This window comes from Micromonospora chokoriensis, from assembly GCF_000718555.1.
In the GTDB taxonomy this organism is placed as follows: Bacteria; Actinomycetota; Actinomycetes; order Mycobacteriales; family Micromonosporaceae; genus Micromonospora; species Micromonospora chokoriensis_B.
Genome location: NZ_JOAN01000012.1, coordinates 1 through 56951, shown reverse-complemented (window position 1 = coordinate 56951; position 56951 = coordinate 1). Strand labels below are relative to the sequence as shown.

At 71.2% G+C, this 56951-nt stretch carries 53 protein-coding genes and 1 pseudogene (1 of these 54 running past the window's edge); 30 read left to right on the top strand and 24 right to left on the bottom strand.

From position 1 onward, the window contains the following. Nucleotides 1-715: the 5' portion of a cellulase family glycosylhydrolase gene (locus tag IF46_RS0117365; RefSeq protein WP_030489403.1), read on the bottom strand. Its footprint begins 869 nt before the window's first position; only the first 715 of its 1584 coding nucleotides appear in the window; its start codon is at nt 713-715; its stop codon lies beyond the left edge, outside the window. A gap of 429 nt (nt 716-1144) precedes the next feature. After that, entirely contained in the window at nt 1145-2353 is a 1209-nt protein-coding gene (locus tag IF46_RS0117360) for a DUF349 domain-containing protein (protein ID WP_030489402.1), read from the bottom strand. A gap of 201 nt (nt 2354-2554) precedes the next feature. Here IF46_RS0117360 and IF46_RS0117355 point away from each other — a divergent pair, with 201 nt between their 5' ends. The 3 genes from IF46_RS0117355 to dapF are packed head-to-tail and all read left to right on the top strand — an operon-like array spanning nt 2555 to nt 5044. Next, entirely contained in the window at nt 2555-3271 is a 717-nt protein-coding gene (locus IF46_RS0117355) for a hypothetical protein (RefSeq protein ID WP_030489401.1), read from the top strand. Beyond that, a complete protein-coding gene (gene miaA / locus IF46_RS0117350) occupies nt 3256-4191 on the top strand; it encodes a tRNA (adenosine(37)-N6)-dimethylallyltransferase MiaA (protein ID WP_232234075.1) in 936 nt (311 codons plus the stop codon). Before IF46_RS0117355 ends, miaA begins: the two co-directional genes overlap by 16 nt. Nucleotides 4192-4198: 7 nt before the next feature. Continuing rightward, nucleotides 4199-5044: a diaminopimelate epimerase gene (dapF, locus tag IF46_RS0117345; protein WP_030489399.1), complete on the top strand. Its 846-nt coding sequence runs from the start codon at nt 4199-4201 to the stop codon at nt 5042-5044. A gap of 105 nt (nt 5045-5149) precedes the next feature. On the opposite strand, the gene IF46_RS0117340 is transcribed toward dapF, so the two are convergent. Then, nucleotides 5150-6616: an NAD-dependent malic enzyme gene (locus tag IF46_RS0117340; RefSeq protein WP_030489398.1), complete on the bottom strand. Its 1467-nt coding sequence runs from the start codon at nt 6614-6616 to the stop codon at nt 5150-5152. 183 nt (nt 6617-6799) lie between these two features. On the opposite strand from IF46_RS0117340, the gene hflX reads away from it, so the two are divergent. Both hflX and IF46_RS0117330 read left to right on the top strand, forming a co-directional pair. After that, nucleotides 6800-8257, top strand: a complete 1458-nt coding sequence (gene hflX / locus IF46_RS0117335; RefSeq protein ID WP_036392390.1) for a GTPase HflX — start codon at nt 6800-6802, stop codon at nt 8255-8257. Nucleotides 8258-8307: 50 nt separating this feature from the next. Continuing rightward, nucleotides 8308-10071: a hypothetical protein gene (locus tag IF46_RS0117330; protein ID WP_030489396.1), complete on the top strand. Its 1764-nt coding sequence runs from the start codon at nt 8308-8310 to the stop codon at nt 10069-10071. Between the two features lie 73 nt (nt 10072-10144). Here IF46_RS0117330 and lexA read toward each other — a convergent pair whose 3' ends face one another. After that, nucleotides 10145-10930 carry a transcriptional repressor LexA gene (lexA, locus tag IF46_RS0117325; protein ID WP_030489395.1) on the bottom strand — a complete coding sequence of 262 codons (786 nt, stop codon included), beginning with the start codon at nt 10928-10930 and terminating at the stop codon, nt 10145-10147. Nucleotides 10931-11469: 539 nt separating this feature from the next. Between lexA and nrdR the strand changes: the two genes are divergently transcribed. Both nrdR and IF46_RS0117315 read left to right on the top strand, forming a co-directional pair. Continuing rightward, on the top strand, nt 11470-11958 hold the full coding sequence (gene nrdR, locus IF46_RS0117320) for a transcriptional regulator NrdR (protein ID WP_030489394.1): 489 nt from the start codon (nt 11470-11472) through the stop codon (nt 11956-11958). A 67-nt stretch (nt 11959-12025) separates the two neighbouring features. Further along, a complete protein-coding gene (locus IF46_RS0117315) occupies nt 12026-14899 on the top strand; it encodes a vitamin B12-dependent ribonucleotide reductase (RefSeq protein WP_420063576.1) in 2874 nt (957 codons plus the stop codon). Between the two features lie 510 nt (nt 14900-15409). On the opposite strand, the pseudogene istB reads toward IF46_RS0117315, so the two are convergent. Continuing rightward, nucleotides 15410-16200, bottom strand: a pseudogene (gene istB, locus IF46_RS32590) (IS21-like element helper ATPase IstB). After that, entirely contained in the window at nt 16200-17429 is a 1230-nt protein-coding gene (gene istA, locus IF46_RS0117305) for an IS21 family transposase (RefSeq protein ID WP_030489392.1), read from the bottom strand. Before istA ends, istB begins: the two are co-directional and overlap by 1 nt. Before the next feature lie 43 nt (nt 17430-17472). Here istA and IF46_RS34425 point away from each other — a divergent pair, with 43 nt between their 5' ends. Next, on the top strand, nt 17473-18114 hold the full coding sequence (locus IF46_RS34425) for a hypothetical protein (RefSeq protein ID WP_157563117.1): 642 nt from the start codon (nt 17473-17475) through the stop codon (nt 18112-18114). Between the two features lie 801 nt (nt 18115-18915). Here the strand turns inward: IF46_RS34425 and IF46_RS0117300 are convergent. After that, on the bottom strand, nt 18916-20028 hold the full coding sequence (locus IF46_RS0117300; RefSeq protein ID WP_232234072.1) for an FAD-dependent monooxygenase: 1113 nt from the start codon (nt 20026-20028) through the stop codon (nt 18916-18918). Between the two features lie 144 nt (nt 20029-20172). Here IF46_RS0117300 and IF46_RS0117295 point away from each other — a divergent pair, with 144 nt between their 5' ends. Next, entirely contained in the window at nt 20173-21108 is a 936-nt protein-coding gene (locus IF46_RS0117295; protein WP_030489390.1) for a DUF2332 domain-containing protein, read from the top strand. Nucleotides 21109-21121: 13 nt separating this feature from the next. Here IF46_RS0117295 and IF46_RS0117290 read toward each other — a convergent pair whose 3' ends face one another. Continuing rightward, nucleotides 21122-22063, bottom strand: a complete 942-nt coding sequence (locus IF46_RS0117290) for a MerR family transcriptional regulator (protein WP_030489389.1) — start codon at nt 22061-22063, stop codon at nt 21122-21124. Nucleotides 22064-22117: 54 nt separating this feature from the next. After that, entirely contained in the window at nt 22118-22681 is a 564-nt protein-coding gene (locus IF46_RS0117285) for a dihydrofolate reductase family protein (protein WP_030489388.1), read from the bottom strand. Between the two features lie 137 nt (nt 22682-22818). Here IF46_RS0117285 and IF46_RS0117280 point away from each other — a divergent pair, with 137 nt between their 5' ends. Together IF46_RS0117280 and IF46_RS0117275 are read left to right on the top strand one after the other, a co-directional pair. Then, nucleotides 22819-23079 (top strand): DUF5522 domain-containing protein, encoded by a 261-nt coding sequence (locus IF46_RS0117280; RefSeq protein ID WP_030489387.1) that lies wholly within the window; start codon nt 22819-22821, stop codon nt 23077-23079. Nucleotides 23080-23171: 92 nt separating this feature from the next. Continuing rightward, nucleotides 23172-23720 (top strand): hypothetical protein, encoded by a 549-nt coding sequence (locus tag IF46_RS0117275; RefSeq protein ID WP_030489386.1) that lies wholly within the window; start codon nt 23172-23174, stop codon nt 23718-23720. A 19-nt stretch (nt 23721-23739) separates the two neighbouring features. Here the strand turns inward: IF46_RS0117275 and IF46_RS0117270 are convergent, their stop codons facing one another. After that, nucleotides 23740-24429 (bottom strand): metal-dependent transcriptional regulator, encoded by a 690-nt coding sequence (locus IF46_RS0117270; protein WP_030489385.1) that lies wholly within the window; start codon nt 24427-24429, stop codon nt 23740-23742. A gap of 101 nt (nt 24430-24530) precedes the next feature. Between IF46_RS0117270 and IF46_RS0117265 the strand changes: the two genes are divergently transcribed. From IF46_RS0117265 to IF46_RS0117255, 3 genes are read left to right on the top strand one after another with little or no spacing between them, the layout of a single operon-like run. After that, on the top strand, nt 24531-25391 hold the full coding sequence (locus IF46_RS0117265; RefSeq protein ID WP_030489384.1) for a sulfurtransferase: 861 nt from the start codon (nt 24531-24533) through the stop codon (nt 25389-25391). A 48-nt stretch (nt 25392-25439) separates the two neighbouring features. Continuing rightward, nucleotides 25440-26621: an acetoin utilization protein AcuC gene (locus tag IF46_RS0117260; RefSeq protein WP_030489383.1), complete on the top strand. Its 1182-nt coding sequence runs from the start codon at nt 25440-25442 to the stop codon at nt 26619-26621. Between the two features lie 25 nt (nt 26622-26646). Next, complete coding sequence (locus tag IF46_RS0117255; protein ID WP_030489382.1) at nt 26647-29202, top strand: bifunctional GNAT family N-acetyltransferase/acetate--CoA ligase family protein; 2556 nt, start codon at nt 26647-26649, stop codon at nt 29200-29202. A 10-nt stretch (nt 29203-29212) separates the two neighbouring features. Here the strand turns inward: IF46_RS0117255 and IF46_RS0117250 are convergent, their stop codons facing one another. Both IF46_RS0117250 and sigB read right to left on the bottom strand, forming a co-directional pair. Beyond that, the gene (locus IF46_RS0117250; protein WP_030489381.1) at nt 29213-29620 is read right to left on the bottom strand and encodes a VOC family protein; all 408 of its coding nucleotides are present in this window, start codon (nt 29618-29620) and stop codon (nt 29213-29215) included. Between the two features lie 108 nt (nt 29621-29728). Further along, the gene (gene sigB / locus IF46_RS0117245) at nt 29729-30664 is read right to left on the bottom strand and encodes an RNA polymerase sigma factor SigB (protein ID WP_051723987.1); all 936 of its coding nucleotides are present in this window, start codon (nt 30662-30664) and stop codon (nt 29729-29731) included. A 308-nt stretch (nt 30665-30972) separates the two neighbouring features. On the opposite strand from sigB, the gene IF46_RS0117240 reads away from it, so the two are divergent. Next, nucleotides 30973-31761, top strand: a complete 789-nt coding sequence (locus IF46_RS0117240) for a sporulation protein (protein ID WP_030489379.1) — start codon at nt 30973-30975, stop codon at nt 31759-31761. Between the two features lie 132 nt (nt 31762-31893). Here IF46_RS0117240 and dtd read toward each other — a convergent pair whose 3' ends face one another. Together dtd and IF46_RS0117230 are read right to left on the bottom strand one after the other, a co-directional pair. Continuing rightward, the gene (gene dtd / locus IF46_RS0117235) at nt 31894-32316 is read right to left on the bottom strand and encodes a D-aminoacyl-tRNA deacylase (RefSeq protein ID WP_030489378.1); all 423 of its coding nucleotides are present in this window, start codon (nt 32314-32316) and stop codon (nt 31894-31896) included. Beyond that, nucleotides 32316-33800 carry a DUF7059 domain-containing protein gene (locus IF46_RS0117230; RefSeq protein ID WP_030489377.1) on the bottom strand — a complete coding sequence of 495 codons (1485 nt, stop codon included), beginning with the start codon at nt 33798-33800 and terminating at the stop codon, nt 32316-32318. The genes dtd and IF46_RS0117230 overlap by 1 nt, the downstream gene beginning before the upstream one ends. A gap of 95 nt (nt 33801-33895) precedes the next feature. On the opposite strand from IF46_RS0117230, the gene IF46_RS0117225 reads away from it, so the two are divergent. After that, entirely contained in the window at nt 33896-34480 is a 585-nt protein-coding gene (locus tag IF46_RS0117225; protein WP_036392382.1) for an HhH-GPD-type base excision DNA repair protein, read from the top strand. 3 nt (nt 34481-34483) lie between these two features. Here IF46_RS0117225 and IF46_RS0117220 read toward each other — a convergent pair whose 3' ends face one another. Continuing rightward, complete coding sequence (locus IF46_RS0117220) at nt 34484-34795, bottom strand: hypothetical protein (RefSeq protein WP_030489375.1); 312 nt, start codon at nt 34793-34795, stop codon at nt 34484-34486. 17 nt (nt 34796-34812) lie between these two features. Next, nucleotides 34813-35097, bottom strand: a complete 285-nt coding sequence (locus IF46_RS0117215) for a hypothetical protein (RefSeq protein WP_030489374.1) — start codon at nt 35095-35097, stop codon at nt 34813-34815. A gap of 104 nt (nt 35098-35201) precedes the next feature. Here IF46_RS0117215 and IF46_RS0117210 point away from each other — a divergent pair, with 104 nt between their 5' ends. Further along, complete coding sequence (locus IF46_RS0117210; RefSeq protein WP_030489373.1) at nt 35202-35561, top strand: DUF3099 domain-containing protein; 360 nt, start codon at nt 35202-35204, stop codon at nt 35559-35561. 27 nt (nt 35562-35588) lie between these two features. Here IF46_RS0117210 and IF46_RS0117205 read toward each other — a convergent pair whose 3' ends face one another. Together IF46_RS0117205 and IF46_RS0117200 are read right to left on the bottom strand one after the other, a co-directional pair. Then, entirely contained in the window at nt 35589-36488 is a 900-nt protein-coding gene (locus IF46_RS0117205; RefSeq protein WP_030489372.1) for a carbohydrate kinase family protein, read from the bottom strand. Further along, the gene (locus IF46_RS0117200; protein ID WP_030489371.1) at nt 36485-37420 is read right to left on the bottom strand and encodes a pseudouridine-5'-phosphate glycosidase; all 936 of its coding nucleotides are present in this window, start codon (nt 37418-37420) and stop codon (nt 36485-36487) included. Before IF46_RS0117200 ends, IF46_RS0117205 begins: the two co-directional genes overlap by 4 nt. Before the next feature lie 88 nt (nt 37421-37508). Here IF46_RS0117200 and IF46_RS0117195 point away from each other — a divergent pair, with 88 nt between their 5' ends. The 3 genes from IF46_RS0117195 (at nt 37509) to IF46_RS0117185 (ending at nt 40333) form a co-directional block, all read left to right on the top strand. Continuing rightward, nucleotides 37509-37727 carry a DUF3039 domain-containing protein gene (locus IF46_RS0117195; RefSeq protein ID WP_007456912.1) on the top strand — a complete coding sequence of 73 codons (219 nt, stop codon included), beginning with the start codon at nt 37509-37511 and terminating at the stop codon, nt 37725-37727. A 40-nt stretch (nt 37728-37767) separates the two neighbouring features. Then, nucleotides 37768-38430: a trimeric intracellular cation channel family protein gene (locus tag IF46_RS0117190; protein WP_030489370.1), complete on the top strand. Its 663-nt coding sequence runs from the start codon at nt 37768-37770 to the stop codon at nt 38428-38430. A 169-nt stretch (nt 38431-38599) separates the two neighbouring features. Continuing rightward, complete coding sequence (locus tag IF46_RS0117185; protein ID WP_030489369.1) at nt 38600-40333, top strand: DEAD/DEAH box helicase; 1734 nt, start codon at nt 38600-38602, stop codon at nt 40331-40333. Between the two features lie 336 nt (nt 40334-40669). On the opposite strand, the gene IF46_RS0117180 is transcribed toward IF46_RS0117185, so the two are convergent. Both IF46_RS0117180 and IF46_RS0117175 read right to left on the bottom strand, forming a co-directional pair. Next, complete coding sequence (locus tag IF46_RS0117180) at nt 40670-40903, bottom strand: DUF7455 domain-containing protein (RefSeq protein ID WP_030489368.1); 234 nt, start codon at nt 40901-40903, stop codon at nt 40670-40672. Between the two features lie 245 nt (nt 40904-41148). Continuing rightward, the gene (locus tag IF46_RS0117175) at nt 41149-42744 is read right to left on the bottom strand and encodes an RNA polymerase sigma factor (RefSeq protein WP_030489367.1); all 1596 of its coding nucleotides are present in this window, start codon (nt 42742-42744) and stop codon (nt 41149-41151) included. A 663-nt stretch (nt 42745-43407) separates the two neighbouring features. Between IF46_RS0117175 and IF46_RS0117170 the strand changes: the two genes are divergently transcribed. After that, nucleotides 43408-44226: an inositol monophosphatase family protein gene (locus IF46_RS0117170; RefSeq protein WP_030489366.1), complete on the top strand. Its 819-nt coding sequence runs from the start codon at nt 43408-43410 to the stop codon at nt 44224-44226. A gap of 86 nt (nt 44227-44312) precedes the next feature. Here IF46_RS0117170 and IF46_RS0117165 read toward each other — a convergent pair whose 3' ends face one another. Continuing rightward, nucleotides 44313-44828 carry a LytR C-terminal domain-containing protein gene (locus tag IF46_RS0117165; RefSeq protein WP_030489365.1) on the bottom strand — a complete coding sequence of 172 codons (516 nt, stop codon included), beginning with the start codon at nt 44826-44828 and terminating at the stop codon, nt 44313-44315. A 433-nt stretch (nt 44829-45261) separates the two neighbouring features. On the opposite strand from IF46_RS0117165, the gene IF46_RS0117160 reads away from it, so the two are divergent. Continuing rightward, nucleotides 45262-45558 (top strand): DUF4193 domain-containing protein, encoded by a 297-nt coding sequence (locus IF46_RS0117160; protein WP_007075406.1) that lies wholly within the window; start codon nt 45262-45264, stop codon nt 45556-45558. A 116-nt stretch (nt 45559-45674) separates the two neighbouring features. After that, nucleotides 45675-46502: a hypothetical protein gene (locus IF46_RS0117155; protein ID WP_030489364.1), complete on the top strand. Its 828-nt coding sequence runs from the start codon at nt 45675-45677 to the stop codon at nt 46500-46502. 20 nt (nt 46503-46522) lie between these two features. On the opposite strand, the gene IF46_RS0117150 is transcribed toward IF46_RS0117155, so the two are convergent. Next, nucleotides 46523-47056: a DUF3093 domain-containing protein gene (locus IF46_RS0117150; RefSeq protein WP_420063575.1), complete on the bottom strand. Its 534-nt coding sequence runs from the start codon at nt 47054-47056 to the stop codon at nt 46523-46525. An 84-nt stretch (nt 47057-47140) separates the two neighbouring features. On the opposite strand from IF46_RS0117150, the gene dut reads away from it, so the two are divergent. The 4 genes from dut to IF46_RS0117130 all read left to right on the top strand — a co-directional run bounded on the left by dut (nt 47141) and on the right by IF46_RS0117130 (nt 49570). Continuing rightward, entirely contained in the window at nt 47141-47677 is a 537-nt protein-coding gene (dut, locus tag IF46_RS0117145; RefSeq protein WP_030489362.1) for a dUTP diphosphatase, read from the top strand. Nucleotides 47678-47702: 25 nt separating this feature from the next. Further along, complete coding sequence (locus IF46_RS0117140; RefSeq protein WP_030489361.1) at nt 47703-48365, top strand: DUF3710 domain-containing protein; 663 nt, start codon at nt 47703-47705, stop codon at nt 48363-48365. 115 nt (nt 48366-48480) lie between these two features. After that, nucleotides 48481-48861 carry an OB-fold nucleic acid binding domain-containing protein gene (locus IF46_RS0117135; RefSeq protein WP_030489360.1) on the top strand — a complete coding sequence of 127 codons (381 nt, stop codon included), beginning with the start codon at nt 48481-48483 and terminating at the stop codon, nt 48859-48861. A gap of 25 nt (nt 48862-48886) precedes the next feature. Further along, nucleotides 48887-49570: a DUF3159 domain-containing protein gene (locus tag IF46_RS0117130; RefSeq protein ID WP_030489359.1), complete on the top strand. Its 684-nt coding sequence runs from the start codon at nt 48887-48889 to the stop codon at nt 49568-49570. A gap of 42 nt (nt 49571-49612) precedes the next feature. Here IF46_RS0117130 and IF46_RS0117125 read toward each other — a convergent pair whose 3' ends face one another. Next, entirely contained in the window at nt 49613-50302 is a 690-nt protein-coding gene (locus tag IF46_RS0117125; RefSeq protein WP_030489358.1) for a potassium channel family protein, read from the bottom strand. A gap of 3 nt (nt 50303-50305) precedes the next feature. Then, complete coding sequence (locus tag IF46_RS0117120) at nt 50306-50971, bottom strand: potassium channel family protein (RefSeq protein WP_030489357.1); 666 nt, start codon at nt 50969-50971, stop codon at nt 50306-50308. A 163-nt stretch (nt 50972-51134) separates the two neighbouring features. Between IF46_RS0117120 and IF46_RS0117115 the strand changes: the two genes are divergently transcribed. The 3 genes from IF46_RS0117115 (at nt 51135) to dxs (ending at nt 56643) form a co-directional block, all read left to right on the top strand. Next, entirely contained in the window at nt 51135-53201 is a 2067-nt protein-coding gene (locus tag IF46_RS0117115; RefSeq protein WP_030489356.1) for an APC family permease, read from the top strand. Nucleotides 53202-53268: 67 nt separating this feature from the next. Further along, on the top strand, nt 53269-54507 hold the full coding sequence (locus IF46_RS0117110; RefSeq protein ID WP_030489355.1) for a class I SAM-dependent RNA methyltransferase: 1239 nt from the start codon (nt 53269-53271) through the stop codon (nt 54505-54507). A gap of 189 nt (nt 54508-54696) precedes the next feature. Next, nucleotides 54697-56643: a 1-deoxy-D-xylulose-5-phosphate synthase gene (gene dxs / locus IF46_RS0117105; protein WP_030489354.1), complete on the top strand. Its 1947-nt coding sequence runs from the start codon at nt 54697-54699 to the stop codon at nt 56641-56643. The last annotated feature ends 308 nt before the right edge of the window (nt 56644-56951 follow it).

The following is a 56951-nucleotide window of genomic DNA, read 5'->3' as shown; positions in this document are numbered from 1 at the left end:
TGGGCTGGACGCCGAGGATGGCGTTCCCGGCCCGCTCGGCGGCGAGCCGCCAGTCCCGAGTGGTGTCACCGCAGCCCCAACACGCGCCGGTGGCCGCCGGATTGGTGCCCTCCGCGTGCGGCTCGTTGTGCAGGTCGGCGCCGATCACGGTGGGGTTGCCCGCGTACCGCTGGGCGAGCATCTTCCAGTCGTTGATCCAGGTCGCCTCGGAGACCGTCGACGTGTACCAGAGTGGCGACTGCCCGGCCGCCGTCGGCCGGTGCCGATCCAGGATGATCCGCATGCCCTTGCTGCCGGCGTAGTCGATCACCTTGTCGAGGATCTGCAACGGCGACAGCCCCACCAGGTCCGGGTTGACGAAGTCGTTGATCCCGGTGGCGGTCGCACCCGCCTTCAGCGCGTCGTTCGAGTACGGCACCCGCAACGTGTTGTAACCCAACCGGGCCATCGTGTCGAGCTGCCCGCGCCACGGGTTGCTCGACCACAGCCCGTGGAAGGTCTTGTTGTCGGTCTCCATGCCGAACCAGTTGATGCCGGTCAACCGGACCGTGGCGCCGGTGCTGTCCACGATCTGGTTGCCGCTGGTGTGCAGATAACCGGTGCCGGTGCCAGCGGCCACGGCCGGGCTGGTATTGGTGGCGGCGGCGAGGAACACGCCGGCCGCGACGGTGGCGAGCGCGGTAAGCGCGCCGCCGAGAGCTTTGGGACGGAACATTCGAGCTCCACTTCGGAGGCTCGGCGTCATCGGTTGGCGACGCCGGCGGGCGGCCGTGGGCACGTCACGCTTCCCCAGGGGTACGCGGACAGTGCGCGACGGCCCATGTCACGCGGACGTGGACACTCGCGGAAGCTCACCGACAACCCTCGACGGCGGTTGCTCCGCCTTCGTCGCCCTCGTGCCGGTGGCCCTACCTGACTCCGTCGCTCATTCTGATCAGGCCACGTCGATGCGTCAACCCGGCCCCGCCCCCGCCGCCCCGCCGCCGGGCCCACTCGCGTGATCGCGCTCGAACATGGATGTAGTGGCATCCCGGCGCGTCGTGGCCACTACATCCTGGATCGAGCGTGACCTTGACGGCTGTAGGGCCGGACACGTGGGAGCCCCCGGTCCCGGGTGGGACCGAGGGCTCCGGACGGTGTCAGATCAGCCGGCCTGCTCGGCGAGCTGGAGGAACTGCCGCTTGGAGGCGAGGGCCTGCTCGGCCTCCTTGACCCGGCGTGCGTCCCCGGCGCTCTGCGCCCGGGCCAGCCGGTCCTCGGCCTCCGCCACCTGTGCCCGCATCTGGGCGAGCAGCGGGTTGTCCTCCTTGGTGGTGCGGCGCCACGCCGAGTCCATCACCTCACGGACCTTGTCGTCGATGACGCGCAGGCGGCGCTCCAGCCCGGCGGCTGCCTCGCGGGGCACCCGGCCGGCCTCGTGCCACTGCGCCTGGATGTCCCGCAGCTTGGCCTGGGCGCCCTTCGGGTCGGCGTCGATGTCCAACGCCTCGGCCTCGGCGATCAGGGCCTGCTTGCGCTCCAGGTTGCCGCGCTGCTCGTTGTCCCGGGCGGAGAAGACCTCGCTGCGTCGGCTGAAGAAGGCGTCCTGCGCACCCCGGAACCGTTCCCAGAGCTTCTGCTCGGCCTCCTTGGAGGCGCGCGGAGCGGCCTTCCACTGGGTCATCAGGTCCTTGAGCTGGTTGGCGGTGGCCGCCCAGTCGGTGGATTCCTGAAGCTTCTCCGCTTCGGCGACCAGCTCCTCCTTGGCGGTCTGCGCCTGCTTGCGCTGCGAGTCCAGGGAGGCGAAGTGGGCGCCGCGGCGGCGGGTGAACCCGTCCCGGGCGGCGGCGAACCGCTTCCACAGCTCACCGTCGGCCTTCTTGTCGACCCCACGAATGGTCTTCCACTCGTCGAGGATCTCCTTGAGCCGGTCCCCGGCGGTCTTCCAGCCGGTGGATTCGGCGGCGAGCTTCTCGGCCTCCTCGACCAGCGCGGTCTTGCGGGCCAGGGCTTCGCCGCGAGCGGCGTCCCGGGCGGCGCGTGCTTCGCCGGCCTTCTCTTCGGCGAGGGTCGCCAGCTTGTCCAGGCGGGTGGCCAGCGCGTCGATGTCGCCGACCACGTTGGCCTCGGGCAGCGTGGTGCGGATCCGCCGGATCGTGCTCAACGAGTGTCCGGCATCCGCCGCACCCGACTTGAGTCGCGCTTCGGTCAGGTCCACCTCGGTCACCAGGTCGGCGAAGCGGCGTGCGAAGTGTGCCAGGCCCTCCTCCGGCGCTCCCGCCTGCCAGGATCCGACCACCCGCTCGCCCTCGGTGGTCTTGACGTAAACGGTGCCGTCCGCGTCCACCCGTCCGAAGGCAGTCCAGTCGCTCATGTGCCCATCCTCGTTCTCCCGGCGTCGAGGGATCGATCCCCCGTCGCCGCCACGGCGCAGCTAAGTTGCTTCCGGCATTGTCACAGGTCCGACCCGGTCCGCGTCGAGCGCCTATCGCCGACCGTGACCATACGGTGTCCTAGGGGCCGAATGACCGGATCGGCTCGGAGACGCACCGGGGATTCCCGCTACGGTGAACGGGTGCCACTGGTCGCTGCTTCCGTCTGCCCGCATCCGCCCCTGCTCGTGCCCGAGGTGGCCGGCTCCGCGGCCCCGGAGCTGGACGAGCTACGGGCGGCCTGTGACACCTCCGTACGCCGGCTGCTGGCCGCCGAACCGGACATTGTGGTGCTGCTGGGCACCGGCCCGGTGACCGGCCCGATCAGCACCCCGGCGACCGGTTCCCTCCAGCCGTGGGGTGTCGACCTGGACGTGCCGCTGGTCCCCGGCCAACCGGACCGGGGCGCTGTGCTGCCGCTGAGCCTGACCATCGGCGCGTGGTTGCTGGCCCGGCACGAGACGATTGCGCCGGTGTCGGCCGTGCAGGTGGCAGCCGACGCCGGCCCGGCCGAGTTGGCCGCGCTCGCGGACGGGGTCGACGCCGCGGGTGACCGGGTGGCGCTGCTGGTGCTCGGGGACGGGTCGGCCTGCCGGGGTGAGAAAGCTCCCGGGTACGACGACGCGCGCGCTCTGCCGTACGACCAGCGGGTTGCCGCGGCGCTTGCCGACGCGGACCTGGACGTCCTGCTCGACCTCGACCCGGTGGTGTCGGCGGAGCTGAAGGCCGCCGGTCGCGCCTCCTGGCAGGTGCTCGCCGGCGCGGCCCGGGCGGCCGGCGGAGGGTGGCGCGGCGAGCTGTTGCACGACACCGCCCCCTACGGTGTGGCCTACTTCGTGGCGTCCTGGGAGCGGGTGTGACAAGCGACGGAGCCGGCACGGTCGTCGCGGTGGTCGGCCCGACCGCGGCCGGTAAGTCGGCGCTGAGCATCGCGTTGGCGCACGCTCTCGACGGGGAGGTGGTCAACGCCGACTCGATGCAGCTCTACCGGGGCATGGACATCGGCACCGCCAAGCTGACCCTCGCCGAGCGGGACGGGGTGCCCCACCACCTGCTGGACATCTGGGAGGTCACCGAGCCGGCGAGCGTCGCGGAGTACCAGCGGCTGGCCCGCGCGGCGGTCGACGACATCCTGTCCCGGGGGCGGGTGCCGCTGCTGGTCGGTGGGTCCGGGCTGTATGTGCGGGCGGTGCTGGAGCACTTCGAGTTCCCCGGCACCGACGCGGCGTTGCGGGAGCGGCTGGAACAGGAGTTGGCCGAGGTCGGCCCGGCCCCGCTGTACGCGCGGCTGCGCGCCGCCGACCCGGTCGCCGCCGAGAGCATCCTGCCCGGCAACGGTCGACGGATCGTGCGGGCCTTGGAGGTGATCGAGCTCACTGGCGCGCCGTTCGCCGCCTCGCTGCCGCAGCCCACGCCGTACTACCCGTCGGTGCAGCTCGGCGTCGACCTGGACACCGGCCTGCTGGACGAGCGGATCGCGCTGCGGGTGGACCGGATGTGGGCCGACGGCCTGGTGCCGGAGACCCGCAAGTTGGTCGCACACGGGCTGCCCGAGGGGCGTACGGCGAGTCGGGCGCTGGGCTACCAGCAGGTGTTGCGCATGCTCGCCGGTGAGTTGACCGAGCCGCAGGCGCACGACGAGACGGTCCGGGCCACCCGGCGCTTCGTGCGCCGGCAGCGGTCCTGGTTCCGCCGCGACCCCCGGATCCACTGGCTGGACTCGGCGACCCCGGACCTGATCGGGGCCGCCCTGCGTCTGGTGCCGGCCGAGACGCGATAATGGGGCGGTGGAGTTCACCAAGGGCCACGGCACCGGCAACGACTTCGTCCTCCTTCCCGACCCGGACGGTCAGCTCGACTTGACCCCGGAGCTGGTCGCGGCGCTCTGCGACAGACGTCGGGGCATCGGCGCGGACGGCGTGCTGCGGGTGGTCCGCGCGGCCAAGCATCCGGACGGCGCCGGGCTGGCCGGCGAGGCCGAGTGGTTCATGGACTACTGGAACTCCGACGGCTCGTTCGCCGAGATGTGCGGCAACGGCGCCCGGGTCTTCGTGCGCTACCTGCTCGACACCGGGTTGGCCACGCCGGCCGGCGCGGCGCTGCCGGTGGCCACCCGGGCCGGCGTCGTGCGCGCGCTGGTCGAGGGCGACGCCGTGTCCGTCGAGATGCGCCGACCTCAGGTGTACGACAACTCGGCCGCCACCCTCGGCGAGCTGACCCTGACCGGTGCGGTGGTGGACATCGGCAACCCGCACCTGGTGTGCGTCCTACCGGCCGGCGTGGAGCTGTCGGCGCTGGACCTGACCGTCGCGCCCGGGTTCGACCCGACGGTCTTTCCGAGCGGGGTGAACGTGGAGTTCATCGTGGCCGGCGACCCGGTCGACGGCACCGACGTGCACAGCCTGATGCGGGTCTACGAGCGCGGCAGCGCCGAGACCCTGTCCTGCGGCACCGGTGCCTGTGCGGTGGGTGCGGTGGCCCTGCGCGACGCCGGACGGGACACCGGAGTGGTCGCCGTCGACGTCCCCGGCGGCCGCCTGACGGTCACGGTCACCGAGACCTCCTGCTGGCTCTCCGGCCCCGCCGTCCTAGTAGCAACCGGCGAGGTCGACCTCTCCACCCTGCACCCCTAAGCCCTCACCATGTTGATCAAGAGGTTTGCGTCAGGATTCGTGCTGCTCCTGACGCAAACCTCTTGATCAACGGGGTCAGGTGGGCGGGGCGGGCCGGGGGGGGGGTTACGGGGTGGCGCTGGCGTTTGCCGCGATCTCCGGGAGGTCTGCCGGGCCGGGGTCGGCGGCCGGCAGCGGGCTCGGGTTGTGCGCGGCGGCGCGGACGGCGGCGGCGACCGCCGGGGCGACCCGGGAGTCGAAGACGCTCGGCACGATCACCGTCGGGTTGATCTTTTCCTCGCCGACCACGTCCGCGATGGCCCGAGCCGCCGCGAGGGCCATCTCCTCGGTGAACTCCTCCGCGTGCGCGTCCAGCATGCCGCGGAACACCCCGGGGAACGCCAGCACGTTGTTGATCTGGTTCGGCTGGTCCGAGCGGCCGGTGGCGACCACGGCGGCGTACTTGCGCGCCTCCCGCGGGTCGACCTCCGGGTCCGGGTTGGCGAGCGCGAAGACAATCGAGTCCTTGGCCATCTGCGCGATGTCCTCGCCGGTGAGCAGGTTCGGCGCGCTGACCCCGATGAACACGTCGGCGCCCCGGATCGCGCCGGGCAGGTCGCCTGCGTAGTTCTCCTTGTTGGTGTTCTCCGCCAGCCACTGCCACGCCGAGTTGAGCCCGGTCAGCCCACGGTGCAGGGCGCCCTGCCGGTCGTACGCGATGATGTCGCCGACGCCCTGGCGCAGCAGCAGCTTCATGATCGCGGTACCGGCCGCGCCGGCGCCGGAGACGACCACCCGGACGTCCTCGAGCCGCTTGCCCACCACCCGCAGCGCGTTGGTCAGCGCGGCCAGCACGCAGATCGCGGTGCCGTGCTGATCGTCGTGGAAGACCGGGATGTCCAGCGCCTCGCGCAGCCGGGCCTCGATCTCGAAGCAGCGCGGCGCGGCGATGTCCTCCAGGTTGATGCCGCCGTACGCCGGTGCGATCGCCTTGACGATCTGCACGATCTCGTCGGTGTCCTGGGTGTCCAGCACCACCGGCCAGGCGTCGACCCCGCCGAAGCGCTTGAACAGCGCCGCCTTGCCCTCCATCACCGGCAGCGACGCGGCGGGGCCGAGGTTGCCCAGGCCGAGCACCGCTGAGCCGTCGCTGACCACCGCGACGGTGTTGCGCTTGATGGTCAGTCGCCGGGCGTCCGCCGGGTTCTCCGCGATCGCCATGCAGACCCGGGCCACCCCCGGGGTGTACGCGCGGGACAGCTCGTCGCGGTTGCGCAGCGCGACCTTCGAGGTCACCTCGATCTTGCCGCCCAGGTGCAGGAGGAACGTCCGGTCCGAGACCTTGCGCACGTCCACGCCGTCCAGCGCGGTCAACGCCTCGACCACCTGGTCGGCGTGACCGGCGTCGGCGGTGTCACAGGTCAGGTCGACGATCACGTGGGTCGGGTCCGAGTCCACCACGTCCAGCGCCGTGACGATCGCCCCGGCCTCACCGACGGAGGTGGTGAGCCGGCCGATCGAGGAGGCGTCCGCGGTCACGGCGATCCGGATGGTGATCGAAAATCCGGCGCTCGGCAGTCGGGTGATGGCCACGGGATCCCTCCGTAACGGCTGTGCGGCCGATCGGCCGCCGCCCGCATTTCTACCGGGTTGTCGCGACCGGCCAGCATTCGCCCCCGCTTTTGGCGACCTTCACCATGGGCATATAGCAGGTGCGTTCGGCGTTGCGTCATGTCAGGATTACGTTCTACTTATCAAATCGGACAGGAGAACCGCTTGCGAGACCAGGAGAGCTTTGTCCCCGTCGAGGACGAGCTCGACGACGTCACCACCGGCGAGATGGAGCTGTCGGAGCGGCAGTCCCTCCGACGCGTCCCGGGCCTGTCAACCGAGCTCACCGACGTCACCGAGGTGGAATACCGCCAGCTGCGGCTGGAGCGGGTCGTCCTGGTGGGCGTCTGGACCGAGGGCACGGTGACCGACGCGGAAAACTCGCTGACCGAGCTTGCCGCGCTGGCCGAGACCGCCGGCTCCCAGGTGCTCGAAGGGCTCATTCAACGCCGTACCCGACCCGACCCGGCCACCTACATCGGCCGCGGCAAGGTCGACGATCTCGGCGCGGTGGTGCTCTCCACCGGCGCCGACACGGTCATCTGCGACGGTGAGCTGTCCCCGTCGCAGCTGCGCAACCTGGAGCAGCGCACCAAGGTCAAGGTCGTCGACCGCACGGCGCTGATCCTCGACATCTTCGCCCAGCACGCCAAGAGCAGGGAAGGTAAGGCGCAGGTCGAGCTGGCCCAGCTCCAATATCTGCTGCCGAGGCTTCGCGGTTGGGGCGAGACGCTGTCCCGGCAGAGCGGCGGTAGCGGTCGCGGCGGTGGCGCCGGTGGCGGCGTGGGCACACGTGGTCCCGGTGAGACCAAGCTGGAGACCGACAAGCGGCGCATTCGTCACCGCATCTCCCGACTCCGTCGCGAGATCAAGAGCATGAAGACGGTACGCGTGACCAAGCGCTCCCGGCGCTCCCGCAACGCCGTCCCCGCGGTCGCCATCGCCGGCTACACCAACGCCGGCAAGTCCAGCCTGCTCAACCGCCTGACCGGCGCGGGCGTGCTGGTGGAGAACGCGCTGTTCGCCACACTGGACCCGACGACCCGCAAGGCCACCACGTCGGACGGGCGGCTCTACACCCTCTCCGACACGGTCGGCTTCGTCCGGCACCTGCCGCACCAGATCGTCGAGGCGTTCCGCTCGACGCTTGAGGAGGTCGCGGAGGCGGATCTGGTGGTGCACGTCGTCGACGGCACCCACCCGGATCCGGAGGAGCAGGTCCGGGCGGTGCACGAGGTGCTCGCCGAGGTGAGCGCGGATCGGCTCCCCGAGCTGTTGGTGATCAACAAGACCGACGCGGCCGACGAGGACACGCTGCTGCGACTCAAGCGGCTCTGGCCGGACGCGATCTTCGTGTCCGCGCACTCCGGGCGGGGCATCGACGGGTTGCGCGCGGCGATCGAGGAGCGACTGCCGCGCCCGGCCGTGGAGGTCCGGGCCGTGCTGCCGTACGACCGGGGCGACCTGGTGGCTCGGGTGCACCGTACGGGTGAGGTGCTCAGCACGTCGCACCTGCCGGAGGGCACCCTGATGCACGTCCGCGTCGGTGCGGAGTTGGCCGCGGAGCTGGCGGCGTTCGACGTCGAGCGCCAGGGGCAGGCGGCGGCCGGCAGCCGGTCCTGAGCGGCCACGGCGTCATCCACAGGAAACGTGCGGCATGCGACACTGGCCGAATGCGCCGCGCTGTTTCCTCGGTCACGGTTGCCCTCGGCCTGCTCGGGGCAACCGTGGCGTTCGCCGGAGTCGCTGCGGCGGCTCCCGCCCCCGGGTCGTCCGGGCCGCCCGCCGCCAATCCCGGTCAGAAGCGGTGCACGATCACCGATGAGCGCCTACGGGAGCTGTCCGGGCTGGTCGCCACCAAGAGCGGCTTCATCGTCATCAACGACGGCACCGAGATCGCGGAGCGCAAGCGGGTCTTCTTCCTGGACAGCAAGTGCAAGATCTCGAAGGAGCCGGTCCGCTACTCGGGGCAGGGCCCGTTCGACACCGAGGACCTCGCTCTTTCCAAGGACGGCAAGACCCTCTGGATCGCCGACATCGGTGACAACGCCGACTCGAAGGAACGCCGCACCCGCGTCGCGCTCTGGTCGATGCCGGTCACCGGCGCCAAGTCGCCGACGCTGCACCGGCTCGCCTACCCCGAGGCCAAACCGCACGACGCCGAGGCGCTGCTCATCGGCGACGACGGAAAACCGCTGATCATCACCAAGGTGACAAGCGGCAAGGCCGGGATCTACACCCCGTCGGCGGCGCTGAAGAGTGGCGACACCGACCCGGTGCCGATGCGGAAGGCCGGCGAGATCGCCTTGCCGAAGACGCAGACGGAGAACACGCTCAACACGTTCGGCCGGGTCGCCATCACTGGCGCGTCCCGGTCACCGGACGGCTCCCGGGTGGTCCTGCGCACCTACGCGGATGCCTTCGAGTTCGACGTGACCGGTGGTGACATCCTGGGCGCGCTCACCACCGGCAAGCCGCGGGTGACGCCGTTGGCCGACCCGTTCGGTGAGGCGATCAGCTACAGCCCGGACGGGAAGTCCTTCCTCACCGTCTCCGACGCGGGTCGGTTCACCGACGACGAGCCGCTCGACATCCTCAGTTACACGCCGTCCAGCTCTACCGCCGTGCCACTGGGTCCGGAGGATGACGGAAAGCCGGCCGCCGCCAAGTCCTCCTGGACTGCCGGGCTCGGCCTTGACGACATCACGTACCTGGTCGGGGCGGTCGGGCTGATCGGCCTGCTGTTGGTCGCGGCCGGCATCTTCGGCATCGTTCAAGCCCGCCGTCGGCCGCCGACCGACGACGCGTCCGACACATCGGGCCCGGAGGGCGAGACGTTCGGCCCGCGCGGCCGAGCCGGCGACGGCTCGCCGGCCGGTGGTGACCGGAGGGCTGGTGTCTACGGGGGCGGCGCGCCGGCTGGCGGGGCGGTCTACGGCGGCGGTGCGGCTCGCGGCGGCCCGGCCCCGGCGGGTGGCGCCGTGTACGGCGGTGGCGGCCGACCGGTGGCGGCAGATGGTGGTTACGGTGCGCCACGGCCGGACGGCGGTGGCGCAGGTGTGTATGGCGGCGGCAGCCGTCCCCCGGCGGGTGGTGGTCGTCCCCCGGCGGGTGGCGGTCGTCCGCAGGGTGGTGGCGGTCGTCCCCCGGTCAGTGGCGGCGGTCGTCCGCAGGGCGCTGGCGGTCGTCCGCAAGGTGGTGGCGGTCGTCCGCAGGCTGGTGGTGGTCGTCCGCAGGCTGGTGGTGGTCGTCCGCAGGGCGGCGGCGTGTACGGCGGCGACGGCGGTCAACCCGGCACCGGTCGAGCGGAACCGCCCCGGCGTGGTGGGCCGGAGCCCGACTACCGGGGCCAGCGGCCTGGCCGCCGACGCGACGACGACGCGCCCGGCGACCCGTATCCCGGGGGCGGTCGCGGTCACCGGGGCGACCGCTACTGAGCGGCGCTGAGCTGCTCTCCCGCCCCTGACCAGCGGAACGGGTGAGCACCCAGGGCACCCACCCGCCGACCGGTCAGATCCGGCGTAGCACCGCCACGACCCGGCCCATGATGGTGGCGTCGTCACCGGGGATCGGGTCGAAGGCAGGGTTCTGTGGCATCAGCCAGACGTGCCCGTCGCGCCGCCGGTAGGTCTTGACGGTCGCCTCGCCGTCGAGCATGGCGGCCACGATCTCGCCCGAGTCGGCGGTCGGCTGCTGCCGGACGACCACCCAGTCGCCGTCACAGATCGCCGCGTCGAGCATCGAGTCGCCCTTGACCTGGAGCATGAAGACCTCGCCCTCACCCACCAGCTCGCGGGGGAGTGGGAAGATGTCCTCCACAGCCTGCTCGGCGAGGATCGGGCCACCGGCGGCGATGCGGCCGAGCATCGGCACGTACGCCGGGGTCGGCCGCTGAGCCCTCGACAGCTCGTCGTCGATCGCCTCGCTGGGGGCACGGACGTCCACCGCGCGCGGCCGGTTCGGGTCGCGGCGCAGGAAGCCCTTCTTCTCCAGCTCCTTGAGCTGGTAGGCGACGCTGGACGGCGACACCAGGCCGACCGCCTCGCCGATCTCCCGGACGCTCGGCGGGTAGCCGTGTCGCTCCACCCAGTTGCGGATGAATTCCAGGATGCGGCGCTGGCGGGCGGTCAGGTCGACCGTCGCCGGGTCGGGGAAGGCGCTGACCACCGGGGTGACCGGGCGCACGGCGGGCTGACCCGTCCGGCTGCGCGCGGCGCTGCGGCGTCGGGTGGCCGGCGGGCCCGCCTCGGTGATCTGCTGCGGGCTCTTCGGCCGGCTGGCCCGGTCCTCGGTCACGTCCGTCCTCCCTGGTCGGCGCTGGGTGCCTCGTCGGCTCGTGGTGCGTGCGGTTGGTGCCACGATGTTCATGACCGTATAGGTGAGATCGGTCATTTTCAAACATCTGTACGACCTCTCACCGGCGTGTCGGGGTGAAAAAGCACTCCGGTCGTACGGATGTTCTGATAAATGGTACGTCAGGTAGCACTGGTGTTCGATCATCGCCTGTTTTCCGGCCCACTCCGGCCTGCTGGCCGATAACCCCGGCGGGGTCGTGGCGTTGGGTCTTCGGGCGCGGTGCGGGGCGTGGCTGGCCGGATGGTCCGTGACGCGCCGAACGCGCCAGTCAACTTGACCCGGCTTCCTCGGCGACATACGGTCGACCCCTAGATGTAGTAGTTACACGGGCGCAAGTTGCCTACAGGTTGGGTCTGACTACCGACCGCACTCTCGTAACCTTCGTCACGGCGGGCGCCATGAACGCATGGCACCGCCGTGATGAGCCGTGCCCGGGTGCGTCCGGTTCGACGTGGTTGATCATGATTGGGAGGTACGCCATGCGGTGTCCGTACTGCCGGCACGCTGACTCCCGGGTGGTCGACTCGCGGGAGGCCGACGACGGCCAGCTCATTCGACGGCGGCGGTCCTGCCCGGAGTGCGGCAAGCGGTTCACTACCGTCGAGGAGGCGGTCCTCGCGGTCGTCAAACGCAGCGGGGTGACCGAGCCGTTCAGTCGCACGAAGATCATCGGCGGGGTGCGTAAGGCGTGCCAGGGCCGGCCGGTGGACGACGACTCACTCGCGCTGCTCGCGCAGCGGGTGGAGGAGACGGTCCGGGCCAAGGGGGCCGCCGAGATTCCCAGCCATGACGTGGGCCTGGCGATCCTGGGTCCGCTGCGCGACCTGGACGAGATCGCCTACCTGCGGTTCGCCAGCGTCTATCGCTCGTTCGACTCGCTCGCCGACTTCGAGCGCGAGATCGAGACGTTGCGGGCCGCGGCGCGGGCCCGGGCCGATGCGGCCGAGGCCGCCGGCCGTACCAGCTGAGTCTTCACAGTTTTTCAAGAGATTGGGACGCGCGGTGGGTGACCGCGCAGACGAGGGGGGCAACGGCGTGACTACTAGCCGTTCACGAAGCAAGGCAGGCGCGGGGCTGAAGATCGAGCGGGTGTGGACGACCGAGGGGGTCCACCCGTACGACGAGCTCTCCTGGGAGCGCCGTGACGTCGTGATGACGAACTGGCGGGACGGCTCGATCAACTTCGAGCAGCGTGGGGTGGAGTTCCCGGAGTCGTGGAGCGTCAACGCGGCCAACATCGTCACCACCAAGTACTTCCGGGGCGCGGTGGGGACCCCGGAGCGGGAGTGGTCGCTCAAGCAGTTGATCGACCGGGTGGTCACCACCTACCGCACCGCTGGTGAGGAGTACGGCTACTTCGCCAGCCCGGCCGACGCCGAGGTCTTCGCGCACGAGCTGACCTGGATGCTGCTCAACCAGGTGTTCAGCTTCAACTCGCCGGTCTGGTTCAACGTCGGAACGCCGTCGCCGCAGCAGGTCAGCGCCTGCTTCATCCTGGCCGTCGACGACTCGATGGACTCGATCCTCGACTGGTACAAGGAGGAGGGGCTGATCTTCAAGGGCGGCTCCGGCTCCGGGGTCAACCTGTCGCGGATCCGCTCGTCCCGTGAGCTGCTCTCCTCCGGCGGCAACGCCTCCGGCCCGGTCAGCTTCATGCGCGGCGCGGACGCCTCCGCCGGCACCATCAAGTCCGGCGGCGCGACCCGCCGGGCGGCCAAGATGGTCATCATCGACGTCGACCACCCGGACATCCAGGAGTTCGTGGTCACGAAGGCGCGCGAGGAGGACAAGATCCGCGCGCTGCGGGACGCCGGGTTCGACATGGACCTCGGCGGCTCCGACATCGTCAGCGTGCAGTACCAGAACGCCAACAACTCGGTTCGGGTCTCCGACGAGTTCATGTCGGCGGTGGAGAACGGCAAGGGCTTCGACCTGCGCGGCCGGCTGGACGGCTCGGTGATCGAGACCGTCGACGCCAAGAACCTATTCCGCTCCATCTCCCAGGCTGCCTGGGAGTGCGCCGACCCCGGTCTGCAGTACGACGACACGATCAACGACTGGCACACTTGCCCGGAGACCGGGCGGATCACCGCGTCGAACCCGTGCTCGGAGTACCTGCACCTGGACAATTCCTCGTGCAACCTGGCCTCGCTCAACCTGATGAAGTTCCTCCGCGCCGACGGTGGCTTCGAGGTGGAGAAGTTCGTCAAGTCCGTCGAGTTCGTCATCACCGCGATGGACATCTCGATCTGCTTCGCGGACTTCCCGACCGAGAAGATCGGTGAGACGTCCCGCGCCTACCGGCAGCTCGGCATCGGCTACGCCAACCTGGGCGCCCTGCTGATGGCCACCGGCCTGCCGTACGACTCGGAGCAGGGCCGCTCGGTCGCCGCGTCGATCACGTCCCTGATGACCGGCACCGCCTACCGCCGCTCGGCCGAGCTGGCTGGCGTCGTCGGCCCGTACGACGGTTACGCCCGCAACGCCGAGCCGCACAAGCGGGTCATGCGCAAGCACGCCGCGGCCAACGACGAGATCAAGCCGACCAGCCCGGTGGCCACCGCGATCGTCCGTGAGGCGACCAAGCAGTGGACCCTGGGCAACAAGATCGGCGATAAGAACGGTTGGCGCAACGCGCAGGCCAGCGTCCTCGCCCCGACCGGCACGATCGGCTTCATGATGGACTGCGACACGACCGGCGTGGAGCCGGACCTGGCGCTTGTCAAGTTCAAGAAGCTGGTCGGCGGCGGTTCGATGCAGATCGTCAACCAGACGGTTCCGCGCGCCCTGCGTAGCCTCGGTTACCCGGAGGAGCAGGTCGAGGCGATCGTCGAGCACATCGCCGACCACGGCCACGTGGTGGACGCCCCCGGCCTCAAGCCGGAGCACTACCCGGTCTTCGACTGCGCCATGGGCGAGCGGACCATCGCCCCGATGGGCCACGTGCGGATGATGGCGGCCATCCAGCCGTTCGTCTCCGGCGCCATCTCCAAGACGGTCAACATGCCGGAGGCGGCCACCGTCGAGGACATCGAGAAGATCTACTTCGAGGGCTGGAAGCTCGGCCTGAAGGCGCTGGCGATCTACCGGGACAACTGCAAGGTTGGCCAGCCGCTCTCGGTGGGCAAGTCCAACAAGGCCACCGAGGCGGCCGCCGTCGAGACCGCGCCGGCCGCGCCGGCCGCGGTCGAGAAGGTCATCGAGTACCGGCCGGTGCGCAAGCGCCTGCCGAAGAAGCGCCCGTCCGAGACGGTCAGCTTCTCCGTCGGTGGCGCCGAGGGTTACCTGACCGCGTCGTCCTACCCGGACGACGGCCTCGGTGAGGTCTTCCTGAAGATGTCCAAGCAGGGCTCGACCCTGGCCGGCGTGATGGACGCCTTCTCGGTGGCCATCAGCATCGGACTGCAGTACGGCGTGCCGCTGGAGACGTTCGTCAGCAAGTTCACCAACATGCGCTTCGAGCCGGCCGGCATGACCGACGACCCGGACGTGCGGATGGCGGCCTCGGTGATGGACTACATCTTCCGTCGCCTGGCGCTGGACTTCCTGCCCTACGAGCGCCGTGCCGAACTGGGCATCTTCACCGCCAGCGAGCGGGCCGCCCAGCTGCGGGCCGAGGCCGACGCGGAAGCCGCCGCCGCCACCGGCGTGGAGCTGACCGTTATGGCGTCGTCCGCACCGGTGGAGGCCCCGGCCAAGCCGGAGGCGCTCGCCCAGCCGGCCCAGGAGATGGCCGATGTGGCCGCCGCGAAGCCGGCTCCGAGCGTGGGTTCCAGCACCGAACTGCTGGAGGCCGTGATCGGCAAGGCCGCCGACGCACCGCTCTGCTTCACCTGCGGTACGAAGATGCGCCCCGCCGGTAGCTGCTACGTCTGCGAGGGCTGCGGCTCCACCAGCGGCTGCAGCTGAAACCGGGAAGTAGATGCCTGTCTCCCGTGAGTAACTCCTAAGAGGAATCACTGGTTGACATCGATCCTGGTGAAGGCCTACAACAGATGCCTCCCATCCGCGTTCGGGTGGGAGGCATCTGCTTTTGGGCGTACGAGGGGAGCAGTGCACGTGTCGGTGGGTGTCGTCCCTCCAACTCCCATCGATCACGACTCGCTCGGGCAGATGCTCGGCGAGTCGTAGGCACCAGCGACGGCCGGTGATGGACACGACCGTCGCCCACGCCCGTCGACTTTCTGCATCCTTGGCAAACCGATGACCCGGGGTGAGCGCAGTCTCGGCCGCTACCTGAGATGTCCAAGCCACGTCCGCTGAGGAGCTTTCGAATGTCGGAACCCGGCCTTGCCCTTGGACGATTGGCTGCCAACGAGAACAGCTCAAGCGATCTGCTCGCCTTCCTGTTGTCAACGCCGCCCCAACCCTGACCACCGTGGTCCGGCTGAAACTGGACCACCTCGGGTTGGTTGATCTTTAGTCGTTGGTCTTGGTGGCCGGTGGGACGCGGCCGAGGTCGCGGTCCTTGAGTCGGTAGCTGTCGCCCTTCATCGAGATGACTTCGGCGTGGTGGACGAGGCGGTCGATCATGGCTGCGGCGACGACGTCGTCGCCGAAGACTTCGCCCCAACGCCCGAAGGGCTTGTTGCTGGTGACAATTAGCGAGGCCCGTTCGTAGCGGTTAGAGACCAGTTGGAAGAACAGGTTCGCGGCTTCGGCTTCGAAGGGGATGTAGCCGACCTCGTCGACGATCAGCAGCGGGATCCGGCCGAGCTTGACCAGTTCGTCCTGCAGCTCCCGGCGTGGTGGGCGTCTGCCAGGCGGGACACCCACTGGGCGGCGGTGGCGAACGCGACGCGGTGTCCGGCCTGGCAGGCCCGGATCCCGAGGCCGATGGACAGGTGGGTCTTGCCGGTGCCGGGCGGGCCCAAGAAGACGACGTTCTCCTTCGACGCCACGAAGTCCAGGGTGCCCAGGTGAGCGATCGTTTCCCGCTTCAACGATCGCTGGTGCTCGAAGTCGAACTCCTCCAGGCTCTTGCGGGCCGGGAACCTCGCGGCTCGGATGCGCCCTTCACCGCCGTGGGCTTCCCGGGCGGCGACCTCGCGTTGCAGGCAGGCGGCGAGGAACTCCTCATGCGTCCACGACTCCGCCCGGGCCCGCTCAGCCAGACGGTCCACCGATGCCGCGAGAGAGGGCGCTTTCAGTGCGCGGCTGAGGAACGCGATCTCGGAGGACACGTTGCGGTTGCTGGTCTTGGTTGCCATCACGCAGCCACCTCAACGTCGAGGCCGAACATCCGGTCGTAATCGCTGAGCTGGCGGTGCTCGACCTCTGCGGTGACCATTGGCGCCGATGCTTGTCGGGCGGCCGTGCGCAGATCGGCGGCGGCCTGGCGGTGAACCGGATCAGTGATGCTCTGATGCTTGGCCCAGCAGCGCTCGTGTCGGGCGACCTGACGGCCGTCGCAGAACACCTGCACTCGACTGGCGTCAGCGGTGATGTCGACACGACGCCCGACGACCGAGGGATGCACCGAGTAGTCGTTGCTGTCCAGACGCACGTAATGATCCCGAGGCAACCGTGTGGTCTGTCGCCAGCCGACCACCGGCGGCACTGGCGGCAGCGACAGCATCGCGGCCCGGTCGGCGTCCCACCGCTCGGCCGGGCGGCAGCCCAACATCCGGTGTTGGCGGTTGTTCGCCCGCACCAGCCATTCGGTGAGTTGGGTGTTGAAGTCCTGCGGCGAGCCGAACCTTCGACCGGGCAGAAACGACGTCTCGAGATAGCCGTTGGCTCTCTCGACCAGGCCCTTGGCCTCCGGGTCCGCCGGCCGGCATTGGATCACCTTGATGCCGAGGGTCCCGCGGAAGGCGTTCATCGCCTCGGTCAGCTGCGGCCGGCCGGCCCGCCACTGCCCGACCGCGGACTCGTTATCCCAGACCAACGCCTTGGGCGTCCGGTCCCAGCCGGAGATCAACGTCCAGTGCCCGGCCAGCAGATCCGGCGACTGCCGCGACGGGATCATCACCGCCGACAGCCACCGCGAATACCCCGACACCATCACCAACACCGGTGGCCGGCGGACCTGCCCAAAACCCAACGCCACGTCCGCCGGCGGAAACCACAGATCACACTGCGCCAACTCACCCGGCAGATAGTCCGTGCGCTGGGCCGGGTCGGGGCGGCGGAACAACGGCCGCAGCTGCTGCACCCGATCACAGAACACCGTCTTGCCCCGGGTCCACCCGACCCGCTCCATGATCACCGTCGAGGGCATGTCCGGGAACTCCGCCAACAACACCCTGATCTGCGGCTCGACCGCGTCCACGATCGAGCCCTTCGCCGCCCGCTGATACCGCGGCGGCTCGTCACTGGCCAGGGCCTTCTTCACGGTGTTGCGAGACATCCTCAACCGCCGTGCGATGGCCTGAATCGCCATGCCCTCCGACCGCCGCAGCCGCCGGATCTCCGCCCAGTCCTCCACGCTCAGCACCTCCCGATGCTTCAGGAGGTGGTCCCGATTCAGCCGGAACCACGTGGTCAGTTTTCAGGCGGAGCCGACACCTGTTCGAGCGGGATCCCCAGCCACGTTCGACACGGCGCCGGCATTGTTCTACTGCACTTTCGATGGCGAACCGCGCACACCGTGGCGGTCACTGAGCCTCATTACGATCTTCGGTGCCTGGCGGACGGTTGCGGATCCACACACGGCGTGGCTCGCCGGTGAAATCACCGCGGTTCTACACCGCTGGGATGCAGAGGCGGATGCTGCAATCGGGAAAGCTCAGGGCTGGTACGTCCCGGATCTGGTGACTCGTCGTACCGCCCGCGCTCTCGACGATGTGCTGCGCCGGGCCTTCCCTGGCGCTGGAATGGCGAGCGCCACGGTTACCAAGGCGGGAAACCCAACGCTGCTCGCTTGGCGACGTCATCCGTATGGGTCGGATCAGGCATGGATCGGCGTGGACGTGCGATGCCGGGGCCGCAGGGCCGCGGCTTCGCCCTGGCTGTTTCGGTCCTGCGTCGATGTCGGTCTGAGGGACCAGTCGGAAGAAGCGGTACGAGAGGCCGTCCTGGAAGCACACCGCCGTCGCCATCATCTGTGCCGCCGCCTCGGCGGATACAGTGCAGCCTGCATGAAGGCTGAGTTCGGAGTCGATGTGGAGGACAACCGGTGACAGAGGTTGGTTTTTGGACCTGTCAGCACAACGGATGCCTGAAGCACCAGCGCCCCCACCTGAGCAAGGCGATCGGTCACACGTGCTGCGGCCGGTGCTCGGACGGGCGAGCCTGCGTCCAGGCCGCATGGGGCGACGCGCCGGTGTTCCCGCACGCCTACGCTCCGCCGGTTGTCGATGTCACCGGCAACGGGATGCGCTGCGTCATCTGCAAGCAGGGGCCGCATTAGGGGAAAGTGGCCGCCGGCATCGGGTGGGGCCGTGGCACGCCTGGCAACGTGGGCGCGAGCGTCATCGGCGATCCCTTCCCGCACCGGAGGGCCGGGGCAGCGTCGTTATTCGATGCCGTTCGTCATAACGTCGTTTGTCATGATCAAGTGATGAAAAGTAGGTCTCGGGGCCGTCTCTGGCCTACTTCTCATCACTTGATCAAGGTGAGCCACGGTCGCGAGTTGTCTTGAGTGCCGGTGCGGCGACCCGAGGGTGCTCTGTCGCTGCGGGGCGGACCTGCCGTGCCGAGCCCGGCACCGCATCCCAATCCGCCGAGGCCGCTGGCCAGGGGAGGGGCAGGGGTGACCACGAATGGCCCGGTCCTTCCGGTGTCCTGCGGTGAGTGCGCCATGCCCTGGCCCTGCCGGGCTACTGCACCGGCACTTCCTGGGCTGGGTCCGGTGAGCCTGATCCGGCGGGCAGTGAGCCGCCACGATCACTTGATGCTCAGTAGTTGTGGGGGGACCTGTTTTGACTACTGAGCATCAAGTGATCTTGAAGATGGGGCGGCGGAACCGCGAGCGGGACCGGTCAGGGCTGGACGAACAGCGGCCCGTAGTTCGAGCGGAACATCTGCTCGCCGAGGCGGCGCATCACCAGGTCGCGGAGCGCGGGCGGGAGCCCGGTGGCCTTGTCGCGGCGGTGCGTCTGGCTGAGCACCCAGTTGGTACGCGGGCGTCGCCGCGCCTCGTACCCGCGCAGGGCCTCGGCAATGGACCCGGCGGCGGCCAACGACGAAGCGAGCACGAACGCGTCCTCCAGGGCCATCGCCGCGCCTTGGGCCATGTTCGGTGAGGTGGCGTGGGCGGCGTCGCCGATCAGCAGCACCGGCCCGCGCGACCAGGAGTCGAGCACGACCTCCTGGTTGGGCCCGGCGTGCAGGGTGCTGTCGTCGTGATCGAGGGCCTTGAGCATGGTGGCGACCGGCTCGGTGAACGCCGCGCTCACCTCGTCGCGCCAGCCGGGCCGGTTGGCCACCGGGCCGTCGTTGTAGTAGCAGTACGTCTGCTCGGCGCTGATCGGAATCGTCAGGAACTGCCGACCGCGTCCCAACTGCACCGACCAAACCGGCTCGGCGTCGATGCGCGGGGCGACCCACCGGTACGCGTACTGGCCGAGGTCGCGGGCCGCCTGGCCGTCAAAGGCGAGCCGACGGACCGTCGAGTTCACCCCGTCCGCGCCGAGCACCAGGTCGTACCGTTCGGTGCTGTTGTCGTCGAACTCGGCGGCGACCTGGTCGCCCTCGTGGGCCAGCGCGACCGGCTGCCGACCCCAGCGGATCGGGGCGTCCCCGACACCGGCGAGCATCGCCCGGTGCAGCTGTGCCCGGGGCAGCGACACGCACGGCCCGACGCCCTGCCACAGCGCGGCCACGTCGATGTCGAAGAGGCGACGCCCCCGCTGGTTGGCGCTGCGCTGGCGGGTGATCTCCACGGCGACGTCGGCGACCGGCTCCCGCAGACCGAGTACGTCGAGCATCCGGGTCGCGTTGCCGGTGAGGTAGATGCCGGTGCCAGCGTCGGTCGGCCCGGGTGCCCGCTCGACCACGTCGACCGTCGCTCCCCAGTCCCGCAGCGCGGCGACCGCCGCGAGCCCGGCGACCCCACCTCCGACGATCAGTACCCGGACATCGTTACCCCGCACGACACGTTCCTCCCCGTTGCCCAGCCGGCGCATCCCTGAGCTGCTGCTCAACGTCCCGGCCGCCGCAGCACTCTACGAGGCGGGTGAGCCAGCGCACGGAAATGGGGGCTGAATTACCGAGGAATGGGCTGCGACGATGAGGGCATGACGACCGCTGAGGCGTACGCCGAGTTCGGCCGGCGCGAGGCGCGTGGGGTGTCGCCGACGTACGAGCGATTGGCCTTTGCCGTTGCCCACGACGACGCCCTGCTCGCCCTGCTCGACAGGCTCCCGCCCGGTAAGCGGCAGCCGAATCTGCTGTTCGGCGTCGTCCGCTGGCTTGGTGGCCCGGTCGACGACCCGGTCACCTTCCACGACTTCGTGGTGACACACTGGGCGGCCGTCGAGGCGGAGCTGCTCACCCGGGCCACCCAGACGAACGAGGCGGGCCGGTGCGCGGTCCTGCTGCCGGTGCTCGCCTCGTTGCCGCAGCCCCTCGCCCTGCTGGAGGTCGGCGCGTCGGCCGGGCTGTGCCTCTACCCCGACCGGTACGCGTACCGCTATGGCGATCATCAGGTCGGTTCGGGTGAGCCGGTCCTCGACTGCGTGGCCAACGGGTTGGTGCCGCCGGCCCGCGTACCCCAGGTGGTGTGGCGGGCTGGCCTGGACCTCAACCCGCTCGACGTGACCGACCCCGACGACGTGTCCTGGTTGGACGCGCTGATCTGGCCGGAGCAGGCCCACCGACGGGCCCGGCTGCGCGCTGCGGCGGCGGTGGCCGCGGCCGATCCGCCGCTGCTGGTCCGCGGTGATCTGGTGGACGACCTGCCGGCGCTGGCCGCTCGCGCGCCGGCCGACGCGACGCTCGTGGTCTTCCACACGTCCGTGCTCTACCAGGTGCCGCCCCCGCGCCGGGACGCGTTCGTCCGGTTGGTCCGCGAACTGCCCGGGCACTGGGTCGCGAGCGAGGGGCCCGAGGTGCTCCGGTACGCCGAACTGCCCGATCCGCCGAGCGACGCGCTGCACAACGTCCTCGCGCTCGACGGGAGGCCGGTGGCCTGGACGCGGGGCCACGGCCAGTCGATGACCTGGTTCGGCTGACCGGCCCATCACCTCAGGTGGCGGGTTGGTCCTTGCGGGCGTGTAGGGCCCGGATGAACCAGTCCACCGCCGGCGCGACGGCATCGCCGGTCGACCAGCCGTTGATCACCGATAGCAGGTCGAGGTAGCGGTCCCGGCGGGGATCGTTCGCCAGAACCAGCCGAGCAAGCAGCAGTTGCCGCAGGTCGGCCTCGTCGGAGTGACCGTGCAGGCTCGCGTACCGGGTGAGGACCGCTGCGACCACCGGATCGGCGCGTGGGCCGGTCGGGTCGAGACCGGCCGCGAGGGCTGGGGCCACCGCGTCCCGGACCACCGCGACGGCGTCCGGGCGGGGCAGCCCCGAGACGTCATGGTCCGTGGCGTGCTGCCGCGACAGCCGCCGCATCCGTACGCGAAACGCCTGGTCCTGGCATAACTCGGCCAGCTCCAGCCACGCCTCGACCTGCTCGGTGCTGGGATCGTCAGGCAACTCCGGCGTCATTGAGACGACGACGCCCGAATAGCTGGATTGGTCACCCAGGCCCTCGAAGACGGTCTCCAGGAAGTCGCTGACCAGGTGCCCCCGTTCGCGTGTGGTGAGCTGTGCCAGCCGGTGCAGGTCGGCCACCTCCGTCGGGCCCGACCCGCGCCGCGCCGCGACGGTGAGCACCGCTTGGCGTAGCCGCAGCAACCGGATCTGCACCGCCAACGCCTCGGCGTGCGCGGCGGCCACCTCGTGCAGGGGCACCTCGTGGTTCACCACCTGCCGAATGGTGGCCAGGTCCACGCCCAGTTCACGCAGTGTGCGGACCAGCTCCAAGCGGGAGACAGCGTCCGGGCCGTACTGCCGGTAGCCGGCCGGGCTCCGGTCAGTCGGTGGCACGATCCCGCTGTCGGCGTAGTAGCGGATGGTCTTGACGCTCAGGCCGGTCCGCTGTGCCAGGTCGCCGATCGTGTACCGCGTCTCCTCGCTCATGACCCCACCCTCGTGTCTCCCCCCGGTGGAGACTCAAGCCGTTGCGCTGATCTGTCAGCGGGCCCGCTCGTGGCGGAGCAGGACCACGCCGTTGCCGAAGACGCGGCTCTCCGCGAGCCGCAGACGCCTCGGGGCGTCGGCGTCGGGGAAGAGCCGACGGCCCTGACCGAGCAGCACCGGGTTGACGTAGATCCGGTACTCGTCGATCAAATCGTGCCGGGCGAACGTGGCGGCCAGGTCGGCCCCACCGAGCGCCAGGTCACCGCCGGGCTCGGCCTTGAGTCGCCGTACCTCCTCCGGGTTCACCTCCCGGACCACCGTGGCGTTCCAGTCGGCGTGGTCGAGCGTGCGTGAGTAGACGATCTTCGGCATGTCCCGCCAGATGCGGGCGAACTCGCGCTCCGGGCCGCTGGCGGTCGGGTCCTGATCGGCGGTCGGCCAGTAGGCGGCCATCAGCTCGTGGCTGACCCGGCCGCTGAGGAACCCGCCCATCGGGGCTATCACGTCGTTGAAGTGCTGGTGCAACTCCTCATCGACCTGGTGCCAGCCGATGTCGCCGCCCGGGCCCTCGAAGAACCCGTCCAACGACACGCTCATCTGCACGACGATCTTCCGCATCGCGTCTCCTCCCGGCTCGTCACAGCGATCGATCCCGAGCATCGTCGGACCCTACGACGAAATCACCGACCTCGCTGGTGCATGTCGCACAGCCAGGCAGCGGGAGGCCGAGCACGACCTGTCCCTAGACTGCTGCGGTGAGCGGAGAGCGACGACCACTGGCCGCTCGGCCGCTCACCGAGCCGCATTCGTCCCGGCTGCCGCCCGAGCACCCCGACCGGGCCCGGATCCTCGCCGCGCACGCCGCTGCGTTGGCCGCCGGGGAGGCCGGCTACCTCGACCCGGCGACGGGACTGTTCGTGCTCAGCGCCGGCTTCCTGGCCCGTCGTGGCACCTGCTGCGGACGCGGCTGTCGGCACTGCCCGTACGTGGATGATGCACCGTCGGAAACGGCGTAAACGAGGACTTCCGTGCGACACCGACACCCCGTACGGTGGCCGACGGACATCTGGCGGGCACCTTCCGCCGTCGGTCGGCGAGAGGGTGGAATGTGCGCGGGCGGATCGTGGTCGCCGGGTTGGCCGGGCTGCTGGTGAGCGGCTGCGCCGCCGACGCGGAACCGGTGGCGGTGCCGCCGCCGGTGCCGATCGCGGTGGACGTGGCGGCGGCCTCCTCGGGGGGCGCCTGCCGTCTGCTGGATTTCACGATGATCGAGCAGGTGGTGAAGACGCGCTTCGACGTGGCGGCGTCCAGTGAACAGGGCGACACCCACACCTGTGTGGTCCGGGCCGCTGGCGCGACCCTGCCGGAGTTGACGCTCAGCGTGACCGAGACCACGATCGACAAGGCCAGCTTCGGCGCGGACGTGGTGCCCGACAAGGCGGCGAAGGTCACCGGGCTGGGTCAGCAGGCGTACAAGCGGACCACCGCCGCGGCGAGCGGGCGCGGGCCGGTCGCGGAGGTGGGATGGCTGGCCACGGACGGGCGGCTGGCCAGCCTGAGTTGGACGGGTGCCCGGGGCGCCGAGCGCCAGGTCGCCGAGAAGCTGACCGGCGACCTGGTCGTACTGGCCAAGAAGGTCGACACCCGGGCGCTCTGACGTCCGGGCCGACGCTCGGTCAGTTGGCGGCGACGAAGACCCGGGAGGCGACCTCGCGGGGCAGCCGCACCCGGTCACCAGAGCGGTCGATCGACACCCCGTCGCGCTCCTGGGCCACGGTCACCGTGGCACCCGGGTCGACACCTGCGGCGTGCAGTTGGCGCAGCACGTCACCGTCGGTCTGCACGCTCTCGCAGATGCGGCGGACCACGACCGGCCCGGAGAGGCCGGGGAAGGCCAGGTTGCGCTCACCCTCGCCAGCCTCGGTGGCTTCCGCCTCTGGGGAGCCCAGCTCTTCCAGACCCGGGATCGGGTTGCCGTACGGGGAGCGGGTCGGCCGGTTGAGCAGGTCGTAGACCCGCTTCTCCACGGCGTCGCTCATCACGTGCTCCCAGCGGCAGGCCTCCTCATGGGCCTCCTCGTAGGGCATCCCGATGACGTTGACCAGCAGCAACTCGGCGAGGCGGTGCTTGCGCATCACGGAGACGGCGCTGCCGCGACCCAGCGCGGTGAGTGTGAGGTGCCGGTCACCCTCGACGGTGAGTAGGCCGTCGCGCTCCATCCGGGCGACGGTCTGGCTCACGGTGGGGCCGCTCTGCCGCAGTCGCTCGGCGATGCGGGCACGTAGCGGTGGCACCCCCTCCTCTTCCAACTCGAGGATGGTGCGCAGGTACATTTCGGTCGTATCGACCAGGTCGTGAGACTTCATAACGTCAGCGGCCCTCCGGTGCACGATGTTACCTCGGGTGTTCGGCTGGCGACCGCCGCCGAGCCGCGTGCCGTCGACGCGAATGGTGTTGGATGGTCGCCATGTCCGGTACCCAGGAGCCGTTGGTCGAGGTCGATCGGCTCGTCGCCGAGCTCGACCACGCCGATCCGCCCGCCCTGCTCGACGTCCGCTGGCGGCTCATCGGTCCGCCCGGCCGCGACGACTACCTCGCCGGCCACCTGCCCGGCGCGGTCTTCGTCGACCTGGACACCGCGCTCTGCGGTGCGCCGGGCGTCGACGGTCGGCACCCCCTGCCCGACCCGGCCGCATTGCAGGCCGCGCTGCGGGCCGCCGGCGTCCGCGCCGGTCACCCCGTGGTGGTGTACGACGGCGGCGACGGCATGGCCGCCGCGCGGGCCTGGTGGACGCTGCGCTGGGCGGGCCACCGGTCGGTGCGCGTGCTGCACGGCGGCTACCCGGCCTGGGTCGCCGCCGATGGGCCCGTCTCCACCGACCCGCCCGCCCCGCCCCCCGGTGACGTCGTGGTCCGCCCCGGTGATCTCCCCGTGCTCGACGCGGCGCAGGCCGCCGCGCTGGCCGCCGCAGACGACGCCGTGCTGCTCGACGTACGGGCGGCACCTCGCTACCGCGGTGAGGTCGAGCCGATCGACCCGGTCGCCGGGCACGTGCCGGGAGCGGCGAACCTGCCGGCCGGGGAGTACGTCGGCCCCGACGGCCGCTTTCTCGCCGCCGACGTGTTGAGCGAGCGTTTTGCCGCCGCCGGGGTGGCCGGGGGACGGGCCGTCGGGGCGTACTGCGGCTCCGGGGTGACCGCCGCGCAGGCGGTGCTCGCGCTGCACCTGGCTGGCCGCACGGACGCCGCGCTCTACGTTGGATCGTGGAGCAACTGGGTGGCCGACCCGGCTCGGCCGGTCGCCTCCTGTCCGACACCCGGCCGCTGACCAGCGCGTGCGGTGGGCCGGTGCCGGTCCTCGTGCGACGATGGGCTGATGTCCGACGACACGGTGGTGGTGTGGGACGAGTCGCTGCTCGCCTACGACATGGGTGACCATCCACTCGACCCGGTGCGGGTGGAGCTGACCATCGCGCTCGCCCGCGAGCTGGGCATCCTGGATCGGCCAGGGGTGCGCGTGGTCAAGCCGGAGCCCGCTGACGATGCCCTGCTCACCCGGGTGCACGACCCGGCCTACCTCGCCGCGGTGCGCAACGCGCCGCGCGACCCGCTCTTCGCCGGGTACGGGCTGGGCACCTCCGACAACCCCGTCTTCGAGGGGATGCACGAGTCCAGCGCGCTCATCGCCGGTGCGACGGTGGCCGCCGCCGAGGCGGTCTGGCGCGGCGACGCCCGGCGGGCCGTGAACGTGGCTGGCGGTCTGCACCACGCGATGCGTGCCCGAGCCTCCGGCTTCTGCGTCTACAACGACCCCGCGGTGGCCATCGCCCGCCTGCTCGACCTGGGAGCTGAGCGGGTCGCGTACGTGGACGTCGACGTGCACCACGGCGACGGGGTGCAGGACATCTTCTGGGACGACCCACGGGTGCTCACGGTCAGCCTGCACGAGACCCCGCTGGCGCTCTTCCCCGGCACGGGTTTCCCGGACGAGACGGGCGGGCCGGGCGCGCAGGGCAGCGCGGTCAACATGCCCTTGCCGCCGGGTGTGGACGACAGCGGCTGGCAGCGCGCGTTCCACGCGATCGTGCCGTCGGTGTTGCGCGCGTTCCGGCCGCAGGTGCTGGTCAGCCAGTGCGGCGCCGACGGGCACCGGCTTGATCCGCTCGCCGACCTGAATCTGACGGTGGACGGTCAGCGGGCCACCTACCTGGCGATGCGGGCGCTCGCCGACGAGCTGTGCGAGGGTCGTTGGGTGGCCACCGGCGGTGGCGGGTACGCGCTCGTCGAGGTGGTGCCTCGGGCCTGGAGTCACCTGCTGGCCGTGGCCACCGGCGACCCGATCGACCCGGCCACGCTCACCCCACCCGGGTGGCGGGCCCTGGTCGCCTCCCGTCGTCTGGGTCGGGAGGTGCCGCTGCGGATGACCGACGACGCCGACCCGTCGTACGAGCCGTGGCAGCCGACCGGCGAGCCGACCGCGGTGGACCGGGCCATCACGGCCACCCGCAAGACCGTCTTCCCGCTGCTCGGGCTCGACCCGCACGATCCGCGGGACTGAGCCGGGCCGGGGGAGGGTCGATCCGGTGACGGCTGCGGACCAGCCGGTTGACGTGCTGCTGAGCGACGGCAGCACGGTCCAGTTGCGACCGATCGACCCGGCCGACGCGCCGGGCATCGTGGCGATGCACAGCCGGTTCTCCGAGCGCACCCGCTACCTGCGCTACTTCTCGCCGTACCCGCGCATCCCGGAACGGGATCTGATCCGTTTCGTCACCGTGGACCACCACGACCGGGAGGCGTTCGTGGTGCTGGCCGCCGACCAGATCGTCGCGGTCGGCCGGTACGAGCGGCTCGGCCCGCAGGCCCCGGAGGCGGAGGTGGCCTTCGTGGTGGAGGACGCCTACCAGGGGCGGGGCATCGGCTCGGTGCTGATGGAGCACCTGGCCGACGCCGCTCGTCGTAACGACATCATGAGCTTCGTCGCGGAGGTGCTGCCGGCCAACGCGACGATGCTGCGGGTCTTCGCCGACTTCGGCTACCAGGTCCAGCGCGAGTACGCCGACGGCGTGGTGCACCTGAACTTCCCCATCGCGCCGACCGAGGCCAGCCTGGAGGTGCAGCGCGGCCGCGAGCACCGCACCGAGGCCCGCTCGATCGCCCGGCTGCTCGCCCCGCGGGGCATCGTCGTCTACGGCGCCAGCGCCACCGGCCAGGGCGTCGGCGCGGCAGTGCTCGGGCACCTACGCGACGGCGGGTTCACCGGTGCGGTGGTGCCGGTGCATCCGAGCGCGTCGACAGTGGCGGGCCTGCCCGCGTACCCGTCAGCGGTTGACGCCGGCACGCCGGTGGACCTGGCGGTGGTGGCGGTCCCACCGGACGCGGCGACCGCTGTGGTCGCCGACGCGGCCGCCGCGGGGGTGCACGGCCTGGTGGTCATCTCGGCCGGCTTCGCCGAGGCCGGCGCCGAGGGCGCGGCCACGCAGCGGGCGCTGGTCCGCGCGGCGCACGCCGCCGGGATGCGGGTCGTCGGCCCGAACTGCCTGGGCGTGGCCAACACCGACCCGACGGTACGCCTCAACGCCACTCTCGCCCCGGCGCTGCCGCCGGCCGGTCGGGTCGGCATCTTCAGTCAGTCCGGTGCGTTCGGGGTGGCGCTGCTTGCCGAGGCGGACCGGCGGGGCCTCGGGCTGTCCAGCTTCGTCTCGGCCGGCAACCGGGCCGACGTCTCCGGCAACGACCTCCTGCAGTACTGGCAGGACGACCCCGGCACCGACGTGATCATGCTGTACCTGGAGACCTTCGGTAACCCGCGCAAGTTCGCCCGGCTGGCCCGGCGGATCGGCCGGGCCAAACCGGTCGTCGCGCTCGCCTCGCCGGCCCGCCCGCTCGGGGTCGGCGACGCCGCCGGGCCGGACGAGGTGGCGGTGGCGGCGCTCTTCGCCCAGTCCGGGGTGATCCGGGTGGATACCGTGCCGGAGCTGCTCGACGTCGGTGTGCTGCTGGCCAACCAGCCGTTGCCGGCCGGTGGCCGGGTCGGTGTGGTCGGCAACTCCTCCGCCCTGACCGGGCTCGCCGCGACCGCCTGCGTCGGGCACGGCCTGAGCGTGGCCGACGGTTATCCGCGCGACGTCGGGCCGAGCGCCGGTGCCGCCGAGTTCGCCGCCGCGCTCGCCGAGACAGCCGGCGACGAGCAGGTGGACGCCCTGGTGGTGGTCTTCGCCCCGCCGCTACCCGGCCAGTCGACCGAGGTGGACGCCGACGTGACCGCCGCGCTGCCCGCCGCCCTCGCGCTGGGCAAGCCGACCGTGGCGACGTTCCTGGTCGGGCGGCTGCCACCGGGCGTGCCGGCGTACGGCGGCGTGGAGGAGGCGGTCCGCGCGCTCGCCCGGGCGCACCGGTACGCCGAGTGGCTGCGCCGCCCGCCCGGGGTGGCACCCGAGCTGCCCGGCCTCGATCGAGCTGCCGCGCAGGCCGCGCTCCGGGCCGACGGCGCCGACCCGGGGGCGCTGCTGGCCGCGTACGGCATCGATGTGGTGGCCTCGGTGCCCGTCGACTCGGCCGACGCGGCGGTCGGGGCGGCGGCGCGGCTGGGCTTCCCGGTGGCCCTGAAGGCGGCCGACCCCGGGCTGCGACACCGGCTCGACCTCGGCGCGGTCCGGCTCGACCTGCCAGACGAGCCGGCGCTGCGCCGCGCGTACGCCGAACTGGCGGCGACCTTCGGCGTGGACGCGCTGGTCCAGCCGATGGTCCCGCCCGGGGTGGCCTGTGTGGTGGAGGTGGTGGAAGACCCGGCGTTCGGGCCGGTGGTCGGCTTCGGCCTCGGTGGGGTCGCCACCGAGCTGCTCGGCGATCGGGCCTGGCGGGCGGTGCCGCTGACCGACCGGGACGCGGCCGAGCTGGTCGACGAGCCCCGGGCGGCGCCGCTGCTGCGCGGGCACCGGGGTGCCGCACCTGTCGACCGGGCGGCCCTGGCCGACCTGCTGCTGCGGGTGGGTCAGCTCGCCGACGAACAACCCCGGGTGCGGTCGCTGACCCTCAACCCGGTACTCGCCCGCCCGGACGGCATCTCGGTCCTGCACGCCCAGGTGGGGGTGGGCGGCGCGGCCGCCCGCCCGGACACCGGCCCGCGCCGCCTGTGAGCGCGTCCGCTCAGGCGCGGCTGGAGATCTGCTGGACGCCCCACGTGTTGCCGTCCGGGTCGGCGAAGAAGACGAAGCCGACGTTGTCCAGCGGATCCGGCACCGGCCGGGGGTTCTGACCCACCACCTGGATCTCGCTGACCTCCACACCCCGCTCGACCAGCTCCCGGTGGGCCCGCTTCAGGTCGGGCACCACCAGTTGCAGGCCCTTGAGTGAGCCGGGTGGCATATCCGGAACGACGCCCTTGCCGATCACGACCGAGCAGCCGGAGCCGGGCGGGGTCAGCTGGACGATGCGCGCCTCGTCACTGATCACCGTGTCGTGGTCGACGGTGAAGCCGAGCTGGTCGGCATAGAACTTCTTCGCCCGGTCCACATCAGAGACCGGGACGATCACCACTTCCAACGTCCAGTTCATCGTTGCTCTCCTCACGTCGCTGGTTGACGGGCCGCTCTCTGAGTCAACACCCCGGCAGCACGGAAGGCCCCGGCGAACCGCCGGGGCCTTCCGTGGGAACCGGGTGCGTCAGCAGGCGTACGCCTCCAGGCGCTGGGCCCGCTCGGGTGCGCGCAGCTTCAGCAGCGTCACCTTCTCAATCTGCCGGATCCGCTCCCGGGACAGACCGAACTCGCGGCCCACCTCGTCCAGGGTGCGCTGCCGGCCGTCGTCCAGACCGAACCGGAGCCGGATGACCGCCTGCTCCCGCTGGGACAGGGTGGAGAGCACGATGCTGACCTCGTTGCGCAGCTCGCCCTGGGCGGCGGTGTCGCCCGGCTCGTTACGCGGGTCCACCGAGGCCACGAAGTCGCCGAGCGCGCTCTCACCGTCGTCGCCGACAGCCTGGTCCAGGCTGACCGGCTCCCGGTCGTAGGAGATCAACTCGATGACCTGGATCTCCGGGACCTCCAGTGCGCGGGCCACCTCGGCGACCGTCGGTTCGCGGCCCAGCGTCACCGCCAGTTCGCGGCGGGCCCGGACCATCCGGTTCACCTGCTCGACCATGTGCACGGGGATGCGGATGGTGCGGGCCTGGTCGGCCATGGCGCGGGTGATGGCCTGTCGGATCCACCAGGTGGCGTACGTGGAGAACTTGTAGCCCTTGGCGTAGTCGAACTTCTCCACCGCCCGGATCAGACCGAGGTTGCCCTCCTGGATCAGGTCGAGAAACGCCATGCCACGGCCGGTGTAGCGCTTGGCGATGCTGACCACCAGCCGCAAGTTCGCCTCCAACAGGTGGTCCTTGGCCGCCCGGCCCTCGGCGACGATCAGCTCCAGGTCGGCGCGCAGCTCTGCGGAGACCGGGGTGCAGGTGGCCAGCTTCTCGTCGGCGAACAGGCCGGCCTCGATGCGGCGAGCCAGGTCGACCTCCTGCGCTGCGGTCAGCAGCTTCGTCCGGCCGATGCCGTTGAGGTAGGCCCGGACCAGGTCGGTGGAGATGCCGCGCTCGTCGGTGGCGTCCAGGTCGACGAGGACCTCGGAGGCCCGTCGGTGTCGGTCGTGGTGGCCGGGCGCGTCCGGTGTTCCGTCATCTGCAGGACCATCTCTGTCTCCCCGTTTCCACGTCTGTGCCGTGTTCCCGGCCCAACGGTGCCGGTGTGACAACAGCTTGGCGGGCGGGGCGTAAAACGGGAGTGAGGCGATCGGGCACCCGACAGCAATTCCGTCGGATCGTTGGCGCGGTGTGTCGTCGCGCTGTGTAGTTGCCTGACCCGGTTACGTTGCGGACGGTCGGCCACTCTGGTCGGTCGAGACGACAGATGGAGGACGGTGTGGTCTTCAAGCGGCTCATGAAGGCGATGGGCGTCGGCGGCCCGTCGGTGGAGACGGTGCTGGCCAACCCGAACTGCCACCCGGGCGGGCAGCTGGAAGGCCGCATCCAGGTGGTGGGCGGCGACCACCAGGTCGACATCGACCACGTCACCCTCGGCCTGGTCACCCGGGTCGAGGTCGAGAGCGGCGACAACGACTACGACACCACCCAGGAGTTCCACCGCCAGCAGATCACCGGCGCGTTCCGGCTGGAGCCGGGTCAGCGCTACGACATCCCGTTCCGCTTCGACGTGCCGTGGGAGACACCTGTCACCGAGCTGTACGGGCAGCACCTGCACGGGATGACGATGGGTCTGCGTACCGAGTTGGAGGTCGCCCGCGCCGTCGACAAGGGTGACCTGGACGCCGTATCGGTGCACCCGCTGCCGGCGCAGGAGCGACTGCTGGACGCGTTGCTGCGGCTGGGCTTCCGGTTCGCCCGCGCCGACGTGGAGCGTGGTCACATCTACGGCGTACGACAGACGTTGCCGTTCTACCAGGAGATCGAGTTCAGCCCGGCGCCGCAGTACGCCCGCTCGATCAACCAGTTGGAGGTCACCTTCATCGCCGACGCGCAGCAGATGCAGGTGGTGCTGGAGGTCGACAAGCGCGGCGGCGTCTTCACCGAGGGCCGCGACGCCTTCGGCCGGTTCACCGTCGACCACGCCACGGCCGACCGCACCGACTGGACCACCGAACTCGACAACTGGCTCCGCCAGTCCCTAACCCGCCGAGGCCTCTTCTCCTAACCCCACCCCACCCCCGGTCCGTGAGTCCCCCGGGGTCCGTCCGTCCGTCGATCATGAAGTTATTGCCTCGACACGCCGAGGCGGCGGGCAATAACTCCATGATCAACCGGGGTTGGGTGAGGTGGGTGGGGGTTAGAGATCTAGGAGGAGGGTTTGGGGGCCTACGTTGGTGCTTTCTACAAGCATGTGGGTGCGGAAGCGGCCGGTCTCTACCTTGGCTCCTCGCTCGCGTAGCGCGTCGACTACCGCTGTCACCAAGGGTTCGGCGACCTCGGCGGGGGCGGCGGCGGTCCAGCTCGGGCGGCGGCCCTTGCGGACATCGCCGTAGAGGGTGAACTGGCTGACCACCAGGATCGGAGCGCCGGTGTCGGCGGCGGACCGCTCACCGTCCAGGATGCGCAGCTCGTGCACTTTGCGGGCCATCGTCTGAGCGGTCTGCGCGGTGTCGGTGTGGGTCACCCCGAGCAGCACCAGCAGGCCATTCTCGATGGCTCCCACCACCTCACCGTCCACTGTCACGCTGGCCCGCCCGACGGTCTGCACCACCGCACGCATCAGGCGGTCACCGGCTCGATGAACCCGCGCTCCACCAGGTGGGCCACGATCGGGCCGGCGGCCTCGGCCATCTCGTCGGGCTCCACGTCGTGCGCGGCGGCGAGCAGGGCGAGCTGGTCCCGCAGCGACAGCCGGCCGTCGGCGCCACCGACAAGCGCCAGCACCAGTGGGTCGACCTCCTCGGTCCAGCGCAGGCCGTGCGGCATCGCGAGGACCTGCCGGTCCACCGCCCAGCCCTCGTCGCCCATGGTGGCCTCCTGCCGCAGCTGGAGGCCCTCGGCGGCCCGGTAGCGCTCGGCGAGCAACGCCTCGGTGTCGCGTACCCGGAGAAAGTCCTGGCGGTCGAACCAGGTGGCGATCTCATCGCCCAGCGGTGGCTGCACCCGCTGGCGCAGGTCCTCCACCCGGACCAGCGGGTCGGCGTGCCCGCCCTGGCGCAGCGACACGATGCCGAAGCCGATCCCCTCCACCTTGTGCGCGTCGAACCAGTCCAGCCAGGCGGCCATCCGCTGCGGGTCGGTGCTCTCGCCAGCGTCGGTGAGCCACAGGTCGACGTACGCCATCGGGTCGGCCACCTCGCGCTGGATCACCCAGGCGTCCAGCCCGGTTCCGGCGAACCAGCCGGCCACCCGCTCGTCCCATTCCTCGCCGGCGACGTGCACCCAGTTCGCCAGGTACTGCATGGTGCCGCCCTCGGTGAGCAGCCCCGGGGCGGCGGCGGCCAACTCGGCGCCGATCGCGTCACCGACCCGGCCCGAGTCGCGGTAGACGTGCGTGGTGGTGCCCGGGCCGACCACGAACGGCGGGTTGCTCACCACCAGGTCGAACCGTCGACCGGCCACCGGGGCGACCAGGTCGCCGCGGAGCAACTCCCAGTCCTGACCGTTGAGGGCGGCGTTGGTGGCGGCGAAACGCAGCGCCCGCTCGGAGAGGTCGGTGGCGGTCACCGACCGGGCGTGGGTGGCCAGGTGCAGGGCCTGGACGCCGGAGCCGGTGCCCAGGTCCAGTGCGGTGTCGACCGGCCGGCGCATGGTCGCGCCGATCAGGGTGTGGGTCGCCCCGCCGATGCCGAGGACGTGCTCGGCGTGCAACGGCCGCCCCGGCCGTGCGCTGGCCGGCACGTCGGCGAGCACCCACCAGTCGTCCCCGTACGGTTCCAGGTCGACGCCGGCACGCAGGCCGTCGCCATAGCGCTCGACCAACCCGCCGGCCAGCGCCTCCGGAAGGCTCAGCGGTGTCAGCGCGGCGGCCACCGCCGCCTCCGGCTCGGTCTGGTCGCAGATGAACACCCGGATCAGGGTGCCGAGCGGGTCGCCGTCCTCGGTGGCGCGCAGCGCGGCCCGATAGTCGTTGCGAGCGACGGCGGCGGTCGCCTGCGCGCCGAGCCGCTCGGCGATGCCGTGGCTGGTGAAACCGGTCCGGGTCAGCGCGGTCCGCAGCGCGTCGATGCCGGCGGGGGAGAGCAGCATGTCGTGTTCGTCCACTCCGACATCCTGCCTGCCGTCGCGTCCCGGGTCAGCGTCACCCGCCGGTTGGTGTCGGAGCGTCGGTGTCCGCCCGGATCGGCGGGCGAGGCAGGATGGTCCGCATGACGCTCGTGCTGCCCATCGACCCGGAGGCCAACCGACTGCTGGAGCGCAGCCCGCTGGCCCTGCTCCTCGGCATGGTCCTCGACCAGCAGGTGCCAATGGAGAAGGCGTTCTCCTCCCCGTACGTGCTGGCGCAGCGGCTCGGCCACGACCTGGACGCGGCGGAGCTGGCCGGGTACGACCTGGAGGCGCTGATCGCGCTCTTCGCCCAGCCACCGGCGCTGCACCGCTTCCCGAAGGCGATGGCGGCTCGGGTGCAGGAGGTCTGCCAGGTGCTGGTGGAGCGCTACGACGGTGACGCGGCGCTGCTCTGGTCGGATGTCGCCGACGGGCCGGAGCTGCTGCGTCGGGTCTCCGCGCTGCCTGGCTTCGGCAAGCAGAAGGCGCAGATCTTCGTGGCCCTGCTCGGCAAGCGGTTCGGGGTGACCCCGCAGGACTGGCGGAAGGCGGCCGGAGACTACGGCGACCCCGGCGCGTACCGGTCGGTGGCCGACGTCACCGACGCCGACTCGCTGCGCCGGGTGCGGGAATTCAAGCAGCAGATGAAGGCGGCCGCCAAGGCTGCGAGGGGCTGACGCTCAGGCGGCGGTGGGATGCGCCAGCGAGGCCAGCGCGCGCCGGACGTCGGCCAGCGAGACGGTGGCCGAGTCGTCCAGGTCGGCCAAGCCCGCCTCGATCCACTGGCGCATCAGCGTGGTGACCCCGATGCCCCGGGCGTCGGCGGCGGCGCGGACCCGCTCGTAGGTATCGAGCGGCAGCCGGACCGAGCGGCTCACCATCGGCACGTCGGTGTCGGGGGTGGGCAGGTCCGCCGCTGGGCTCTCGTCGATCAGCTCGGCGATCTGGTCGCCACCGCCGTGGAACTGCTTGGTCGCGTCGTCACGGTGCATCGTCACGGCCTCCTCATCTACCGAGATCTCCGCACGGCCTCGTCGTAGCGCTTGGACTCGACGTCGCTCAACTCGCGGGCGGAGAGGATGTCCCAGTCGTTGTCGGTGCCATCGGCCTCGGCGAGCAGCACCGCCAGCCGGCGGCCCCGACGGGCGGCGGCGTAGACCACCATCACGTCGTCACCCAGATGGCGGATGACCCGTCGGGCGCTGTGCAGCGCCTCCCAGACTTCCCCGGGTGTGACGTCGTAGACCCTCAGGTTGGCCAACGCCTCGTCGGTGAAGCTGAACCTGCTGCCCACGTCGGGCAGCGTACCACGCACGTAACACGCAGCGGGATGAGTCGAATTTCGCTGATCACGGACCTGCGGTGACAGGATGAGGCGTAACCCCCTTGAGGAGGTCCATGGTGAAGCGTCAGGCGTACCAGCCGATTCTGATCACCGACGCCTCGCGCAGCCAGGACGATCAGCTCAACAGTCGCCAGCGCCGCTATGTCCTGATGATGGGCATCCGGGTGCTGTGCATCATCGTCGGCGCGATCCTGGTCGGTGCGAACGCCCCACTGCTCTGGCTGTGGCTGCCGCTGTGCGGCCTCGGCATGGTGCTCATCCCCTGGCTGGCCGTGCTGCTGGCCAACGACCGGCCACCCAAGGAAGAGCACCGGCTGGCCAACCGGTTCCACCCCCGCCAGCAGGACGACACCCCGCCGATGAGCCTCTCCGCCGAGGAACGTCCGCACAAGGTCATCGACGTCGAACCCTGACCCGCGAACGGGCCAGGGTTCGCGCACTCAGAGCTGTGGCCGTGCGCCGGCCGTGGAGACGGCCAGCGCGCCCAGGTCGGTGGCGCGGCTCAGTGCCGCGCTCGGGGTGGCACCGGCGAGCCAGGCGGTGAGCAGACCGGCCGCGAAGGCGTCGCCCGCCCCGGTGACGTCCACCACCGCCACCCGCCGGGCCGGTGCCACGCTGACCGCCGCGGTGCGGTCGACCCAGACCGCGCCGGCCGCGCCGCGCTTGACCACGACCCGCCGAGCCGTCGCCGACAGCGCCCGCCCCTGCGCCGCCGGGTCCAGCCCGCCGGCCAACACCGTGGCCTCGTCCGCGTTGACCAGGAGCAGGTCGATGTCGCGTACCCAACTCAGGAACGCCGCCGCGCCGACCCGCCGCAGCGGCGCCGCGGAGGCCGCGTCGACGCTTGTGGTGAGCCCGCGCTCGCGGGCGGCGGCCAACGCCCGCAGCCCCGCGCCGCGCGACTCGGCGTCCAACAGGGTGTACGCGGACAGGTGCAGATGCCCAGCGTCGGGCGCCGCCGCGAGGGCCTGCTCGACGTGCGCGGCGCTCAGCCGCAGGTTCGCACCCCGCTGGCTGACCATGGTGCGCTCGTCGTCGGCAGCCAACACGATGACCGTGCCGGTCGGGAGGCCCTCGACCCGTTCGACCGCGCAGTCGACCCCCGCCTGGTCGAGCTCGGCCACTCGGTCCCGCCCGGCATCGTCGTCACCGATGGCGCCGACGAGCGTGACGTCCACCCGCTGCGCGGCGACCCAGGCGGCGGTGTTGGCCGCCTGACCGCCGCCGCCGAGACTGATCTCGGCCCCGGTGTCCGAGCCGGCCGCGAGCGGCCCGGACAGCACGGCGACCACATCGGTGATCACGTCGCCGACGACGACCACCCGGGCCGGTCGGGTCATGCCGGGACGGCGCTGTTGCGGGCCGCCATGGCAACCGCGATCCGCGCCGCCAGGTCGGCGTTGCGCAGGATGATCCGCACGTTCACCGTCAGGCTCGCGCCCTCGGTGGCCGAGTGGAAGTGCGCGAGCAGGTACGGGGTGACGGCCTTGCCGGTGATCCCGTCCCGCTCCAGCAGGGCCAGGCCCTCGGCGAGCGTCCGGTCGTGCAGCTCCGGGTCGAGCTGCTCGTCGACCGGCAGCGGGTTGGCGATGAGCAGCCCACCGGTGTGCAGGGCGTGCTCGTCCCGGGCGGCGAGCACGGCGGCGACCTGCTCCGGCGAGTCCACCGACCAGTCCAGGTCGAAGCCGGCGTCGGTGCGGTAGAAGCCGGGGAATCGGCGGGTGCGGTAACCGACCACGGCGACCCCGAGGGTCTCCAGGCGCTCCAGCGTCGCGCCCACGTCGAGGATCGACTTGACCCCGGCGCAGACCACCGCGATCGGCGTCTGCGCCAGGGTGACCAGGTCCGCCGACTCGTCGAAGGTGTGCGCGGCCTCCCGGTGCACCCCACCCAGCCCGCCGGTGGCGAACACCCCGATGCCGGCGGCGGCAGCCACCGCGCTGGTCGCGGCCACCGTGGTCGCGCCGTCCGCGCCGGTCGCGGCCGCCACCGCGAGGTCGCGGACGGAGAGCTTGGTCACGCCGTCGACCGTGGCCAGCCGGGTCAACTGCGCGTCGTCCAGGCCGACCACCAACTCACCCGCGATCATGCCGATCGTCGCCGGAACGGCCCCGGCGTCCCGTACCGTCTGCTCGATCTCCCTGGCCACCCGCAGGTTCTCCGGCCGGGGCAGACCGTGCGAGACGATGGTGCTCTCCAGGGCGACGACGGGCCGGCCGTCGCGCAGGGCTGCGGCCACCTCGGTGCCGTAGCTGATGCGAAAGTCAGTCACCCGGGCACCGTACGGGGTTGGGCCTCGACCGGCCTCAAGTGGACCCGGCCGTGATGACCTGCCAAACTTGACGGTTGGAGGTGCAGACGTGAGCACAGAGGTTCTCGAGCGTCCAGAGCTGAAGGACGCCGATACCGGTCCCGAGATGTTCCATTACGTCCGCAAGGAGAAGATCGCCGAGAGCGCCGTCATGGGCACTTTCGTCGTCGCTCTCTGCGGCGAGACCTTCCCGGTCACCAAGGCGGCCAAGCCGGGTTCTCCGGTCTGCCCCAAGTGCAAGGAGATCTACGACTCGTACCGTGAGTGAACCTCGGTCCGGGTCCCGGCCGGCGACGTAGCCTGCGGCGGTGACCACCTCCACCGCCCTGCTCCTCGCCGACCTGACCGGGGTCGCGGTGTTCGCCGCGTCCGGGGCCTCGGCGGCGGTGGCCAAGCGACTGGACCTGTTCGGCGTCGCGTTCGTCGGCTTCGTGGCAGCCCTGGGCGGTGGGATCTTCCGGGACCTGGTCATCGACGAGGTCCCGCCACTAGCCTTCGCCGACTGGCGGTACGCGGCCGCCGCCGCGATCACCGCGCTCGCCGTCTTCTGGCTGCACCCGCAACTGGCCCGACTGCGCACCACCGTGCTGGTGCTGGACGCGGCTGGCCTGGCGCTGTTCACCGTCACCGGCACGCTCAAGGCGCTCGACGCGCGGGTGCCGGCGGTCGGTGCCTGCCTTATCGGCATGCTCACCGCGATCGGCGGCGGGCTCGGCCGAGACCTGCTCACCGCCGAGATCCCGGTCGTGTTGCGCCGGGAGATCTACGCGCTGGCCGCGCTGGCCGGCTCGGTCCTGGTGGCGCTGCTGTACGTCACCGGGCGGACCGGGCCGGCACCGCTCACCGCCGCCGCCGTCCTGGTCTTCGGGCTGCGTCTGATCGCGCTGCGTCGTCGCTGGTCCGCGCCGGTGGCCACGCTGCGCCCGCCGCGTACCGGTGGGGCGGATCCCCGCACCGACCGGGAGTGGTGAAACGGTCGACAGATGTGACAGGCGTGGCGTCGCCTGGGTCCTACGGCCCGCGCTGGTTATGCTGAGTCGGCCTTCGCGGCAGCTTCTGCGCGGAGGCGTTTTCATGGGCGGCGGATACTCGTGGCCCTCGCCCGGGGTCCGCCATCGTGCGGTCGGAGAGGAGCTTCGCGTGGCAGCCCGGACGCCGGTGCTCGAGACGTTCCCGGCACTACGCGCCTGGCAGCGCAAAGCGCTGGTGGAGTACCTACGTCGCCGTACCGAGGACTTCACCGCGGTCGCCACGCCGGGCGCCGGCAAGACCACCTTCGCCCTGCGGATCGCGGCGGAGCTGCTCGCCGACGGCACCGTCGAGGCGGTCACCGTGGTCGCGCCGACCGAGCACCTGAAGAACCAGTGGGCCGAGGCCGCCGCTCGGGTGGGCATCCAACTCGACGCCGCGTTCCGCAACGCCGACCTGCACTCGGCGGCCGACTTCCACGGCGCGGTCGTCACCTACGCGCAGGTGGGGATGGCTCCGCAGGTGCACCGGCGGCGCACCATGACCCGACGCACCCTGGTCATCCTCGACGAGATCCACCACGCCGGCGACTCCCGATCCTGGGGTGACGGCGTCAAGAACGCCTTCGAGCCCGCCGTACGCCGGCTGATGCTCACCGGGACGCCGTTCCGCTCCGACGACAACCCCATCCCGTTCGTCAGCTACGAGCGGGGCGGGGACGGCCTGCTGCGCTCCCGCGCCGACTCGGTGTACGGCTACTCCGACGCGCTGCGCGACGGGGTGGTGCGGCCGGTGCTCTTCCTGGCGTACTCGGGGGAGACCCGCTGGCGTACCAACGCGGGGGATGAGTTGGCCGCCCGACTGGGCGAGCCGATGACCCAGGATCTGGTGGCGCAGGCCTGGCGTACCGCCCTCGACCCGGCCGGGGACTGGATGCCACAGGTGCTGCGGGCCGCCGATGCCCGACTCACCGTGCTGCGCAACGCGGGCATGGCCGACGCCGGCGGCTTGATCATCGCCACCGACCAGCAGACCGCCCGCTCGTACGCCAAGCTGATCGAGCAGGTGACCGGCGAGAAGGCCGCCGTGGTGCTCTCCGACGACCAGGGCGCGTCCGCCCGGATCGCTACGTTCGCGGCGTCCGAGCAGCGCTGGATGGTTGCGGTGCGGATGGTGTCCGAGGGGGTCGACATCCCGCGACTGGCGGTCGGGGTCTACGCCACCAGTGCCAGCACGCCGCTCTACTTCGCCCAGGCGATCGGCCGATTCGTGCGGGCCCGCCGACCCGGTGAGACCGCGTCGGTCTTCGTGCCCAGCGTGCCGCACCTGCTCGGGCTGGCCAGCGAGATGGAGACCGAGCGCGACCACGTACTCGGCAAACCCAAGGACTCCGACGGGCTCGACGACGACCTGTTGGAACGGGCGCAGCGCGACGACAAGGCCAGCGGTGAGCTGGAGAAGCGGTTCCTGGCGCTCTCGGCCACCGCCGAGCTGGACCAGGTGATCTTCGACGGCGCGTCGTTCGGCACCGCTGCCCAGGCCGGCACCCCCGAGGAAGAGGAGTACCTCGGCCTGCCCGGCCTGCTCACCGCCGACCAGGTTTCGCTGCTGTTGACCAAGCGGCAGGCCGCACAGCTCGCCGCCCAACGCCGTCGTACGGCCGACGGGGCCGCTCAGCCGGCCGCTGCGACCACAGCAGCGCCGCCGGCACCCATGAGCGCCGCCCAGCGTCGCGTGGCGCTCCGGCGCCAACTGAACGCCCTGGTGGCTGCCCGACACCACCGCACCGGCCAGCCGCACGGCAAGATCCATGCCGAGTTGCGCCGGCTCTGCGGCGGCCCGCCCAGCGCCCAGGCCACCATCGAGCAGCTAGAGGAACGCATCGCCACCGTGCAGACCCTCTAGACCCCCACCCCCACGCCACTCCGCCGGTGAGCGGCTTGCGCCCCGGCCGCATTCACCCCACCGGCACCGTCCGACGCACGCGGTCTCGGAGTGGGCGGCGCTGACCGGGCTCGGGCGGGGTTGGGCGTCCCGAGCCCAAGATCGCGCAACATCCGCGATGTAGTGGTATCGGCGCGGCGGTGAGGCCACTACATCCTGGTTCGAGCACGATCTTGGGCGCAGGGCGCAGGGCGCAGGGCGCAGGGCGCAGGGCGCAGGGCGCAGGGCGGTTGGACAGAAAAAGTCGGCCGGAGGCACCCTCGGGGTGCCTCCGGCCGACTATGTCGGTTTGCGGATTTAGTTCGCCATCAGATCGGCGCCACGCCAGCTGAAATCGGGCTCCGTTGCGAACCGCTCGGTGATCTTCACGAGATCCTCCGCGTACTTGTTCGCGTGGTGCCCGCAGAACACCAACTCACTCCCACCCGTCAGAGTGATCCGGAGCTTCCCGGCAGCATTGCAGCGGTCGCACCGTTCATCGGCGGCTGGGGGAGCCGCCGTCACGGGCGGCGGCGTGAGGGTCGGGGTCATCGCCTTCCTCCTCTGGTCGTCACCGATGAACAATCTCTTCGGTCGTTGCTCACCTATGGTGCAACACCCTTACTAGGCACTGCCTTCCCTGTGTGCCCGCGGGGGACCGAGGTCACACCTGGAAGGGACAGTGTGCCGTGCACCCAGGGTGCCACGTCAACGATCACATTCGTGCATCCGGACGATCACCATCTGGTGTTGCACACCAGGTGATCAAAACGACACGTTCGGTTGACGAAACCCACTCAGTCCAGGTAATCCCTGAGAACCTGCGACCGGGACGGGTGACGCAGCTTGGACATCGTCTTGGACTCGATCTGCCGGATCCGCTCCCGGGTCACCCCGTAGACCTGGCCGATCTCGTCCAGCGTCCGCGGCTGGCCGTCGGTCAGGCCGAAGCGCAGGCGTACCACACCCGCCTCACGCTCGGAGAGCGTCTGCAGCACCTGCTGGAGCTGGTCCTGCAGGAGCGAGAACGAGACCGCGTCGACCGCGACCACGGCCTCGGAGTCCTCGATGAAGTCACCGAGCTGGCTGTCGCCCTCGTCGCCGATGGTCTGGTCCAGTGAGATGGGCTCCCGAGCGTACTGCTGGATCTCCAGCACCTTCTCGGGTGTGATGTCCATCTCCTTGGCCAGCTCCTCCGGGGTGGGCTCGCGGCCCAGGTCCTGGAGCAGCTCACGCTGTATGCGGCCAAGCTTGTTGATGACCTCGACCATGTGCACCGGGATGCGGATGGTGCGGGCCTGGTCGGCCATGGCGCGGGTGATGGCCTGTCGGATCCACCAGGTGGCGTACGTGGAGAACTTGTAGCCCTTGGTGTAGTCGAACTTCTCCACGGCCCGGATCAGACCGAGGTTGCCCTCCTGGATCAGGTCGAGGAAGGCCATGCCACGGCCGGTGTAGCGCTTGGCCAGCGACACCACCAGTCGGAGGTTCGCCTCCAGGAGGTGGTTCTTGGCCCGCTCGCCGTCCCGCGAGATCCAGCCCAGGTCACGGACCATGTCCCGGACGAGCTTCTCCTCGCCCTCGTCGGCAGCCCGCAACCGCTCGGCGGCGTAGAGCCCGGCCTCGATCCGCTTGGCCAGCTCCACCTCCTGCTCGGCGTTGAGCAGTGGAACCTTGCCGATCTGCTTCAGGTACGCGCGGACGGAGTCGGCGGAGGCGGTCAGCTCGGCGTCGCGTCGCGCCTGCTTGAGGGCCTCGGACTCCTCGTCGTCCCATTCGAAGTCGTTGTCGGTCGCCGAGGCGGCGGCGTCGGTCTCGGCGGCCTGGGCCAGCTCGGCCGGCTCCTCGACCACCACGTCCTCGATCGCGGCGGCCAGCTCCTCCGGGTCGATCTCTCCCTCGGCGCCCTCACCCTTGGCCTTGCCGCCAGCCTTGGTCGGCTTGGCGCCGGCGGCCGCGGCCACCGTCGCCTTGGTGGCTCGGGTCGACCTGGTCGCCTTCGTCGCCTCGGCGGCGGTGCCGGTCGCCTTGCGGGCGGCCACCTTGCGCGGGGCCGACGTCGACGGGGCGTCGTCGGCGGCGGGCGCCTGCTTCGGGGCCGGTGCGGCGGCCTTCTTGGTGGTCTTGGCGGTGGTCGCCCGGGACGCTGGCGTGGTCGAGCGGGCCGCGGCGACGCGGCGGCGGGTGCTCGCCGAGCCGTCCACCACGACGGTCACGCCCGCCTCGGAGAGCGCCCGCAGAATCTTCTTGGCCTGGGCCGGAGTCACCTCGGCGGTCTCGACGGTGCGCGCGAGCTGGGCCGACGTGAGCTGACCGCCAGCGCTCTGCGCGTGGGCGATCAGGGTGTCGGTGAGCGAGCGAACGTCGGCGCCGGGCTGGCGGGGTTCTGTCACGAATGACCTTCCGGAGGCGAAGAGCGGGCACGGCGGGTTCGTCCAGCGCAGCGAGGGTTACCGTGCCGGGCGAGGTGGTTGAGGGACCCTCGTGTCACGGTCCGGCCGGTGGTCGGCGGTCCGTGCCGCGTGGGCAGGGGTGAATTGTAACGCCGACTACGGCGATCATCCTGCTCCGCACCGCGTACCGCCGGTGGGGGCCGTCAGTGCGGCGGAGATGTGAACTTTGCGGTAATGATAGCCGCGCGGTTGGCGAAGGGCTTCGGTCGGCGAGCCCGGGGGCGAGCAGATCACCCCCGAAGTGGCCTTTGAGCAGCCAATATCGAGTCAGCGTCGCGGTTGCGGGGGCACGGGTGTGGATCACCAAGGTCATTGGTGGTCCGGCCGGTGGCGTCCTCACCAGGTCGCGGTTGGGCAACGACTGTGAGCCGCGCGTCGGCAGAGCGGTAGGCACTTAAGCGACATTACCAACCTAAAGGGGCATATTCGCCAAGCTTGGCCGCTGAAGATGCGCAAATGGTTGCCGGCGTGCCCACTCCTGGCGAGTGTCGCGCCGAAGATCCTGGTCTGGTGCCGTGGGGCGGCGTCGGGAACGATGATCTTTGCGGCCGGGGCGGTAGTTCCCACCTGCCCACATGCACCCGGAGCGGAAAGAGGCGAACCATGACCAATTCGGCAACGACGCCACGGGAGCTACTCACGATCGCGGTCGGGGTGGCTCGGGACGCGGCGGACACCGCGTACCGGATGCGCGCCGAGGGGGTCGTCGTCGCCGCGACCAAGAGCACCGTCACCGACGTGGTCACCGCCGCCGACCGGGCGGTCGAGCGGCAGATTCTCGACGCGCTGGCCGTGCTGCGCCCGGACGACTCGGTACTCGGCGAGGAGTACGGCGAGGGCGCCTCCGGTGCGGCCCGTAGCGGGGTGCGGTGGATCGTCGACCCGATCGACGGCACGGTGAACTACCTGTACGGGCTGCCGTACTCCGCGGTCTCGCTGGCCGCCGAGGTGGACGGGGTGGTGGTCGCCGGCGTGGTGCGCAACGTGAACACCGGCGAGGAATGGACCGCCACGGCCGGCGGCGGTGCCTGGCGCGATGGTGTCCGGCTGCGCTGCTCCGCCGAGGTCGACCTGGGGCAGGCGCTGGTCGGCACCGGCTTCGGCTACGACGCTGGCCGCCGGGCGCACCAGGCGCAGGTGGTGGCCGGGCTGATCGCACACGTCCGGGACATCCGCCGGCTCGGCGCCGCGGCGCTGGACCTCTGCCTGGTCGCGGAGGGGCGGCTCGACGCGTACTTCGAGAAGGGTCTTGCGGCCTGGGACCTGGCGGCGGGCGGGCTGGTGGCCGCCGAGGCGGGGGTGCGGGTAGCCGGACTGGCTGGTCGACCGCCGGGGCCGGATCTGGTGGTCGCGGCCCCGCCTGCGCTCTTCGTGCCACTGCACGACCGGTTGGCCGCGCTGGACGCCGCCGGCGGCCCGTGACCGGCCGGCCCCGGTCGGCGGGTGATCAGGCTGACCGGGCCGGCGTGTGACCGGCTGGCCCGCAGTGCGGCGGGCCGGCTACGCCGTCACTTGGCGGGCGGGGACGGGCAGGAGTTCGGGGGTGCTTTCGCCGGCCCCGAGTCGCCGAGCGACTGGTTGACCTCGGTCGTGGTGGCGAGCTGCTGGAAGTTGTTGCCCAACACCACGTCCACGGTGTCGTCGGCGCGCTTCGCGTCGTAGCCCTCCACCGCGTCGCCGAGGAAGTACGCCTGGAGCAGGTGCGCGGAACCGACGCCCTTCGGGCCGAAGCGCAGCACCGCGACGCTGTCGACCTGCTTCTTCTCGTTCCCGGTCTTCGCGACCTGGAACTGCCGGTTGCGGAACTCGTCGCCGACGGTGTGGGCGAGTCCGGGCCGGTCCGTGGCATTGAACACGTTGATCTTGACGTCCTTGCGCTCGCGCAGGGTCAGGTCCGCCAGCGGCCAGCCCTCGGGGCAACCCGCCGTGGTGCCGGCGTTGCCCTGGCTGTCGCGGACCACGGCCACGACGACGAAGACCAGGGCGATGACCGCCAGCAGGCCGACGACGACGAGTGCTCGCACGCGCGCAAAACTCATCAGGGCACTCCCCGGACCTCAGGTGGGTGGTGACGGCCAGGAGCGATCGCTCAGGCCGCCGGCCGTCGAATACGCCGCTGAGGTTAACGGTTGTCCGGCCGTCGCGTGGAAACAGCCCGACATGCCGGCGCGCCGACCACGAACCAGGTACTACTACCCCTATCTTCGTGTCGCCTGAATCACATTGGGAACAACTTCGCGTGCGGGGGCGTACATCTCAGCCGCAAGGGCGGTATACATGCCTCGCCTAAGGGGGGGTAAGGTTCCGCGCTCGCAGGGGAGTCGCCCCAGCGAGCTCGGCCCGTTCGGTCCTCGGGTCGGGTGCCCGACACAAGTGGTGGCCGGCCAGCGGAACCGAAACAGCGTCGTCCGGCGTTACAACCGGAAGCGACAACATCGATATGGGAGAGTGAAACCGATGGCCACCGACTACGACGCCCCGCGTCGCGACGAGGTCGACCTCGGCGAGGACAGCCTGGAAGAGCTCAAGGCACGGCGCGTCGACTCACAGTCGGGCGCGGTGGACGTCGACGAGGCCGAGGTGGCCGAGAGCTTTGAGCTGCCCGGTGCCGATCTGGCCGACGAGGAGCTCACGGTCAAGGTGCTTCCGATGCAGCAGGACGAGTTCCGATGCGCCCGCTGCTTCCTGGTCCACCACCGTAGCCAGCTGGCAGTCGAGCGTAACGGCGAGCTGATCTGCCGCGAGTGCGTCTGACAATCACGACATCGGCGGCGGCCTCCTGAACGGGGCCGCCGCTGCTGGTGTAGGCATGCGCCGGCGGTGGGTACCTGCTTGACTCGTAACGGGTAGCCACAGCACCGGGAGGTCCGATGAGCGATCGAGGCGACACCACCGGCGGCGGCACGGATGACCTCGGTGCCGCCAGTGGCGGCACGGAAGACCTCGGTGCCACCGTCGCGGCGTTGACCGCGGACGACATCGAGCCGGCCCGACGCCGCCAACTGCTGACCCGGATGGTCGGACAGGCCCGTGCTCGGGGCATCTCCGACCTGTTCAAGCCCCGCTCCGCCGTGCGCTGGATGGTCGACACCGTCGCCGAGGTCGCTCCGCACGTGCCGGTACGGGACCTGGACACGCTGCGCCGGCACTTCCCCGGTCTGGACGACGTCGCCCTGGCCGATCGGCTCATCCGCAACGCGTCCCGGACCACCGCCGCGATCGGCGCGGCCGGTGGGGGTGTCGCCGCCGTCGAGTGGGCGGTGGCCCCGACCCTGCTCTCCGCGCCGGTGCTGCTCGCCGCCGAGACGGTGGCCGTGGTGGCGGTGGAGCTGAAACTGGTTGGTGAGCTGCACGAGATCCACGGCGTGGCCCTACCGGCCGGTGGCAGCCAACGGGCGGTCGCGCTGGTGCACTCCTGGGCCACGCAGCGCGGCGTCAACCCGATGGTCCCCGGCGTGGGAGTGGGAGCGGTGCTCGGCACCGCCGCCCGCAAGGAACTGCGGGACATGCTGCTGCGGCGTTTCGGTCGCAACCTCACCACGCTCGGGCCGTTCCTGACCGGCGCGGCGGTGGCCAGCTTCCTCAACCGCCGGGCCACCCAGCAGATGGCCGACCAGCTTCAGGTCGACCTGCGTCGGCGGGGCATCGCCCGGCCCGCGCCACCGGCGGCCCTGCCGGGCCCGCCGACCGGCACCTGAGCGGGCCTACGGCCGTCGGGTCAGCCCGGCTCGCCGGCCGTTGGACCGGACACCGCCAGAGCGGCCCGCGCGGCCAACACCGCCTCAGCCAGCTCGACCGGGTGCCGCGTGCTCACCACCCAGAACGGGGTCGGATCCGCGGGGTCGTCGAGGATCACCTGCACGGCGCCACCGATCCACGGTCGCTGCACCACGAAGGCGAGCGGGTCCGCGCCAACCCCGAGCACCTCACGTCGGCCGGCCGCGTCCAGCGGCACCACGTCGGCCACGAAACGCACCGGCAGGCGGGCGTCGTCCACCCGTAGCTCGGCGTCGGTCACCCCGACCCGGATCCGGCCCAGCCACCACAACCCGACCGCGGCGAGCGGCAACAGCACGGCGAACGGCAGCCAGGCGCGGACGCCGTCGGCACCCATCCAGATCTCGACGGCCAGCAGCGCGGCGGCCACCAGCCCGCCCAGCCACAGCCACCAGGGCAGATCCAACCGCTCGGTGTACGCCGAGCGGGCGGCGACCGGCGGCTGATCGGCGGACGGGGAGGGCGACATGCTCACTCCTGCGAGGGTACGGCGCACGGCGGCTCGACGAACCGGCAGGATGGCAGGGTCACCCCGAGAACCGGACGGAAGAGGGGACCTGTGACCGACGTCGTACCCGTGCCCGTACAGCTGCTCGACCCTGAGCTGCCGCTGCCGACGTACGCCCATCCCGGCGACGCCGGGGCCGACCTGGTGGCGGCCGCGGATGTGGAGCTGCCGCCCGGCGGACGTGCCCTGGTGCCCACCGGCGTTGCCATCGCCCTGCCGGAGGGGTACGTGGGTCTGGTCCACCCCCGCTCCGGTCTGGCGGCCAGGCTCGGCGTGACGGTGCTCAACGCGCCCGGTACGGTCGACGCCGGCTACCGGGGTGAGATCCTGGTCAACCTGATCAACCATGATCGGGATGTGCCGGCGAAGATCTCCCGCGGCGACCGGATCGCGCAGCTCGTGGTCCAGCAGGTCGCACGGGCTCGGTTCGAGCCGGTGGTCGAGCTGCCCGCGTCCCGGCGCGGGACCGGTGGGCACGGGTCCACCGGTGGGCACGCCGGGCTGGTGTCGTCGTCGACGAGTCAGGACCGGGTCGAGCAGCGGCCGAACGAGCCGGGCCGCGGGCAGACGGAAGAGGTGGCAGGGTGAGTGTGAACAGCGAAGGGCAGGCGCAGTGATCTTCTCCCGAAAGCGGGCCGATGCCGAGCGGCAGACCCGTGACGAGCGGGCCACCCCGGTTCCGGACCAGGGCGATGCGACGCCGACGCTGGAGCGCGGCCCGTACGACATCTCCGAGAGCTACGACGACGTGCAGCGGCTCGACCTGGGCAGCCTGCACATCCCGGCGATCGCCGACGTCGAGGTGCGGGTGCAGGCCGACCCGCAGGGTGTGGTCCAGCAGGTGGTGCTGGTGCATGGCGACAACGCGCTCCAGTTGGGCGTTTTTGCCGCCCCCCGGTCCGAGGGGATCTGGGACGAGGTGCGCGAGGAGATCCGGCAGTCGCTGCTCCGCGACGGCGCGAGCGCGCAGGAGGTCGCCGGCGAGTACGGCCCGGAGCTGCACGCCCAGGTGCGTACCCCGGACGGCCCGACGAATCTGCGGTTCGTCGGAATCGACGGGCCGCGCTGGATGGTCCGCGGCGTGTTCCAGGGCCCGGTTGCCGTCGATCCGGCCGTGGCCGGGCCGCTCGTGGAGTGCCTGGACGGCCTGGTGGTCGACCGGGGGCAGGAGGCGAAGCCGGTCCGCGAGCCGCTGCCGCTGAGGCTGCCCCGGGAGATCGCCGACCAGGCCGACGCCGAGGCGGGCGACGCCGCCGCCGAGCCGCGCCAGGTCTGACCAGCGCGCACCGGCCCGCCGGAACCAGCCCCGTCGGCGTACGCTGGCGGCACGGTTCCGGCGTCGCCGGGGCCGGGGCGGGGACGGCGAGCGTGGAGAGGGTGACGCGGAGGTCATGACGACCGACGAGAGCCGGGTGTCGCTGCGGCGCATCCTGCAACGGTTCACCGCCAGCGAGGCCGAGATAGACGCGCAGGAGCTGCGTCGGGAGAGCGCCGAGTGCGGCGGTATCCCCGCCCAGCAGTGCTCCCGAGGTCAGCTCGTCTCGGTGGCCGGGCGGCTGCGCACGGTGGTCTACACCCCGCGGACCAACCTACCCACCCTCGAGGCCGACCTGTACGACGGCAGTGACGTGGTCACCCTCGTCTGGCTGGGTCGACGGCACATCGCCGGAATCGAGCCGGGCCGGCACCTGACCGCCCGTGGCCGGGTGGCGGTGCGCGACGACCGCAAGGTCATCTACAACCCCTACTACGAGCTGGACTCGCCCAAGTGACGGCACTGCGGACGGAAGGCCGGCGATGACGACGGGACAGGACCGGGCGGCACAGCCGGAGGTCGGCCCTCAGGACGAGGAGCGTCTGCCGACGATCGCCGAGCAGATGGCCGACCAGCTCGGCGGCTGGCGCGGGCTGGTCGAGTCCAGCATCCCGGTCGTGGTCTTCGTCCTCGCCAACATCATCGGCGAGCTGAAGCCCGCGGTGATCGCCTCGGTCTCCGTCGCCGTGCTGATCGCCGGGCTACGGCTGGCTCAGCGCCGGCCGATCCGGCACGCCGTCAACGGGCTGTTCGGGGTCGGCATCGGCGCGGCCATCGCGTGGCGCACCGGCGACGAGCGTGACTTCTACCTCCCCGGCATCCTCTACGGCATCGGATACGGCATCGCCCTGCTGATCTCGGCTGCGATCCGGCAGCCGCTGGTGGGCTGGATCTGGTCGGTGTTGGTGGCCAAGGGCCGTTCGGAGTGGCGGGACGACCCGAAGCTGGTGCGCGTCTTCACCCAGCTGACCGTGCTCTGGGGCGTGGTCTGGCTGGCCAAGGTGGGCGTGCAGGCCGGGCTCTACCTGGCCCACCAGGACACCGCGCTGGGCGTGGCTCGGCTGGCGCTGGGCTACCCGCCGTACGCGCTGCTGCTGCTGATCACGGTCTGGACGGTGCGCCGGGTCACCCGGGAGTCGCAACCGACGCCGCTGCCCGGCGCCTGAACGCCAGGAGCGCCGCCGGTCAGCTCAGCGGCGCCCGTTGGCTCAGCGTGAGCTGCGGGTCCGTTCGACGCTGTCCGGCCCGAGGATCACCGCGCGGACCGCGTCCTCCACCTCTGCGGTGCAGACGAAGATCAGCTCGTCGCCGGCCTCGATCGGGTCGTCCGGGCTGGGCACGAGGACCCGCTTGCCGCGCAGGATCGCCACCAACGCGGCGTCTCGGGGCAGCGGTACGGCGTGGATGGGCTGACCGACGTAGGGGGCGGTCGGCGGCAGGGTGATCTCGACCAGGTTCGCCTCGCCCTGTCGGAAGGTCATCAGCCGAACCAGGTCGCCGACGGTGACCGCCTCCTCGACGAGCGCGGCCATCACCCGCGGCTTGCTCACCGCGACGTCCACGCCCCACTGTTCGGTGAAGAGCCATTCGTTCTCGGCCCGGTTGACCCGGGCGACCACCCGGGGCACCGCGAACTCGGTCTTGGCCAACAACGACAGCACCAGGTTGGTCTTGTCGTCGCCGGTCGCCGCGACCACCACGTCGCACCCGGCGATGTTGGCCTCCTCCAGGCTGCTCAGCTCGCAGGCGTCGGCCAGCACCCAGTCGGCGGCCGGCACCCGGTCCGGGCGCAGCATCTTGGGTTGGCGTTCGATGAGCATCACCTGGTGGCCGTTGTCGATCAGCTCCTGGGCGATCGAGCGGCCCACGTTGCCCGCGCCCGCGATGGCGACCCGCATGGCTCAGTGCCCTCCTTCCGGCGGCGTCGCCGCCACCGACGTGACCGTCGCCACGATGTCGTCGCTGACCAGCATGAACACCTGGTCGCCCTCCTGCACGACGGTGGAGCCGGTGGGCAGCGTGCCGATGCCGAAGCGGATCAGATAGGCCACCCGAGCCCCGGCCGCGTCCTCAAGCGTTCGCACCGGCCGGCCGATCCAGTCCTTGTGCACCGGCACCTCGACGATCGACACGGTGCTCGTGGGGTCGCGGAAGATCTCCACGTTGCCCTCCGGCACCAGGTGTCGCAGCATCCGGTCGGCGGTCCATCGCACGGTCGCCACGGTGGGGATGCCCAGCCGCTCGTAGACCTGCGCTCGCCGTTGGTCGTAGATGCGGGCGGCGACCCGGGACACGCCGAACGTCTCGCGGGCCAGCCGGGCCGAGATGATGTTGGAGTTGTCGCCGCTCGACACCGCCGCGAAGGCGTCCGCGCGCTCGATGCCGGCCTGCCGGAGCACCTCGCCGTCGAAACCGGCCCCGGTGACGGTGATCCCGGCGAAGTCGGGGCTGAGCCGGCGGAAGGCGTCGGCGTCCTGGTCGATCACCGCCACCGAGTGCCCTCGGGATTCCAGGCTGTGGGCGAGGGTCGACCCGACCCGACCACACCCCATGATCACGACGTGCACGCTGTCCCTCCCAAGTGCGTACCGGTCCCGCTGCCGGTGGCCTTCTGACTGCGAGCCTGCCACGTCCCGGTGGTGAGCGGGGACCGACCGTACCCCGTCGCGTCGGACGGCGGTGATCGCCCACCCCGGCGCTCCCGCCGGGGTGGTCGTACTCTTGGCGTTCGTGGCCAGTCCCACCTCGCTGCTGAAGCGACTCCTCCTCGGTCGACCGTTCCGGTCCGACCGCCTTCAGCACACCCTCCTGCCCAAGCGCATCGCGCTGCCCGTCTTCGCCTCCGACGCGCTGTCCAGCGTCGCGTACGCGCCTGACGAGATCCTGCTGACCCTCTCCATCGCTGGCGCTTCGGCGTTCCTGTTCTCGCCCTGGATCGCGCTGGCCGTGGTCGTGGTCATGCTCACCGTGGTGGCGAGCTACCGGCAGAACGTGCACGCCTACCCCTCCGGCGGTGGCGACTACGAGGTGGCCACGGTCAACCTGGGGCCGAAGTTCGGCGTCGGGGTGGCCAGCGCGTTGCTTGTCGACTACGTGCTCACGGTGGCGGTGTCGGTCTCCTCCGGGGTGGCCAACCTCGGCTCGGTGGTGCCGTTCGTGGCCACCCACAAGGTCCTGATCGCGGTGAGCGCGGTGGTCCTGTTGACCGCGGTCAACCTGCGCGGGCTGCGTGAGTCGGGCACGGCGTTCGCCATCCCCACCTACGGCTTCGTGATCGTGATGCTCGGGATGCTGCTCACCGGGCTGTTCCGGGTCTTCGTGTTGGGCGACGAACTCCGCGCGCCGAGCGCCGACCTGGTGATCCAGGCCGAGCACAGCGTGACCGGCTTCGCGCTGGTCTTCCTGCTGCTGCGGACGTTCAGCTCGGGCGCCGCCGCGCTGACCGGCGTGGAGGCGATCTCCAACGGCGTGCCGGCGTTCAAGGCGCCGAAGAGCCGCAATGCCGCCACCACCCTGCTGCTGCTCGGCACCATCTCGGTGAGCATGCTGGTCGGGATCATCTGGCTGGCCCGGCTGACCCACCTGCAGTTCGTCGAGGATCCGGGCCTGCAGATCGTCTCCGGCCCCGAGGGGTACGTGCAGAAGACGGTCACCACCCAGCTCGGTGAGACGGTCTTCGGCTCCGGGTCGATCCTGCTCTACGTGCTGGCCGGCGTGACCGCCCTGATCCTGTTCCTGGCCGCGAACACCGCGTTCAACGGCTTCCCGGTGCTCGGCTCGATCCTTGCCCAGGACCGCTACCTGCCCCGCCAGTTCCACACCCGGGGCGACCGGCTGGCCTTCTCCAACGGCATCACCTTCCTCGCCCTCTTCGCGATCGTGCTGATCGTCGGCTTCCAGGCCGAGGTGACGAGGCTGATCCAGCTCTACATCGTCGGCGTCTTCGTCTCGTTCACCGTCTCCCAGGCCGGCATGATCCGGCACTGGAACCGGCACCTGCGCACCGAGCGGGATCCGGAGGCACGTCGCCGGATGTACCGCTCCCGGGCGATCAACACGTTCGGGGCGGGCCTCACGGGCACGGTGCTGGTGATCGTCCTGATCACCAAGTTCCTGCTCGGCGCCTGGATCGCGATCGCCGCGATGGCGGTGATCTACGTGCTGATGCTGGGGATCCGCCGGCACTACGACCGGATCGCCGTCGAGCTGACCCCGCCGGCCGAGAGCCGGGCCGTGCTGCCCGCCCGCAACCACGCGATCGTGCTGGTCAGCAAGCTGCACCAGCCGACGCTGCGGGCCATCGCGTACGCCCGCGCCACCCGACCGGACACGCTTACCGCCGTGACCGTCAACGTGGACGAGAAGGACACCCGCGACCTGCAGGCCGACTGGGAGCGACGGGAGATGGCCATCCCGCTCACCGTGATCGACTCGCCGTACCGGGAGATCACCCGTCCGATCCTCGACTTCGTCGCCTCCACCCGCCGCAAGTCACCCCGGGACGTGGTCACCGTGTTCATTCCGGAGTACGTCGTCGGGCGCTGGTGGGAGAACCTGCTACACAACCAGAGCGCCCTGCGCCTCAAGGGCCGGCTGCTCTTCGAACCGGGGGTAATGGTGGTGAGCGTGCCATGGCAGCTCGCGTCGACCGCGAGCAAGAATCTGGACCGGCTGGACGCCGCGCTGTCCCGGACACCGGCGCGGGGGCCGCGCAGCGCCGTGCCACCGGTAGCCTCCGCGCCGCCCGGCGAGGGCGGCCCCGCGGACAGCGGCAGGGCGGGGAACGCTCGTGACTGATCCAGGCGGACAGCAGACCGTCACCCCCCGGCTGCGACCGGCGTCATCATCGACGTCGGCCTTGGCGGTGCCGGCCTTCGAGGGGGGCCTGGCCGAGGCGGACCGGGTCGAGCTGACCGTCGACGCGGTCGCCCCCGGCGGGCACTGTGTCGCTCGGGTGGACGGGCAGGTGGTCTTCGTCCGGCACGCGCTGCCCGGCGAACGGGTCGTCGCCGAGGTCACCGAGGTGCACCGGGGGTTCGTCCGAGCCGACGCGGTAACCGTGCTGGAAGCCTCTCCGGACCGGGTCGAGCCGCCCTGCCCGTACGCGAAGCCAGGCGCCTGCGGCGGGTGCGACCTGCAGCACGTCGCCCCGGACGCGCAGTTGGCCTGGAAGACCGCCGTGGTGCGCGAACAGCTGGTCCGTCTCGGTGGGCTGACCGACGTCGAGCTGGACCGGCTCGGCGTCCGGGTCGAGGCGCTGCCCGGCGGGCTGCTCGGCTGGCGTTCCCGGGTCCGTTACGCGGTGGACGCGGCGGACCGGGCCGGCCTGCTCAAGCACCGCTCACACGAGGTGGTGCCGATCGACAGGTGCCGGATCGCCCACCCGGCCATCCAGCAGCTGCCGGTGCTCACCCCCACCGGTGCGCTCTGGCCGGCCGCCGAGGCGGTGGAGACCATCGCCAGCACCGGCGGGGACGTGAGCGTCACGGAGGTCCGCGACGGGGTGCCCACCCCGGTCAGCGGACCGACCCAGGTCCGCGAGGTCGCCGCCGGACGGGACTGGGAGCTGCCCGCGTCGGCGTTCTGGCAGGTGCACCCGGCCGCGGCGGACACCCTCTGCACGGCGGTGCTGGAGTTGCTGGACCCGCAGCCGGGTGAGACCGCCTGGGACCTCTACGGCGGAGCCGGGCTGTTCGCCGCGGCCCTCGCCGGCCGGGTCGGCGATGCCCGGATCACCCTTGTCGAATCGAGCCGGGACGGGGTGGACGCGGCCCGGGCCAACCTGGCCGACCTGCCCCAGATCGAGGTGGTCGCCGCCCGGGTGGAGACCGCGCTGACCCGCCGACGGATCACCGGCCCGGTCGACGTGGTGGTGCTCGACCCACCGCGCTCCGGCGCGGGCGCCCAGGTGGTGCGGGACATCGTCGCCGCCGGCCCACGGGCGGTCGCGTACGTGGCCTGTGACCCGGCCGCCTTCGCCCGGGACGTGCGCACCTTCGCCGAGCTTGGTTGGCGGCTGGCCGTACTCCGGGCCTTCGACCTCTTCCCCATGACGCAGCACGTCGAGCAGGTCGGGCTGCTGCTCCCGCCCGACGAGCGGTAGAACACAGCGCGTCGGTGATCGGCTTCACCCGCCGCGCGTACCCGGGCCTGACCAGGTGTGTCGATGGTCGCCCGGGTACCGCTGGCCGGTGCCTGACCGGGTGCTCAGCTACCGGCTCCCGGCGCAGCCCGGGCCCGCGGCGCTCGGCCCGGGCTGCGGAGTACCACGCGGCCGATAGACTCTCCGGTCATGAGTGTTGAAGAGGACACGGCCAACCACGGCCGGCTGCTGGGGACGGTTCGCGGTCCGCAGGACGTCAAGCGGATGTCCGGCGAGGAACTGGACGTCCTCGCCGCCGAGATCCGGGACTTCCTGATCACCAAGGTCTCCCGCACCGGCGGGCACGTCGGGCCCAACCTCGGTGTGGTCGAGCTGACGCTCGCCATGCATCGCGTCTTCGACTCCCCCCGGGACCGGCTCCTGTTCGACACCGGCCACCAGGCGTACGTACACAAGATCATTACCGGCCGTCAGGCCGGCTTCGACAAGCTCCGCCAGCGCGGTGGCCTCTCCGGCTACCCCAGCCAGGCGGAGAGCGAGCACGACCTCATCGAGAACTCGCACGCCTCCACCGCGCTGTCCTACGCCGATGGCCTCGCCAAGGCGTACGCCCTGCGGGGCGAGGCGCGCAGCGTCGTGGCGGTGGTCGGTGACGGCGCGCTGACCGGCGGCATGTGCTGGGAGGCGCTGAACAACATCGCCACCGCCGGTAACTCGTTGGTGATCGTGGTCAACGACAACGGCCGTTCCTACTCGCCCACCATCGGTGGGCTGGCCGACCACCTCTCCTCGCTGCGGCTCAACCCCGGCTACGAGAAGGTCCTCGACACCGTCAAGGACGCCCTCGGCTCCACGCCGCTGGTCGGCAAGCCGATGTACGAGGTGCTGCACGCGGTCAAGAAGGGCATCAAGGACGCGGTCGCCCCGCAGGCCATGTTCGAGGACCTCGGCATCAAGTACGTGGGCCCGGTGGACGGGCACGACGTGGTGGCGGTCGAGGCGGCGCTGCGCGCGGCGAAGAACTTCGGCGGCCCGGTCATCGTGCACGCGGTCACCCGCAAGGGCTACGGCTACCGTCCCGCCGAGGAGGACGAGGCGGACTGCCTGCACGGCCCGGGCAGCGCCTTCGACGTCGAGACCGGGGCGCTGCTCGCCGCCCCGTCGGTGAAGTGGACGCACGTCTTCGCCGACGAGCTGCTGGCCGTCGCCGACGAGCGCCCGGACGTGGTGGGCATCACGGCCGCGATGGCCGAGCCGACCGGCATCGCCAAGCTGGCCCGCAAGTACCCCGAGCGGGTGTACGACGTGGGCATCGCCGAGCAGCACGCCGCCACCTCGGCGGCCGGGTTGGCGCTCGGCGGCCTGCACCCGGTGGTCGCGGTCTACGCCACCTTCCTCAACCGCGCCTTCGACCAGGTCCTGCTGGACGTGGCGATGCACAAGCTGCCGGTGACCTTCGTACTGGACCGGGCGGGCATCACCGGCCCGGATGGGCCCAGCCACTACGGCATCTGGGATATGTCGGTCTTCGGGGTGGTGCCCGGGCTGCGGATCGCCGCCCCCCGCGACGCCGCCACGCTTCGCGAGGAGCTGCGCGAGGCGGTTGCCGTCGACAACGGCCCGACCGTGGTGCGTTTCCCGACCGGCGCGGTCGCCGCGGACCTGCCGGCGCTGCGCCGGGTCGGCACTGTCGACGTGCTGGCCGAGTCCGCCCGTACCGACGTGCTGCTCGTCGCCATCGGCTCCTTCGGCCAGTTGGGCATGGAGGTGGCCGCCCGGGTCGCTGAGCAGGGCTACGGGGTCACCGTCGTCGACCCCCGCTGGGTGCGTCCGGTCCCGGCCGAGCTGGTCGAGCTGGCCGCCCGCCACCGGCTGGTGGTCAGCGTCGAGGACGGCGTCCGGGTCGGCGGGGTGGGCGACGCGCTCGCCCAGGCGATGCGCGACGCCGACGTCCGGGTGCCGCTCAAGGACCTGGGTGTGCCTGCCGACTGGCACCCGCACGGCACCCGTGCGCAGATCCTCGCCGATCTGGGCCTGACCGCCCAGGATGTGGCTCGCAACGTCACCGGCTGGATCTCCGGCCTGGACGCCACCCCGGACCGCCTCACCCCCAGCGACGCGGCCGCACAGAACTAACGAAACGAACGACGGCGGGCGCCCCTCGGGACGCCCGCCGTCGCGCATCCATACCCACCCGCCCTCGCCCCGCCCGCCCTCGTCGATCAAGGACTTATGGTGGGCGTGATTTGGCGAGTTGTGCCTTTTGTGGGGCACCACAACTCCATGATCGACCGGGTCTAGGTGCGGTGCGGGGGCTTATCCCGCCGCTTTGCCCCGTTGATCTTGCAGTTTCGGTTGGTGTAATGCGCCTTGAGCCCCGATTTGTCGGCGCAGAAAGTGCAAGATCGGCGGGGTGGGCGACGCGCTCGCCCAGGCGATGCGCG

Bases quoted from the DNA above. Each gene is read 5' to 3' on its own strand.
- IF46_RS0117360 (WP_030489402.1), bottom strand. From the start codon at position 2,353: ATGAGCGACTGGACTGCCTTCGGACGGGTGGACGCGGACGGCACCGTT.
- IF46_RS0117330 (WP_030489396.1), top strand. From the start codon at position 8,308: ATGCGCCGCGCTGTTTCCTCGGTCACGGTTGCCCTCGGCCTGCTCGGG.
- nrdR (WP_030489394.1), top strand. From the start codon at position 11,470: ATGCGGTGTCCGTACTGCCGGCACGCTGACTCCCGGGTGGTCGACTCG.
- IF46_RS0117295 (WP_030489390.1), top strand. From the start codon at position 20,173: ATGACGACCGCTGAGGCGTACGCCGAGTTCGGCCGGCGCGAGGCGCGT.
- IF46_RS0117290 (WP_030489389.1), bottom strand. From the start codon at position 22,063: ATGAGCGAGGAGACGCGGTACACGATCGGCGACCTGGCACAGCGGACC.
- IF46_RS0117285 (WP_030489388.1), bottom strand. From the start codon at position 22,681: ATGCGGAAGATCGTCGTGCAGATGAGCGTGTCGTTGGACGGGTTCTTC.
- IF46_RS0117270 (WP_030489385.1), bottom strand. From the start codon at position 24,429: ATGAAGTCTCACGACCTGGTCGATACGACCGAAATGTACCTGCGCACC.
- IF46_RS0117265 (WP_030489384.1), top strand. From the start codon at position 24,531: ATGTCCGGTACCCAGGAGCCGTTGGTCGAGGTCGATCGGCTCGTCGCC.
- IF46_RS0117260 (WP_030489383.1), top strand. From the start codon at position 25,440: ATGTCCGACGACACGGTGGTGGTGTGGGACGAGTCGCTGCTCGCCTAC.
- IF46_RS0117250 (WP_030489381.1), bottom strand. From the start codon at position 29,620: ATGAACTGGACGTTGGAAGTGGTGATCGTCCCGGTCTCTGATGTGGAC.
- dtd (WP_030489378.1), bottom strand. From the start codon at position 32,316: ATGCGTGCGGTGGTGCAGACCGTCGGGCGGGCCAGCGTGACAGTGGAC.
- IF46_RS0117225 (WP_036392382.1), top strand. From the start codon at position 33,896: ATGGTCCGCATGACGCTCGTGCTGCCCATCGACCCGGAGGCCAACCGA.
- IF46_RS0117220 (WP_030489375.1), bottom strand. From the start codon at position 34,795: ATGCACCGTGACGACGCGACCAAGCAGTTCCACGGCGGTGGCGACCAG.
- IF46_RS0117210 (WP_030489373.1), top strand. From the start codon at position 35,202: ATGGTGAAGCGTCAGGCGTACCAGCCGATTCTGATCACCGACGCCTCG.
- IF46_RS0117205 (WP_030489372.1), bottom strand. From the start codon at position 36,488: ATGACCCGACCGGCCCGGGTGGTCGTCGTCGGCGACGTGATCACCGAT.
- IF46_RS0117180 (WP_030489368.1), bottom strand. From the start codon at position 40,903: ATGACCCCGACCCTCACGCCGCCGCCCGTGACGGCGGCTCCCCCAGCC.
- IF46_RS0117170 (WP_030489366.1), top strand. From the start codon at position 43,408: ATGACCAATTCGGCAACGACGCCACGGGAGCTACTCACGATCGCGGTC.
- IF46_RS0117160 (WP_007075406.1), top strand. From the start codon at position 45,262: ATGGCCACCGACTACGACGCCCCGCGTCGCGACGAGGTCGACCTCGGC.
- IF46_RS0117155 (WP_030489364.1), top strand. From the start codon at position 45,675: ATGAGCGATCGAGGCGACACCACCGGCGGCGGCACGGATGACCTCGGT.
- IF46_RS0117135 (WP_030489360.1), top strand. From the start codon at position 48,481: ATGACGACCGACGAGAGCCGGGTGTCGCTGCGGCGCATCCTGCAACGG.
- IF46_RS0117130 (WP_030489359.1), top strand. From the start codon at position 48,887: ATGACGACGGGACAGGACCGGGCGGCACAGCCGGAGGTCGGCCCTCAG.
- IF46_RS0117125 (WP_030489358.1), bottom strand. From the start codon at position 50,302: ATGCGGGTCGCCATCGCGGGCGCGGGCAACGTGGGCCGCTCGATCGCC.
- dxs (WP_030489354.1), top strand. From the start codon at position 54,697: ATGAGTGTTGAAGAGGACACGGCCAACCACGGCCGGCTGCTGGGGACG.